The 49,185-nt window shown below is 62.5% G+C and carries 37 protein-coding genes; 12 read left to right on the top strand and 25 right to left on the bottom strand.

Annotated elements, in window-relative coordinates:
* The first annotated feature begins 145 nt into the window (after positions 1–145).
* A complete protein-coding gene (locus tag Q1A91_RS22830; protein ID WP_299883002.1) occupies positions 146–3,796 on the top strand; it encodes a LamG-like jellyroll fold domain-containing protein in 3,651 nt (1,216 codons plus the stop codon).
* Between the two features lie 15 nt (positions 3,797–3,811).
* On the opposite strand, the gene Q1A91_RS22825 is transcribed toward Q1A91_RS22830, so the two are convergent.
* The 7 genes from Q1A91_RS22825 to Q1A91_RS22795 all read right to left on the bottom strand — a co-directional run bounded on the left by Q1A91_RS22825 (position 3,812) and on the right by Q1A91_RS22795 (position 13,636).
* On the bottom strand, positions 3,812–5,764 hold the full coding sequence (locus Q1A91_RS22825; RefSeq protein WP_299883001.1) for an acyltransferase family protein: 1,953 nt from the start codon (positions 5,762–5,764) through the stop codon (positions 3,812–3,814).
* Positions 5,765–5,853: 89 nt separating this feature from the next.
* Positions 5,854–6,117 carry a hypothetical protein gene (locus tag Q1A91_RS22820; RefSeq protein WP_299882999.1) on the bottom strand — a complete coding sequence of 88 codons (264 nt, stop codon included), beginning with the start codon at positions 6,115–6,117 and terminating at the stop codon, positions 5,854–5,856.
* Between the two features lie 431 nt (positions 6,118–6,548).
* Positions 6,549–7,880 carry an HlyD family type I secretion periplasmic adaptor subunit gene (locus Q1A91_RS22815; protein ID WP_299882997.1) on the bottom strand — a complete coding sequence of 444 codons (1,332 nt, stop codon included), beginning with the start codon at positions 7,878–7,880 and terminating at the stop codon, positions 6,549–6,551.
* On the bottom strand, positions 7,877–10,051 hold the full coding sequence (locus Q1A91_RS22810; protein WP_299882995.1) for a type I secretion system permease/ATPase: 2,175 nt from the start codon (positions 10,049–10,051) through the stop codon (positions 7,877–7,879). The genes Q1A91_RS22815 and Q1A91_RS22810 overlap by 4 nt, the downstream gene beginning before the upstream one ends.
* Before the next feature lie 156 nt (positions 10,052–10,207).
* Positions 10,208–11,092 (bottom strand): CpsD/CapB family tyrosine-protein kinase, encoded by an 885-nt coding sequence (locus Q1A91_RS22805; RefSeq protein WP_299882994.1) that lies wholly within the window; start codon positions 11,090–11,092, stop codon positions 10,208–10,210.
* A 10-nt stretch (positions 11,093–11,102) separates the two neighbouring features.
* On the bottom strand, positions 11,103–12,701 hold the full coding sequence (locus Q1A91_RS22800) for a lipopolysaccharide biosynthesis protein (protein ID WP_299882992.1): 1,599 nt from the start codon (positions 12,699–12,701) through the stop codon (positions 11,103–11,105).
* Between the two features lie 2 nt (positions 12,702–12,703).
* Positions 12,704–13,636, bottom strand: a complete 933-nt coding sequence (locus Q1A91_RS22795) for an AAA family ATPase (protein ID WP_299882990.1) — start codon at positions 13,634–13,636, stop codon at positions 12,704–12,706.
* 369 nt (positions 13,637–14,005) lie between these two features.
* On the opposite strand from Q1A91_RS22795, the gene Q1A91_RS22790 reads away from it, so the two are divergent.
* From Q1A91_RS22790 to Q1A91_RS22760, 7 genes are all read left to right on the top strand, one after another.
* Positions 14,006–14,692, top strand: a complete 687-nt coding sequence (locus tag Q1A91_RS22790; protein WP_299882988.1) for a sugar transferase — start codon at positions 14,006–14,008, stop codon at positions 14,690–14,692.
* Between the two features lie 144 nt (positions 14,693–14,836).
* Positions 14,837–17,299, top strand: coding sequence for a tetratricopeptide repeat protein (locus tag Q1A91_RS22785; RefSeq protein ID WP_299882986.1), 2,463 nt, complete (start codon positions 14,837–14,839; stop codon positions 17,297–17,299).
* A gap of 269 nt (positions 17,300–17,568) precedes the next feature.
* Positions 17,569–18,192: a polysaccharide biosynthesis/export family protein gene (locus Q1A91_RS22780; RefSeq protein WP_299882984.1), complete on the top strand. Its 624-nt coding sequence runs from the start codon at positions 17,569–17,571 to the stop codon at positions 18,190–18,192.
* A gap of 25 nt (positions 18,193–18,217) precedes the next feature.
* A complete protein-coding gene (locus Q1A91_RS22775) occupies positions 18,218–19,489 on the top strand; it encodes a hypothetical protein (protein WP_299882982.1) in 1,272 nt (423 codons plus the stop codon).
* Positions 19,490–19,768: 279 nt separating this feature from the next.
* On the top strand, positions 19,769–20,758 hold the full coding sequence (locus Q1A91_RS22770; RefSeq protein ID WP_299882980.1) for a glycosyltransferase family 2 protein: 990 nt from the start codon (positions 19,769–19,771) through the stop codon (positions 20,756–20,758).
* Positions 20,739–21,119 carry a GtrA family protein gene (locus Q1A91_RS22765; RefSeq protein ID WP_299882978.1) on the top strand — a complete coding sequence of 127 codons (381 nt, stop codon included), beginning with the start codon at positions 20,739–20,741 and terminating at the stop codon, positions 21,117–21,119. Before Q1A91_RS22770 ends, Q1A91_RS22765 begins: the two co-directional genes overlap by 20 nt.
* An 88-nt stretch (positions 21,120–21,207) precedes the next feature.
* Positions 21,208–22,710 carry a hypothetical protein gene (locus Q1A91_RS22760; protein ID WP_299882976.1) on the top strand — a complete coding sequence of 501 codons (1,503 nt, stop codon included), beginning with the start codon at positions 21,208–21,210 and terminating at the stop codon, positions 22,708–22,710.
* Between the two features lie 219 nt (positions 22,711–22,929).
* Here the strand turns inward: Q1A91_RS22760 and Q1A91_RS22755 are convergent, their stop codons facing one another.
* From Q1A91_RS22755 to Q1A91_RS22745, 3 genes are all read right to left on the bottom strand, one after another.
* The gene (locus tag Q1A91_RS22755; RefSeq protein ID WP_299882974.1) at positions 22,930–24,138 is read right to left on the bottom strand and encodes a glycosyltransferase family 4 protein; all 1,209 of its coding nucleotides are present in this window, start codon (positions 24,136–24,138) and stop codon (positions 22,930–22,932) included.
* A 117-nt stretch (positions 24,139–24,255) separates the two neighbouring features.
* Positions 24,256–24,651 carry a hypothetical protein gene (locus tag Q1A91_RS22750; RefSeq protein ID WP_299882972.1) on the bottom strand — a complete coding sequence of 132 codons (396 nt, stop codon included), beginning with the start codon at positions 24,649–24,651 and terminating at the stop codon, positions 24,256–24,258.
* Positions 24,648–25,328, bottom strand: coding sequence for a ParA family protein (locus Q1A91_RS22745; protein WP_299882970.1), 681 nt, complete (start codon positions 25,326–25,328; stop codon positions 24,648–24,650). The genes Q1A91_RS22750 and Q1A91_RS22745 overlap by 4 nt, the downstream gene beginning before the upstream one ends.
* Positions 25,329–26,066: 738 nt before the next feature.
* Here Q1A91_RS22745 and Q1A91_RS22740 point away from each other — a divergent pair.
* Positions 26,067–27,134 carry a replication initiator protein A gene (locus Q1A91_RS22740; protein ID WP_299882968.1) on the top strand — a complete coding sequence of 356 codons (1,068 nt, stop codon included), beginning with the start codon at positions 26,067–26,069 and terminating at the stop codon, positions 27,132–27,134.
* A gap of 29 nt (positions 27,135–27,163) precedes the next feature.
* Here the strand turns inward: Q1A91_RS22740 and Q1A91_RS22735 are convergent, their stop codons facing one another.
* From Q1A91_RS22735 to Q1A91_RS22670, 14 genes are all read right to left on the bottom strand, one after another.
* Entirely contained in the window at positions 27,164–27,355 is a 192-nt protein-coding gene (locus Q1A91_RS22735) for a hypothetical protein (RefSeq protein WP_299882966.1), read from the bottom strand.
* 339 nt (positions 27,356–27,694) lie between these two features.
* Positions 27,695–27,895 carry a hypothetical protein gene (locus Q1A91_RS22730; protein ID WP_299882964.1) on the bottom strand — a complete coding sequence of 67 codons (201 nt, stop codon included), beginning with the start codon at positions 27,893–27,895 and terminating at the stop codon, positions 27,695–27,697.
* A gap of 121 nt (positions 27,896–28,016) precedes the next feature.
* Complete coding sequence (locus Q1A91_RS22725; RefSeq protein ID WP_299882962.1) at positions 28,017–28,679, bottom strand: rhomboid family intramembrane serine protease; 663 nt, start codon at positions 28,677–28,679, stop codon at positions 28,017–28,019.
* A 138-nt stretch (positions 28,680–28,817) separates the two neighbouring features.
* Positions 28,818–30,428: a VPLPA-CTERM-specific exosortase XrtD gene (gene xrtD / locus Q1A91_RS22720; protein WP_299882960.1), complete on the bottom strand. Its 1,611-nt coding sequence runs from the start codon at positions 30,426–30,428 to the stop codon at positions 28,818–28,820.
* A 143-nt stretch (positions 30,429–30,571) separates the two neighbouring features.
* Positions 30,572–31,657, bottom strand: coding sequence for a replication initiator protein A (locus Q1A91_RS22715; protein WP_299882958.1), 1,086 nt, complete (start codon positions 31,655–31,657; stop codon positions 30,572–30,574).
* A gap of 270 nt (positions 31,658–31,927) precedes the next feature.
* On the bottom strand, positions 31,928–34,276 hold the full coding sequence (locus Q1A91_RS22710; protein WP_299882957.1) for a glycosyltransferase: 2,349 nt from the start codon (positions 34,274–34,276) through the stop codon (positions 31,928–31,930).
* 48 nt (positions 34,277–34,324) lie between these two features.
* Complete coding sequence (locus Q1A91_RS22705) at positions 34,325–35,380, bottom strand: glycosyltransferase family 2 protein (RefSeq protein ID WP_299882955.1); 1,056 nt, start codon at positions 35,378–35,380, stop codon at positions 34,325–34,327.
* A gap of 89 nt (positions 35,381–35,469) precedes the next feature.
* Entirely contained in the window at positions 35,470–36,408 is a 939-nt protein-coding gene (locus Q1A91_RS22700; protein ID WP_299882953.1) for an aldo/keto reductase, read from the bottom strand.
* A complete protein-coding gene (locus Q1A91_RS22695) occupies positions 36,401–38,095 on the bottom strand; it encodes a GMC oxidoreductase (protein WP_299882951.1) in 1,695 nt (564 codons plus the stop codon). Before Q1A91_RS22695 ends, Q1A91_RS22700 begins: the two co-directional genes overlap by 8 nt.
* A complete protein-coding gene (locus Q1A91_RS22690) occupies positions 38,085–39,263 on the bottom strand; it encodes a glycosyltransferase (RefSeq protein WP_299882949.1) in 1,179 nt (392 codons plus the stop codon). Before Q1A91_RS22690 ends, Q1A91_RS22695 begins: the two co-directional genes overlap by 11 nt.
* A 213-nt stretch (positions 39,264–39,476) precedes the next feature.
* Positions 39,477–40,046: a hypothetical protein gene (locus Q1A91_RS22685; RefSeq protein ID WP_299882947.1), complete on the bottom strand. Its 570-nt coding sequence runs from the start codon at positions 40,044–40,046 to the stop codon at positions 39,477–39,479.
* 318 nt (positions 40,047–40,364) lie between these two features.
* Positions 40,365–41,168: a hypothetical protein gene (locus Q1A91_RS22680; protein ID WP_299882945.1), complete on the bottom strand. Its 804-nt coding sequence runs from the start codon at positions 41,166–41,168 to the stop codon at positions 40,365–40,367.
* Between the two features lie 11 nt (positions 41,169–41,179).
* Entirely contained in the window at positions 41,180–42,196 is a 1,017-nt protein-coding gene (locus Q1A91_RS22675) for a glycosyltransferase family A protein (protein WP_299882943.1), read from the bottom strand.
* Positions 42,186–43,097: a sulfotransferase gene (locus tag Q1A91_RS22670; RefSeq protein WP_299882941.1), complete on the bottom strand. Its 912-nt coding sequence runs from the start codon at positions 43,095–43,097 to the stop codon at positions 42,186–42,188. The genes Q1A91_RS22675 and Q1A91_RS22670 overlap by 11 nt, the downstream gene beginning before the upstream one ends.
* Before the next feature lie 133 nt (positions 43,098–43,230).
* On the opposite strand from Q1A91_RS22670, the gene Q1A91_RS22665 reads away from it, so the two are divergent.
* Positions 43,231–44,580, top strand: a complete 1,350-nt coding sequence (locus Q1A91_RS22665; RefSeq protein WP_299882939.1) for an oligosaccharide flippase family protein — start codon at positions 43,231–43,233, stop codon at positions 44,578–44,580.
* On the opposite strand, the gene Q1A91_RS22660 is transcribed toward Q1A91_RS22665, so the two are convergent.
* A complete protein-coding gene (locus Q1A91_RS22660) occupies positions 44,483–45,955 on the bottom strand; it encodes an O-antigen ligase family protein (RefSeq protein ID WP_299882937.1) in 1,473 nt (490 codons plus the stop codon). The two genes, Q1A91_RS22665 and Q1A91_RS22660, sit on opposite strands and share 98 nt — an antisense overlap.
* Before the next feature lie 203 nt (positions 45,956–46,158).
* On the opposite strand from Q1A91_RS22660, the gene Q1A91_RS22655 reads away from it, so the two are divergent.
* Together Q1A91_RS22655 and Q1A91_RS22650 are read left to right on the top strand one after the other, a co-directional pair.
* Positions 46,159–47,421 carry a right-handed parallel beta-helix repeat-containing protein gene (locus tag Q1A91_RS22655; protein WP_299882935.1) on the top strand — a complete coding sequence of 421 codons (1,263 nt, stop codon included), beginning with the start codon at positions 46,159–46,161 and terminating at the stop codon, positions 47,419–47,421.
* 152 nt (positions 47,422–47,573) lie between these two features.
* On the top strand, positions 47,574–49,037 hold the full coding sequence (locus Q1A91_RS22650; protein WP_299882933.1) for a sialate O-acetylesterase: 1,464 nt from the start codon (positions 47,574–47,576) through the stop codon (positions 49,035–49,037).
* Positions 49,038–49,185 lie beyond the last annotated feature (148 nt).

The following is a 49,185-nucleotide window of genomic DNA, read 5'->3' as shown; positions in this document are numbered from 1 at the left end:
TCGACCAAATCAGAACCACGAAGAAAAGGCACTGAGAAGGCTTGTAAACTCACTCCTCTGACCGCCTGCCCCCGTGCAGGCGGCCGGGTGAGGGTGGGAGGTAACACGTGGAATTGTAGGCAAGTTGAATGCAGGAGCATACCCGATGACAACCTTTACTGTGCGCTCAAACGCCGAGCTGACGGATATTCTGAGCCGGATTGACGAGCTGGGTGGCGGCACCATCGCGCTGGAAGCATCAGGTGGCCCCTATCAGATCAGCGCACGCGATCTGGGCAGTGCAGGTGGACCGGTGACGATCACGGCGGCTGATCCGAGTGCACCGCCGGTGGTGGACAGTGTGGATCTGCGTGACAGTTCGCATGTGACGATCAGCAACCTGCATATTCAGGGCAAGGAAGCGGGCAATCCGCAGTCGGTCTATGTCAGCGGGTCAGACAACATCACCCTGACCGGCAATACGATGACCGGTGTGGCGGAAGAATTTCTCAGTAAAACAAACGGCGCGACCCACGCCAACAGTGCAATGCTCTTGCGCGATTCCACCAACCTTACAGTGTCCGACAATACAATTTCCAATTTCAGCACCGCCATTGGTGTTCTCGAAGTGGATGGAATGGTCATTGCAAACAATGACATCAGCCAATTGCAGGGGGACGGCATCCAGGGTGCGGGTTTCCGCAACGTGGACATCATCGACAACCACTTTCACAACTTTTTGGGCAGCACCCAATCCATCAACCATTCTGACATGATCCAGATTTGGGGTAAGAACGCCAAATCGGTTACTGAAAACGTGTTGATCTCAGGAAACTTGCTGGATGCCGGCGATGGCGCCCTGTCACAAAGCATTTTCATCAGGAACGAAGATTTTGGCCTGGGGAATGACCCCGAAAATGGATATTTCAAGAATATCGTCATTCGTGAGAACGTTATTCACAACAGCGCACCTCACGGCATTGCTGTAGGCCATACAGATGGTCTGGTCATCCAGTCGAACACACTTTTGAAAAGTGAAGCTGCGTATTTGTTCCACGATGACGGCTCCGAGATCTTCCCGACCGAGCCGCGCTATCATGTGACCGATTCCCTCAATGTTGTCGGGACGGACAATATCGGCACCGCTTACCTGGGCCAGATCACTGAAGCCGGCAACACCGTGCTGGTCTATGACAACACCATGGACCCGATGTATGTGAACAACCACATCGTGAACCTGTCAGGTCAGGGCGACACCGGCCTTGGCGATCTTCAGATCCGCACGGACAGCCCGCTGTGGGGCACCGCCGGCGCGCCGATGAGTTCGCTCTCAGGAGAAGGGTTGAGCGATCTGGGGCCGATCATCGCCACAACCAAGCTCACCGAAAACGCCCTGGCCCGCGAGCTGGACGCCAGCGCCAGCGCCTTGCCGGAAGGCGCCAGCGTCGCCTGGCATTTTGCGGATGGCAGCGTGATCCAGGGCACCACCATCACCCATATCTTCGAAACATCTGGCTTGCACGATGTGACGCTGGTCATCACCCAGGCTGATGGCACCAGCGCCAGCACCACCCGCCGCATCGAGATCGACGATCCCTATCTCTTCGCCTTCGACTTTGCCAATGGGGCCGAAGACATTACCACACGCGGGATTGAAGCGCAGGTCACCGGCAGCGACGCACAGGCGTTCGTCGACACGGCCGAGGACAAGGGCTTCTATCTGAACCCCAACACGGCCCTGAGCCTGGGCCGTGAAAACACCCAGCTTTTTGGCCGTGAAGCTTTCAACATCGACCTGCGGTTCAAACAGACCGATGCGATGAAAGACGGTGGTCTGCTGGGCATGCACACCGTCTTCAAACTGGACATCGAAAACGACGGCGCGCTGTCGTTCTGGCTGCGCACCTCGGATGGCGATTTCAAGATCACCACCGAAGCAGGTGTGATGAACACCACCGACTGGCAGGACATCGGCGTGCGCTATGACGGCGTCGCAGGCACGCTGACGCTGATGGTTGACGGTGTGACCATGGCCAGTGGCGCGGCAACCGGTGCAACCACCGGGCCGCTGTCATGGGGGGTACAACTGGGCCGCCCCTGGGGCGATGACGCCACGGGCGTGTTCGAAAGCGTCTCCATGAGCCTGCCACATGATGCCACCCCTACGCCCACCCCCACCACAATCGACGAAGGTGTCACCGTCATCAAAGAACCTGACGGGCATGTCATCATGCTGGGCGGCGCAGTCGGCATGAGCTTTGAGGATGTCGACGAAAACGCAGAGGTCGCGGCCCCGCCCCTTGAAGAAACGCCGCAGCCAGAGCCGGAGGCCCAACCCAATGTCCTGCTGGATGTGGATTTCTCGGACGGGGGCAAGGACGCGTCTTCTTACAATTCACAGATCAAGGATGACACCGCAGGTGCCGGTTTTACCACTGGCAAAGACGGTGACGGTTTCCAGTTGGGGACAGATGCAAGGTTCAACATCGACAATTCCAGCGCCCAGCTTTTCGGGCTGGATGCCTTCAACATTGCCTTTGATCTCCGCAAAGACACAGCCGATGCCCATGGGGGCCTGCTCAACCAGCATACCATCATGGATCTGGCGGTGCGCACGGATGGCGGCTTCACCCTGTCACTGACCACTGACGAGGGGTCTGTTAATCTGCGCACGGACGCAGGGCTGCTGAGCGACACCGACTGGCACAAGATCAACCTTGTCTATGACGGTGACAAGGGTCAGGTGGAGCTCCTTATGGACGGCAACAGCCTCGCCTCTGCCGCGCTCACCGGGCGCACCGCGGATGCAAAATACTGGGATTTTGTCGTGGGCGACCCCTGGGGTGACGGCCTGCCTGCGGTGGTCGACAATCTCAAGATCACCCTGCCTGATCCGGCACCCGAGGTGGCCGGTGTCTATGCCGAGGCACCGGGGATAGAGGATGCGATGCCCGACATTCCCGAACCGGCAGCCGAGCCTGCCCCGGTGGCGGATGCGCCCGCCGCCACGCCCGATCCGGAACCGGCCCCCGCCCCGCAGGACCCGCACATCCACAGCCTGCTGGATGTGGATTTCTCGGACGGTGGCGCGGACACATCCGGCTATGACAGCCAGATCAACGACCGCACCAATGGCGCGGGCTTTACCGATGGCAAGGAGGGCGACGGCTTCCAGATCGGCGGCAACACCACCTTCCGCATCGACAACAGCGCCACCCAGCTTTTCGGGCTGGAGACCTTCGACATCGGCTTTGACTTCCGCCGGGACGAAAATGGCGGTGATGGCGGTTTGCTGAACCAGCAAAAGGTGCTGGATCTGAACATGCGCGCCGATGGCGGGCTGCGGCTGAAACTGATCACCGACGAAGGCACAGTGCGCATGCGCACCGAAGCCGGGGTGCTGGACGATACCGACTGGCACCGGATCAACGTCACCTATGACAGCGACAAAGGCGTGGCCCAGATCCTTGTGGATGGCGAGGTCATGGCGTCGAAATCCCACAGCGGGCGTACTGCTGATGCGCATAAACGCGACTTCATCATTGGCGATCCCTGGCATGACAGTGCCGCAGGGGTGATCGACAATCTACAGGTCACCCGTCCGGCCACGGCCGAGGAAATCGCGCTTGCGACCGCCTCTGCCACTGCCAGCGCGCTGAGCCCGCTGTTTGCCGATCTTGCCGATGCAGAAGACGCGGAGAATGCGCCGATGGCCGGCTTTGAGACCGCCAGCAGCTTTGAACAGGCCTGGGCGCAGGGTCAGATCGACGCGATGTCGGACAACGGTCTGGTGCTTGACCCGTTGCTGCAGGTCTGATCACGCCCCTCCAACTCAAGGACGGGCGGCCAGCCGCCGCCCCTCCTGCCCCGCCCGCAGAGCCGCCACAGCGGCACGGGCGATGATCCCTGCCGCATGGGCCGAGGGGTGGTCATCATCGGTGTAGAACAGCTTGTCCCGATAGGCATTCACACAGCGCCCCGCGATCTGGCGGTCGCAAAAGAGCGGAGCCAGCGGCACCACCGTCACACCGCGCCCCTCAAGCTGCGCCATCATCGCGCGCGCAGGGGCGCTGCGCGCCTGCTGAACCGCCAGCGAGGTTGAGAGCACCGGGGCCGCCCCCCCGCCGAACAGCACCATCTTCGCCAGCCGTTCCGGCACATGCCAGCCGGCTTCGGGAAAGGGGCCCAGCAGGGTGACGGGGTGATCCATCGCCCGCTTTTCCAGCGTGGCGCGGGTATGATCCGCCAGATCCCCCTGCCCGGTCACCGCCATGCGCACCGCCTCCCCGTGCTCCTGCCCGCCTTCGCCATTGTCAAACCGCGTGCCTTGCAGCGCCAGCGTCCAGCGGGCGAAGACCAGCACGGGTGTTCCTTCCAATGTGGTCAGCGTGTCCCAAGCCTGCGCGCGCAGGCTGTGGCAGCCCGTCTGCCGCGCGGGCGGCACCCGCGTGGTGCCGGGGATCGGGTAGCAGCCGACATGGGCGAAACTGATCAGGACAATGCCCTCCCCCGCCAGGGCGCGGCGCAGCGCGGCAGAGAGGGCCATAGCGTGGGAATCCCCGATCAGCACCACTTTGGGCCGCGCCCGCGCATGGGTCAGGCAGGTGGTGATCTGGTCTTGGGTAACGCGGGTGTGCAGCGCGCAGGGATGCGCATCACGCGCCATCTGGGGGGTGGGTCCAAGGCCGTCGGGCAAGCCGCGGTCCATCTGTGGCAGCACCAGACCCAGCGCGATGAAACCCGCCAGCACGCCACCTGAGATGCGCAAGACCGGCGCCGGGCCGGGCCTGCGAAAGGGCTGTTCGACAAACCGCCATGTGACCCAGGCCAGCGCCAAGGCCGCCCCCGCCAGCCCCGCCATCAGCCAGGGTGCCGGCGCATCCAGACTGCGCAGCCGGGCAAAGGCAAAAAGCGGCTGGTGCCACAGATAGGCGCTGTAGCTGATCAGCCCGATGCCTACGAGGGGACGGCACGCCAGCAGTGCCGCCGTGCGCGTGCCCGCCTGCGCGTAGCGGATCACCAGCACGGTGCCCGCAACGGGCAGCAGCGTCCAGGTGGAGGGAAACGGGGTCTGCGCATCATACAACAGCAAGGCCGCAAGGATCATGGCAAGGCCAATCGCGGCCAGCCCGTCACGCGGGGCACCGGGATGATGCCGCGCCACCAGCGCGGCCAGCGATCCGGCCAGCAGCTCCCAGGCGCGGGTCGGGGCCAGATAGAACGCCGCTTCGGGCCGCGCGCCGACGGTGAGGACGGCCAGCGCGAAACTGGCCACCGCCAGCAGGGTGATGCAGACAATGAGATGCCGCCGCGCGCGGTGCCAGAGCAGCGCCAGCAGCGGCGGGAACAGCAGGTAGTATTGCTCCTCCACCGCCAGTGACCATGTGTGCAGGAGCGGCTTGGCCTCGGCGGCGGTGGCGAAATAGCCGCCCTCCTGCCAGAACAGGATGTTGGATGAAAACAGCCCCACCGCCATCAGTGACCGGGCAAAACCCTCAAACGCCGCAGGGCCCATCCACAGCCAGGCAAAGGGCACAGATGCCAGCACCACCACGGTAAGCGCAGGCAGCAAACGCCGGGCGCGGCGGATGTAGAAGTCCGTGAGGGAATAGCGATCTTGCGCCAAAGCGCCCAAGAGGATCGCGGTGATCAGATAGCCCGAGAGGACAAAGAAGACATCGACCCCGGCAAAACCGCCCGAGAACAGGGTGAACCCTGCGTGAAAGGCAATCACCGGCAGCACCGCCACCGCCCGCAGCCCGTCTATTTCAGCGCGGTAGTGCATCTGCCCCCATAGCCCGGCGTGTCACGGCCCGGCGCAACGGGGCCGCGACAAGGGTTAGGAAAGTTTGGTTAACGAAACCTTAAGGGGCCTCAGCGCAGCCCCACGATCCCCGTGGCCGAGGTGCCGGTGGCCATCACCTGATCGACGCGCAGCGGATAGACCATGCCGCTTTGTGCATTGGCGAAATCCACCACATCACCGGACACCATACGCACCCGGATGGCGCCAGCGCCGCCCACATAGAGCGCGCGCACGGCGTCGGCCAGCGGCGCGCCATCACTGGGGGTAATCGCCTCGGCTGCGCGCGCGGGCGAAGTCAGGCCGGTGGTATGGGAAGAAAAATCATCAGACATCTAAAGTCTCCTTGCAAGGATCCCGCAGGGTGCGGGCAGAGGGGAGGAGGCTTACCCCATGGGCGTTAAGGCTGGTCTGGGGGAGCGTGCGGGCGGGGGGCAACGGGGGGGCGTGAGCCGTGCAGCGCCAGACCCTGGGCGGGCGCATCCCTTCCTGACAGCGTGGCAGTTTATGGCTGCCAAACATACGCCGCCTCACCAGCGTGGCACTTGCGGTTGCCAAAGCGCCAGACCGTGGGAGGGTCTGGCGCTGCACGGCGGGCTAAAGCCCTTGATTCCGTGCGGGTGGATCAAACCCCGTAGGGTGCGCATTTACGGCGCACCGTGCTTCATGTCGGCATGAAACCCCGGCGCGGGATGATCGCATGCCGGGGCGCTGTTTTGGTTCTGTGGATGGTGCGCAGTAAATGCGCACCCTACGGCACGTCACATCACTCCCGGAATGCCCGCCGCAGATGCGTCGTCACCGGATGCAGCAGATACGCCAGCACCGTCCGGTCGCCGGTGTGCAGATAGGCCTCCACCGGCATGCCGGGGATCAGATCCACGTCGCCGGCCCGCGCCAGTTCCTCATCCGACACATCCAGACCCACGCGGTAAAATTCCTGCCCCGTCTTGGGATCCGTCACGGCAGCGGCGGAGACAGACGTCACCTCGCCCTTCAGCTGCGGGGTGCTTTGGGGATCAAAGGACGCCAGCACCAGTTCAGCCGATTGCCCCGGACGCACCTGATCCACGGACCGTGGATCAACGCGCAACTCGAAATCCAGACCCCGGTCCAGCGGGATCACCTGCAGGATCGTGCCGCCGGGGGCCACAACGCCGCCTTTGGTCGCCACCTGCATCTCATGCACGATGCCGCCCGTGGGCGCGCGAATGTCGATGCGGTCCAACTGTGCCGTGCGGGTGACAATCTCCAGCGTCAATTCCTCCACCTCTGCGGTGGCATCGCGCAGGGTGGAAATCACCTCTTCGCGGAACGCCCGTTCGGCCTGGCGCAATTCAAGATGCGCGTCACGGCCCGCAATCTCCAGCCGCGACAGCGTGGCCCGCAGGCCCGCCATTTCGCCGGTCAGCTGCGCCCGTGCCCGTTGCAGTTGCGACAGCTGACTTTGCCGCACAAGCCCCTGTTTGGAGAGCTTGCGCAGCCCATCCAGATCCCCGTCCAGAGAGGCCGCCTGCTCCTCAACCGCCGCCATCTGGCCCTGGGTGCCTTCCCGTTGGGTTTCCAACTGGTGGAGCGTCTCCGCCAGTTGCTCGCGCTGACCTTGGAGGGTCTCAGCGCGGGTTTTGAAAATCGCCAGCTCGCGGGCCATGGGTTCCGCAATATCCGGCGCCGCAAAGGGCAGCGGGGGCAGAGAGAAATCAGGGGTCTCAAGACCCAGTTGTTCAGCGCGCAACCGCGCCTGCCGCGCCAATGCCGCCGCCAGACGGCCGCGCGAAATGTTCAGGTTCACTTCCACCAGCGTCGGATCAAGCTGCATCAGCAGATCATCCGCGCGCACCCGGTCACCATCCTGCACGTGAATGGCGGCAATCACACCGCCATCGAGGCTTTGCACCACCTGCGGTTTGCCCGGCACCACGGCCTGCCCGCTGGCCACCACAGCACCGCCAATGACGGTGGTCGCCGCCCAGCCCCCCACCGCGCCAAAGAGCGCGACAAAGCCAAACGCCCCCAGCCACAGGGTGCGGCGCAATCCGCATTCCGGGGCCTGCACGGAGGGCGCAGCGCCCCCGGTCTGATCGGTCAAAAGCTTCATGCCTGCGCCCTTTGCTCAAAATCGAATGCGTCGCTGCCGGGCGCTCCGGCGGCCTCAGCCCCCTCTGCCGGGCGCACATCCGCATGGGAGATGCGGCGCGTGATCATCGGGACCTTGCGCGCCTTTGCCGCCTCTGCGGCCTCCGCTTCGCGTTGGCGGCGGGCGCGGGCTTCGGCCAGCGCCAGCACCGGCAGGCTCATGGACACCGGCGGTGTGTCCCCTTCAAATTCGGCATCCGGGCCATTGCCGTCATCGGCATCAAGAAGGTCTTCCGGGACCTGTCCCTCTGCCGGTGTCGGTGGGCTCACCGGGGCGGCCTCAATCACCGCTGTGGGTGTCTTGCCCCTCTCCAGCGTGGCTTCTGACGGGCTGACCACTTTGAAATCCTCCGCCAGCACATCATCCTTGTCACCAAAGACCCGCACCATGCCGGCATCCAGTATCATCAGCTTGTTCACCGCCGCCAGCACGCTGGGCCGGTGCGCCATCACCACCACGGTGGAGCCTGCATCGCGCAGGGCGGCAATCGTCTGGGTCAGGGCCGCGTCGCCGGCCATATCCAGGTTCGAATTCGGTTCATCCAGCACCACGATGCGCGGCATGCCGTGCACCGCACGGGCCAGTCCCAGCCGCTGCATCTGACCGCCCGACAGGGGCACGGGGGCCGCAGGGTCACACAATTGCGTGCCGTACCCCTTGGGCAGTTTCAGGATCATGTCGTGGATGCCGGTGAGCGTGGCCGCCGCAATGACGCTTTCGTCAGAGGCCGCCGGATCAAACCGCGCAATGTTGTCACGGATCGTGCCCGGCAGCATCTCCAGCACCTGCGGCAGATAGCCGATGTTGCGGCCCAGCCGCACCGGGTCCCATTGTTCGGGCCGCGCGCCGTCAAAGCGGATCTCGCCCGCGTCGCCCTGCATGGCGCCGACCAGCAGCCGCGCAAGGGTGGATTTGCCACTGGCGGAACTGCCAATGACGCCCAGCCCGTCGCCGGGGGTCAGCTCAAAATCAATGCCGGACAGGATGCGCGGAGCATCGGTGGCGCCCAGAGGCGCGCCGGGGACCAGTTTGGTCAGGGCGCGCACGCTGATGGTGCCGGTGGGATCGGGCAGATCGACCCGTTCGGGGGTATCTTCGGCCTGATTGAAATTCTCTGACAACCGGCGGTGGGCCGCCAGCCCCTGCCCGATCGCGCGCCACTGGCCGATCAGCTGATCAACCGGGGCCAGGGCGCGGCCCGACAGGATGGAGGCGGCAATGATCATGCCTGCTGAAATCTGCGATTGCAGCACCAGCAAAGCGCCCAGCGTCAGGATCGCCGATTGCAACAGCATCCGAAACGCGCGGCTGGTGGCGGCCAAAGCCTCCGACGGATCGCCGCCCTTTTGCGCGGACACCAGTACCTTGTGGTGCAGATCGCGCCAGCGGCCGGCAATCGCCCCATACATGCCCATGGCAAAAATCGCTTCGGCATTGCGGCGGCTGCGGTCGGTAAAGTCCCGCTCGGCCCCTTCAAAGCGGCCTGCATGGCGGATGGCATTCCGGGTCAGGGCGCGGTTCAAAAGCGCAATCAGCGCCGCAACGCCAGCGCCCGCCACCGTGAGCCACCCCAGCCAGGGGTGAATGAGGAAAAGCACCGCCAGAAACAGCGGTACAAAAGGCAGATCTGCAAGGGCGGTGACGGCCGGGCTTGAGAGAAACCCCCGCACCGCCCCGAGATCCTGGAGGGCCGTTCCCGCTTCTGCGCCGGCTTTCATGTCTGTCTTGTCGTCTGTCCCGGAGGGGGTCTGAGCGGTTCCGGCAGGCAGGCCTGCGCGCACCCAGCGTCCAAAGGCCGGCACGCCCAACGCGCGATCCAGCCGCAAGGCGGCGCGCGACAACAGCCGCACCCGCAAAAAGTCGTAAAACCCAAGGAAGGCAAAGAGGATCACCACAACGCTGAACAGCCCCATCAACGTGGAGACCGACCCGCTGGAGAGCACCCGGTCATAGATCTGCAACATGTAGATCGAACCGGTCAGCATCAGCACATTGATGATGGCCGACATCCCCAGCACTGCCCAGACCGCGCCGCGCAATCCGCGCAGGGCGGAAGGATAGCTGGTGGATGTGCCGGCCGCCCCTGCTGCGGGGCCGGTATCGGGTGCCTGTGTCTTGCCGCGCCAGCGCATGGGCGAACCTTTCTCAAAGAGGTGTTTTCCTCTGTCTGAGCAGGTATCGCGGCAACATCATGGCAACAGTCAGGCTGAAATTGGATTATCGTTTCAGATTAGGCAACATTTCGCACAGATGCCCCGGAGTGTCGCAGCCTCTGAGGATCAGGCGGGTTACTCGTAATAGCCGTAATCATGGCTGGCACCCATGTAGCGGCACTTGTTCAGCACCACGCCCATCACGTTGGTCTGGCTGGCCAGTTCCTGTTCGCAGATGTCGATTTCCTTGACGCTGGTGGATTCCGCACCGGCCACCAGCAGCACGCAATCCACATGGCGGGCAAAGGCCATCATGTCATCGGTCACCAGCATCGGCGGGGTGTCAAAGATCATCAGATCGGGGGCGTAATCGGCTTCCATCCGGTTCAGGATCTGCGGCACCTTGGGGCTGCCCAGCAGTTCGGCGGCGTCCTGCATCGGGGTCTGGTTGCTGGCAATCGCCAGATTGTCACCATGGCGCAGGGCGTTGTCGGCAAAACCGGCGGTACCCGCCAGCACCTGACCGAAATGCAGATTTTTCTCGATCCCCAGCATCCGGCTGAGCGAGGGGCGGCGCCAGTCCAGCTCCAGCAGCATGGTGCGCAGATCGGGCTGGCGTTGCAGGCTCATCGCCAGGTTCAGCGCGATGGTGCTTTTGCCGCAGGCCGCCGTGGGCGAGGTGATCGCCAGCCGCCGCCAGTTGTTGTCGCGCATCTGTTGCAGCACACGGGTGCGCATCATGTCGATGCCGGTGGCATCGCGCCCGCCGCTCAGCGCCACGATCCGGTTGCGTTTGATCGTGCGCGGGCTGAGCGTCAGCGCCGGGAGCGCGTCCCAGGCCGCCTGCACATCCGCCTGCGGGCCGGGCTGGGAGGCGACCGCCGCGGCCACCGCGGCCCGGTCAAGCGTCGGGGCCGGTGTCTGCGCGCGCGCAGGCAGGGCAGCGGCCCGGTCGGGCTGGGCGGCAACGCTGCCGCGTTCGGCGCGGGCCTTGGCAAGGGCGGATTGTATCTTTTCCATGGCGCGTTCCTCAGACCGGGCTGCGGGGAGCAAGGGGAGACCATCCCGCAAGGCCCACCTGCCCTGCCAGCGTGTCCATCAGCTCATCCAGCGGCATGATATAGGTATCCACCGCCCAGAGCGCGGCCGGGATGCCAATCAGGAAGACCCCCAGAATGCCGAAAATGATCAGCCGGCGGCGGACCCGTTCAGCGCGGGTGCGGTAATAGGGCAAAGTGGCAAAGGGCGTGATCCCCAGCGCGTTTGTCAGATCGGCCGGGCGGCGGATGCCCTTGTTGGTCAGTTCCAGCAGGAACACCATGCCCAGCCCCAGCAGGATGCCGCCGCTGACCCCGCCTGCGGCGATCAGCATGCGGTTGGGTTTTTCGGGTTCGGCAGGCACCACGGCCTGTTCCACGATGGAAATCCGCTGGCCCTGCCGCAGGGCTTCGATGATGTCGCCGGTTTCAGCACGGGCCTTGTTGGCCACGGCCTGATCATATTGCACCCGCACGTTGGCATAATCACGCTCCAGCGTTTCCAGCGTGATGGAATTGCCCGGCGTTTCCTCGATCGAGCTGCGCAGGTCGGCCAATGTGTCGGTGACCAGCTTTTTCTGATCGGCCAGGAATTCAAGTTCGCCGTCGATCTCGGCCAGTTCGATCTCATAGGCGGTCAGCGGCTGGCCGTCCCCGCCGGTTGCCGCAGCCGGGTCGATCTGCGCGTCAACCACCGTGCGCAGCGCTTCGATGCGCGCTTCGAGCAGTTTGATGCGGGGGTTTTCCGGGGACAGGATCGACAGCTGCGCGGCCAGTTCGTTCTCCAGTTCCCGCAATTGTGCCTGTTCGGCGGTCCGGGCCACCTCGGGCACATTGGCCTCGGGACCAAAGGCCTCATGCAGGCGCACCATGCGGTTGCGCCGGTCAATCAGCGCGGCTTCCTGCCGTTCGACCTGCAACAGGCGTTCCTGATTGGCGGCCTGCTGGGTGCGGCGGAATTCCAGACTGTCGGGCAGGGCTTCCTGGTTTTCTTCCTTGAAAGCCAGGATCACAGCACCCCGGTCGGCCAGTTCCTTGTCCAGCCGGCCCACCTCCTGCTCGAAAAACTCCAGCGTCTGGCGCGCCACGCGGGTCCGCATGGAGACGTCTTCGCGCAAAATCAGCGTGACCAGCTCGTTGGTGACCGTGGCGGCCAGCTGTGCGGAGGGCGCTTCAAAGCTCACCCCCATCAGCGTCGCGCGCACCAGACCGCGCTGGGTGCCACCACCGGTGGTGACGATGTTGATGCGGTTGCGCATGTCCTCGACCAGCTTGTCGGTGTCTTCGGGCTGGCGGGCCTGACCGGGATCCTCACCGTAGATGTCCAGCCGGTTGGCCATATCGACCAGCGTGTCACGGGTCAGGATGCGCTGCTGGATGATCTCGATCTGCTCACTGGCCTGGGTGCGCACCGTGGAAGACGCCAGATCGCCGGGGATCTGTTCGGATTCCACCAGCAGACGCGCTTCCGACAGATAGACCGCCGGCAGCACCTTCGCCAGCGTCACACCAACGGCCGAACCGATGATCAGGAACAGCAAGAACCAGTGCAGGCGCCGTAAAAACAGCATGAAATAAAACCGGAAATCCATGATCAGTCGGCCTTTTTCTTCTGGTGCGATTCAAGCACCAGCACCGAATTGTCCCGCGGCGGCGCGGGCGCAGGGGCCGGTGGCGCTGCGGGGGCATCCTCCAGCGTGTTCACAAAGAACACCCCGTCATCCAGCACCTGCTGCACCGTCAGGCGCGTCACGGTCTTGTTTTCCTTGGTGAAGGCATAGACCATCGCCAGATCGCTGAGCTGATTGACCAGCCGGGGCACGCCGCCGGTGGCTTCAAAGATCAGATCACGCGCGGACAGATGGAAAATCTCGGATGTGGCGCCGGCCACTTTCAAACGGTGCGAAATATAGCTGCGCACGGTGCGCAGATCCATTGCCTCCAGATGAAAGGCCGAAGACACCCGCTGCGCAAACTGGCGCAGATCGGGGCGGCGCACCATGTCGCGCAGTTCCGGCTGGCCCACAAGGACCAGCTGCAACAGCTCATCCTTGTTGGAATTGATGTTGGTGAACATGCGCAGCTCTTCCAGGCTCTCGCGGGAGAGGTTCTGCGCTTCGTCAAAGATCAGCACCACCCGGCGCCCGGCAGCATATTGATCGATCAGATAGGTCTGGAACCGGCCAAAAAGGTCGACATAGGTCTCATCGGCCCGCGCCTCCTGCCCCAGCGCCAGAAGCACCCAGCGCAACAGCTCGCCGCGATCCCCATGGGCATTGGCAATCAGCCCCACCTGCACCTCGTCCCCGACCGAGCGCAAAAGCTGGTGCATCAGCGTGGTCTTGCCCGCGCCCACTTCGCCGGTGATCAGCGTGATCGGCGCACAGGTGACAATGCCGTATTCCAGCATCGCATAGGCCCGCTTGTGCGCCGGCGACCAGAACAGGAAGTCGGGATCGGGCACCAGCGAGAAGGGGCGCTCGGTCAATCCGAAAAAGCCTGTGTAGATGTCGATGGTGCTGTTCATGCCAACTCTTGAATACTACGAAACGGGGCTGTGCACCACGAAACTGGCCAAAACATGACCAAATGCCACAACCTGTCTTAACTTGGGCACGGCCTAGCGCGAAAGCAACACCGCGGGCAAGGTCTGCAATGCCGGCGGTCTGCGCCGCGCCTCACAAAAAACTGCCGTAAAAAGTGGCAGGAACATGCAGGGCAATTGTGGCAATTTTATGCTATTTTGCCAAATTTCTTTCACAGTCGGCCGAAAGCCTTTATGATTGCGGCCATGGTGATCGACTCGTGCTGCCCCCTGTCTGCGGTTTTGCAGGCGCTCAAGAACCGGGCAGTATCCGGGCTTTGTACTTGGTTCTAAAGGTTTTCTGGTTCTGATATGACACTTCACTATCGCGATGATGCGCTGCAGGCGGATGCCCGTGCGGCAGCAGGGCTGCCGGGGCTGACCTTCTCTCAGCGGTTGTACCGGCAGGGGATCAAACGCACGCTGGATGTGGTGCTTTGCCTGATGATGGCGCCCTTTGTGGGGCTGATCGTACTGGTGCTGGCGCTGCTGGTGGCGCTGGACGAGGGCAAACCCTTCTATTCGCAGCTGCGGGTGGGGCGGAACGGGCGGCTCTACCGGATGTGGAAACTGCGCAGCATGGTGACAGACGCCGATGCCCGGCTCGAGGCCTGCCTGGCCGCCTGCCCTGACGCCCGCGCCGAATGGCACAGCACCCAGAAACTCAAGAACGATCCGCGCATCACCCGTCTGGGTCAGATGCTGCGCCGCGCCTCTCTGGATGAGCTGCCGCAACTGTGGAACGTGCTGCGCGGGGATATGAGCCTGGTGGGCCCGCGCCCGATGATGCCCGAACAACGCGCGCTCTATCCCGGTCAGGCCTATTACGCCCTGCGCCCCGGCATCACCGGCATCTGGCAGGTGTCGCAGCGCAATGCCTCCAGCTTTGCCGACCGGGCGGTCTATGACGCGCGCTATCACGGGCAGGTGTCGCTGGGCACGGACCTGCGGCTGCTGCTGGCCACGGTGCGGGTGGTGCTGCGCGGCACCGGCTACTGACCCCAAACACCGTTTTCACGTCCGCTCTGCCCTTTGGGTATCACGCGCCTGTTTATGAGCGCCTATCGACATAGGCGGTCCAGAATGGCATGGACAGTCTGACTGCCACCTGCCCCCACATTCCCTACTTCCCGCGAGGATCCCATGAAGCGTTTTCGTCTGATTCTGATCTCCCTGCTGACGGGCAGCCTGCTGGTGCTGGCGGGCTGTGAAAGCGATGAAGAAAAGGCGGAGCGGTTTTACCAGTCCGGCCTGGCCCTGATGGAAGCGGGGGACCCCGAACGCGCGCTGGTGGAGCTGCGCAATGTCTTTGAACATGACGGCTTTCACAAAGAAGCCCGCACGCTCTATGCCGCCACGGTGCTGGAGCTGGGCCGGACGCAGGAAGCCTACAGCCAGTATCTGCGCCTGATCGAACAATACCCCGACACGCTGGAGGGGCGGCTGGCGCTGACCCGGCTGGCCATCTCTTCGGGCAATTGGTCCGAAGTGGAGCGCCACGGCTCCGCCGCTGTCGAGCTTGCCCCCGACCGGCTGGAGGTGCAGGCCATTGACCTGACGCTGCAATACCGCGCCGCCGTGCAGGAGCGCGACGCGCAGGCCCGCGCCGAGATCACCACCCAGGCCGAAGCGCTGCTGGGCCGGATGGATGCCGAAGGGCTGCCCGATGACGGCATGCTGGTGCGCATCCTGATCGACAACATCCTGCAAGGTGAGGCGCCCACCGATGCCCTGCCGATCATCGACCGCGCGCTGGAGATCGATCCCACGGCCGAAGACCTCAACATGCTCAAGGCGCAGCTTCTGAATGATCTGGGCGATGTGGCGGCCACCGGCGCGCATCTGCGCACCATGGTGGAGCGCTTCCCCGACAACAGCGCATTCGCGCAGACGCTGATCACCTGGTATCTGCGGCAGGGCGACATCGACGGGGCGGAGGCTTTCCTGCGGGAACAGGCAGGCCCCGACACCGGGCCGACGCAGGGCCACATCAACGTGGTGCAGCTGTTGCAGAACACCCGCGGCGATGACGCCACACGGGCGGAACTGGAACGCCTGATCGCCGCCAATGCGCAATCGGGCAATGCGCCGGTCTATACCGCGATGCTGGCCGCAATTGATTTCCGCACCGGCAACCGCGCCGGTGCCATCGCCAGCGTGCGCGGCGCCATCGACGCCTCCGGAGAGGGCGCGCAGAAAAACCGCCTGAAGGTGACGCTGGCGCAGATGCTGATCGCCGACGGCGATCAGGATGCCGCCGATGCGCTGGCCGAAGAGGTGCTGGACGCCGACCCCAGCAACGTGCCCGCCCTGCGCATGCGCGCCGCGCGGCTGATCCGCGAAGACAACCCCGGTGCCGCCATCGTCGCCCTGCGCACCGCACTGGACCAGAACCCGCGGGATGCCGATACGCTGACCCTGATGGCCCAGGCCCATGAACGCGACGGCGACATCGACCTGATGGGCGAACGGCTGGCACTGGCGCTGGATGTGTCCGACAACGCCGCCCCCGAGGCGATGCGCTATGCCCAGTTCCTGCTGTCGCAGGAGCGCCGGTCGGTGGCCGTGGCGGTGCTGGAGGACGCGCTGCGGCGCAGCCCCGGCAATGTGCAGCTGCTGCTGATGCTGGCGGATGTCCATCTGGGCGCGCAGGACTGGGACGAAGCGCGCGCGCTGGTCACCCTGCTGCGCCGCATCGACACCCCCGAGACGCTTGAGCGCGCCACCGAACTCGAAGCGCGCATCCTGCAGGCGCAGGACCGGACCGATGAAAGCCTCGCCATCCTCGAAGGCCAGATCGACAGCAGCGATGACAACGCCCGGCCGGTCATCCTGGTGATCCAGGCGCAGATCCGCAACGGCCGGCTCGATGCCGCCCGGCGGACCCTGAACGACGCGCTGGCCGAAGACCCCGACAGCCCGGACCTGCTGCTGCTGGATGCCAGCGTCTATGCGCTGGCAGGCGAGATTGCCGAAGCCGAAGCCGGCTACCGCGCGCTGGTGGCGCGCTTCCCGCAAAGCGAATTGCCCGTGCGCCTGCTGATGAGCCTGCTCAACAGCGATGGCCGCCCCGAGGATGCCGAACAGGTGCTCAATGAAGCACTTGAGGTGATGCCCGACCAGCCCAACCTGCTGTGGATCCGCGCCAGCGCGCTGGAACAGCGCGGCCAGTTCGAAGAGGCCATCGCGGTCTATGAGGCGATCTATGCCAATGACACCTCCAGTGCGGTGGTGGCCAACAATCTGGCCAGCCTGATCACCACCCACCGCGATGACCCCGAAAGCCTGACCCGGGCGGCGGGCATTGTGCGCCGCCTGCGCGGCACCGAAGTGCCCGCCTTTCAGGACACCTATGGCTGGATCGCCTACCGCCGGGGCAACCTGGAAGAGGCGCTGGAATACCTTGAACCCGCCGCCGAAGCGATGATCGACGATCCGCTGGCGCAGTATCATCTGGGCATGACCTATAATGCCATCGGCCGGCTGGAGGATGCCCGCGCCACGCTGACCCGCGCGCTGGAACTGGCAGGCGACAGCCCCCTGCCCCAGTTCGACATCGCCCGTGAAACGCTGGCTGGGCTGGAGGCGGGTGGCAGCGGCGATTAGAGCACCGGTCTGAAGTGGCATGCTTGGGTGCTCTGCCTTGTGCGTTCTTACCGGGGTGATACGTCGCGCATTTCGGAGGCTCTGCCTCCGGACCTCCGGGATATTTATGGAGAAAAGATGGGGGGGTGGCTGTTCTGGGCCGTGACCTGATCACCCCAGTTCCGCGATGATCCACCTGACCCTGCCTTTTGTTTTTGAAAGCAGGCATAATAGGCCCTACACCAACCGCAACATGCCGCAGCCCCCATGACGGTTTGAAAGGAAAACGGATGACATTTCGCACCTATATTGCGCGCCTCCCCCTCGCTCTGATGGCCCTGTCCCTGCTGTTGGCAGGCTTTGCCGCCAGCCCGGCGGACGCCCAGGGCTACCAGATCCGCGCAGGCGACGTGCTGCGCATCGAAGTGCTGGAAGACGCCAGCCTGAACCGCACCGTGCTGGTGGCCCCGGACGGGCGCATCTCCGTGCCCTCCGCAGGATCCCTGCGCGCGGCCGGCAATACCGTCGAAGGGGTCCAGCGCACCCTGACCACCCGGCTCGAAGGCAACTTCGCCGCCGCCCCCAACGTCTATGTCAGCATCGAACGGCTGGCCGAACGCGCACCCCGGCTGCCCCGCGGCCCGGTCGAGCCCGAGACGATTTCGGTCTACGTGATGGGAGAAGCCACCCGCCCTGGCAAGATCGAGGTCGAGCCGGGCACCTCCGTGTTGCAGATGTTTGCCGAAATGGGCGGTTTCACCAAATTCGCCGCCACCAAACGCATCCAGCTGCGTCAGGGCGACACCATCCGCAAGCTGAACTATCCCAACATCGAGGCAGGCGGGCCCGCAGGCCGCATCACCCTGCGCGATGGGGATGTGATCGTGGTGCCGCAGCGCCGCCTGTTCGAATAAGCCGCGCGCATCGCTGCTGCCCCCCGTGACCTGCACCCCGCTCAAAATCACCGCCCTGTCGGCCCTGCTCTGGGGCGGTGTCGGCACAGGCGTGCTGGCGCAGGAATATCAGACCGGCGGCATCCAGCTGAGCTTTGGTGTGGGGCTGGGGATTGAGACCCAGAGCAACCGCAACCTGTCGACGGGCGACCCCGGCGCCTCCACCGAACTGGGGGCCGACCTGAGCTTTGGCGTGCTGACCGAGACCCGCACCCAGCGGTTCCTGTTTGAAGCAGGCGGCCGCATCCGCACCCTGGATACGCCCGGCACCAATGCCGAAGGCAACGGGTTTGTGCGCCCCTCCCTGCGGCTGGACTATGACCGCAGCGCCGCATCTTCACGCCTGCAATTCCGCGCGCGCCTGAGCGAAACCGATGTGTCCGAAGTGGAAACGCTGGAGGTTGACCTCATCGACGTGGTCCTCGCCAGCGGCACCGCCACCCGGCGCACCGCCTTTGTCGAAGGCCGCATCGACTGGCGCCTGGACCGGCCCTTCGGCTTTGGCATCCTGGCGCGGGCAAGTGACGTGGAATACCGCGACGGGGTGGCCACCGGCCTGGGCGGCACCGGGCTCTTTGACAACCGCCGGTATACCTTTGGCATCAACGCCCGCTTTGATCTGACCCCGGTGGCCCGGCTGACCACCAGCCTGAACTACGACATCTTCGAAGAAGACGGCACCCCCGGTCAGCGCGAAACCGTGAGCCTGAACAACATCCTGACCATCGACCGGCCGCTGGGCCCGCTGACGGTCTCCTCCAGCGTCGACAGCACCGAAGACGGCGAACGGGTCTCTGTGGGGCTGGGGCGCCGCTATGAGCTGCCCTGGGGCATGGTCTCGGGCAATCTGGGCCTGACCCGCGGCGTGGCCGGCGATACCTTCCTCACCGGCGGGCTGAACGCCGCCTACCCCCTGCCCCGTGGCAACCTGAGCTTCGGTCTCAGCCGGGGCGTGTCCTCGGGCAATGAGGAAGACACCGAACGGGTCAACACGCGGCTGAACTTTGGCTACCTGCAAGAGATCGACCCGCTGTCCAGCATCCGCTTTGGCGCCGATTGGGCCGAGGTGGAGGAAACCGCCACCGGCAACCGCTCCAGCAACGCCACGCTCACCGCCACCTACACCCGCACGCTGACGCGGGATTGGAACATGGATCTGGGCTACCGGCACCGCACGTCGGATGACAGCACCGGCGGCGATGCCCGCTCGGACGAATTGTTTTTCAACCTGCGCCGGACGTTTGTGACGCGGTTCTAGAGAAGCGCCGCTGGGGGCGCATTCACTGCGCACCATCCCCATCCGCCACAGGCCTCCGGTGCAAAACAAATGCACACCACAACACACAAAAGCACTGCCAGCGCCGTCCCGCAGTGTGGCCCATGAACCCCTGCGCGCCTTTCAAACAAAATCTACAGGATCGCCACATTAGGGCTGACACGCACAGTATGTTACCATAAGTGTATCGTGATAACCCCCCAAACAGCCCCCAAAAAGAAGAGTAAGTTATTGTTAGAAAATAATAAATTTATCTCTCTTGTGGTCCCTGTCTTGAATGAGGAAGAAGCCGTGCCGGGGTTTCTGGAGGCGATTGCAAAGGCAATTTCCGACCCTGGCATTTCCTATGAAATCGTCTTTGTCGATGACGGAAGCACCGATGCGACAGCGGATATCATTCGCGCGCAGACGCTCAAACAGACGAACATCCGCATGGTCCGGCTCAGCCGGAATTTTGGCAAGGAAGCCGCCCTGACGGCCGGCATGGATGTGGCCCAGGGGGATGCCGTCATCCCCATTGATGTCGATCTGCAAGACCCCCCTGAACTGATCATGGAATTTATCAGGCTGTGGCGTGAGGGATATGACGTCGTCTATGGCCAGCGCGTCGAACGAGACGCCGACAGCCGCACAAAGCGCCGATCGGCAGGTATTTTCTACAATCTGTTCAACAAGCTGTCCGCGCAGAAAATTGAACCCAACGTGGGTGATTTCCGGCTTATGAGCCGACCTGTGGTGGATGCGACCCTGCAGATGCGCGAGCGTAACCGCTTCATGAAAGGGCTCTTTGCCTGGGTTGGCTTTACCTCCATTGCCGTGCCCTACACCCGGCCCGCCCGGTTCGCGGGCCAGACCAAATTCAACTACTGGAAGCTGTGGAATTTCGCGATCGACGGGGTGACCAGTTTTTCGACCGTGCCCCTGCGGATCTGGACCTATCTTGGGCTGATCGTGGCCCTTGCCGCAATGGTCTACACCTTCGTCATCCTGATACAGACCTTTGCCTTCGGGCGTGAAGTGCCGGGCTATGCCTCCCTGATGGTCGTCGTGCTCACGCTGGGGGCGGTGCAGCTCACCTCGCTTGGGATCATCGGCGAATATCTGGGCCGGCTCTATCTGGAGGTAAAACAGCGCCCGGTCTATATCGTGCGTGAAATGACCGGGTTCCAGAAGCCCGGGCAAAACGTCGACACCACGTCTTTCCCTTCCTCGACCAAACAAGGTGCGGCGGATGGCTCTCATTCCAGGTGAAGCCCTGCGGTTTGGCGTTGTTGGTGTTGCGGCAACAGGTGTTCATCTGGCGGCATTGACCGCCGGGGTGGAGCTTGCGGGGATCCCACCCGGCATCATGAATGGTCTGGCGTTTTGCGCGGCTGTCAGTGTGACCTATTTCGGCCAGGCCCTGTGGGTCTTTCGCGTGGCGCGCCGCCACACCTTGCAAACGCTGCGGTTTGCCATATCGGTGCTGTTTGGCATTCTTGCCAACATGGCGATTATGGCCGCAGCAGTTCATCTTTTCGACCTGCCGTATATGTTCGGGTTTGCTGCCGGGCTGATCCTGGTGCCGGCCGCCACGTTCGTGCTGAACAAGTTTTGGGTTTTTACTGAGTAAATGTATGTCTTTTAATGATAAAACCACTGCATCGGATGGTGGCTCTCTCACCCGGCACAAAAAATACCCTCCTGCTGCTGTGTTGATCATGATGGCATCGGTCTTGTGTCTGCTGCCTCTGCTGGTGACACCTGTCTTGCCGTTGATTGATTTTTACGCCCATATCGCGCGGTACTTTGCGTTGGGTCATGCCGCCCAGGACCCTTGGATTGCGGAAAATTACAAACCGCTGTGGCGGCTGCTGCCGAACCTGGGTCTGGATGCGCTTGGGACCGGGATCATGATGGTTTTTCCCCCCCTGCTGGGCGCCAAGGTCATTGCCGCATTGATCATACTGGCCCCGTTTGTGGGCAGCTTGTCCCTTGCAAAGGTGGTGCACGGACGGATCGCGCCCCTCCATGTCGCACTTGCGGGGCTGCTGACATACAGCTTCATCCTGGCCTGGGGGTTCTCGAATTTCCTGTTTGGACTGGGCATCGCCATGGGCGCCACGGCGGTGTGGATCGCCACGACGTTTCAGCCCCGCCTGCAACTTGTTACAGGAATGGTCTTCGGCGTTGTGATCATGCTGGTCCATGGGCTGGTGTTCGGGCTGTGGGGCCTCATGCTGTTCTGGGTAGAGGTGATGCTTGTCCGTCAGGCCATGCCTCTTTCGATCCCGAACATCGCATGGCGCATCCTGCGTCTGGGGGTGCTGACCATCCTGCCGCTGGTCATCTTCTTTCAGACCAAAACCGCCGGGGCGGAAGGCGGGGTGACCAACGCCATTGCCAATTTCGGGGGCTACATCGAAAACGGACAGATGTGGCCCCGCCTGATCGAAGAGCTTTGGCAGCGTGGCGACAGCTTTCTGCGCGTCGCTGAATCCTCCTATCCGGTTCTGGACCGCCTGTTTGGCGTGCTCTTGTGGGGCAGCCTGGCCGCAGGCTTCGTCACACGCAGGTTCACCCTTGATCAACGTCTGCGGGCGGCGGTCGTGTTCTTCGCCCTGATGGTTGTCATCATGCCACCCAACCTGTTTGGCGTCGGGCATCTGGATGAAAGGATACCGCTTATCCTGTTGGCGCTCATCGCCGCAGGCATCAAGACACAGCCCATGGCCCCGTCTTCATCACAGCGCATACAGACCTTCTTTGGTCTGCTGTTCGTGGTGCATATTGCGATGGTGAGCATCGGCTGGGCAAAGGGTGCCAAGGAGTACGACAAATTCCTGACAGCGACCGAAAAGCTGGATCAAGGCGGGCTGGCCCAGACCCAGTTTTTCGGAGAGACAAAACAGCGCGACAAGGGGCGCTTTTGTAAATCCCTGTTGTTCCTCATATTGCTGCAAAAGGGGTCAGCCGTCCCGACATTTGCCAATCCAACGCAGCAACCCATAGAGATCACAGGCCCGCTTGCGCGGTCTCTTGAAGCCCAGCGGATACACAAGGAAACGCTGCCAGAAAGCCATGATGCGGTCTCTCTTGAGGCGCTGAAGAAAAGTGGCTTTCGCACGGTCGTGACCTGTGATGATCCACAACTGGCGCCTGTTCATGGGCAAACCCATCTGGTGGCCAAAGGGCGGTCATGGTCGCTCTACCAGATGCCGTAAGCCCTCCCCTGCCAAAGGTTAACACGCCCTTCACACACCCCACCGCGCGCTGCGTTAACCCCGCAAAGGGTGCACAAACGGTGTACAGGCTGTGCACGCCCCGTGTACGGGCCGTGCCCCCCTCAAACCGCATGAAACAAGACCGTTAACCCCGATTGCCGCGCCTCGGGGGCCCGCAGCCCCGTTGCCTGTTGCGCGCACGGCAGCCGGGATACCCCCTCAGCCGCCCTTTTTCTCAAAGATCCGGTCGTAGGCCGCCAGCAGCTCGGGCGTGGTATGGGCCCAGGACAGATCCTCCATCACGCGCTTGCGGCCGATGCGGCCCATCTCAGCGCGCTTGTCCGGATCCTCGATCAACTCGGCGATCTTGGCGGCATAATCAATCGGGTCATTGGCCTGCGCATAGAGCGACGCCCCATTGGCCGACACCCGCCCCTCGGTCAGATCGAACTGCACCATGGGCTTTTCCAGCGTCATGTATTCCATGACCTTGTTCATGGTGGAGATGTCGTTCATCGGGTTCCTGGGATCAGGCGACACACCGATGTCGATCACATTCAGCGCCGCCAGCAGGTCTTCGCCATAGAGCGGGCCGGTGAAAGTGAAATGGCTCTCCAGCCCGTGATCTGCCACATCCTGCCGGACCTCCTCCAGCTGCGGACCAAAGCCGATGATCACGAAATGCACGCTTGTGTGGCCCAGCTTGTGAATGAGATGGTCAGCGGCGCGTACCAGCAGGTCCATCCCCTCCTGCTGGCCGATAACCCCCACATATCCCAGCACAATATCCGCACCCTTGCGGTAGGCGGGATCGCCGGGGCCGATGGTGAAGGTATCAATGCGCGGCGCGGAGCGGACCACAAAGACATCCTCGGGCGCCATCCTGCCGCGCTCGATCGCGATGCGTTTGAAACTGCCGTTGGTGGCCATGGAGACAGAGGCGCAGGCAAAGGTCATCCGCTCCCAGATCAGCATGACCCGGTAGAGCAGGCCACGCTTGTTGAACTTGGCCTCGAACAGTTCGGGACAGACGTCGTGGTGATCAAACATATAGGCGACCCCCCACATCCGGTACCACAGCGCCAGCAGGAAGATCAGATCGGGCGGATTGCAGCCCTGGATGACATCGACACGCCGGCGCTTCCACACCACACGGGCCAGCCGGAACCAGTGCCACATGGCGTGGCAATATTCGCGGGCATAGGCCACGGCCCCTGAATGGGCCTCGGGGGGTTCGGAATGGCGGTAGACGTGGACACCGTCGATCACTTCATAGGGTTCGACCCAGCCCCGCCCCATGGGCGAGATCACCGAAACCTCATAACCGGCCTCTTGCAGCGTCGTCGCCTCCAGCCAAACCCGACGGTCCAGAGGGACAGGCAGATTTTCGACAACAATCAATATGTGACGATCGGACCGGGACTTCATGAACACGCCTACAGGGACAACACAACCTCGTTACGTTGAAAGGGCTTAGGGGACCAGCCCCGGATAGGAAAGACGGTTTGTGTGTTGCGGTGCGATATCAGTCCAAAAAGGTGCTTTTTAGCCGATTTTCGTTGGGTCAGTTGGCCCATACTCGCGCTCTAGTAGCGTCACGGCATATTCCAGCGTCTCCCCCAACCCCCAGCCCTTGGCGTCAGCCACAGCGCAGAATTGCGCAATCGTATCGGGCCGGGCCTTGAGGTTGAACTGGGCGTTGCGGCCCGTGCGGCGGCGGCGGGGTTTGGCCGGTGCGGGGGCCCCCTGCCCTGCCCCTGACGCTGATCCAGCGGCTGCCGGTGGCACCACTTCGCGGCTGCGGAAACCCGTGGCTTCGGCCACCCTGCGGGCGCTGCTGCTTTCGGGACGTGCGGGGGCCGGCGTGCCGACGTCCCATTCCGCCGGGTCAAACCCATCATCCCCGCCGAACCCCAGATCTGCGCGTTCCCGGCCCATCATGCCGCCCCCCGCATGGTGTCTTTCAGTTTCGACAGAACCTCGTTCATGAAGGCCCCGGCGTTTTTGCCCGCGTTCTCAAGGTTGGACACCTGCGCGGAAGGCAGATCCCTGAGCAGCCCGCCATAATCAAAGATGTCGCGGTAGGCCGCGCGTTCGACAATCGGTGTGGTGAAGACCGCGATGCCCGCCTTGTCGAGCTGCGCGCGCACATTCTTCAGCGCGCGGGACGCGAAGGCGGCGGAGGTCCGCGTCATCAGCACCCCATGCGGGATCGGACGGCGCACCATGCGTTCCTGGTTGTGGATGAGCCGGATCATCTTGGCCGCCCCCTTGGCATCCATCGAGCCCCCTTGCGTGGGGATCACCACCATGTCGGACATGCCGATGGCATTGGCGACCATCAGGCTTGCGGTGCCTTCCAGATCGATGATCACGAACTGGGTGCGGGCGGCGGCTTCCTCGATCACATCGACAATGCCGTCTTCGGTGACATCGCCGATGATCTCCACATTGTCGGGTTTGCCCGGCAGGCCGCCCCATTGGGAAATCCAGCGTTCGGGATCGGCGTCAATGATGATGACCCGCGCCCCGCGCGCGGCCAGTTCAGACGATAGTAACAAAGCTGCGGTAGTTTTCCCGGCGCCACCCTTGGGGTTCGCAAATGCAATAACGGGCATGATCTTTCCTTTCGCTAAACGCTTTTACAGACGTGGCGGCTGGCAGACCGTGCGGGTTTGATAGCTTGTGGATATCTTTTTGTAAACGGATAGCTTCCGGGAAGCGACCCAAATGGTAGCCATAAAGTCACAGAGCCTTATGATGCGGATAGCTGGGGGCTATCTTACCAAATGTTGATCTATGTGCGGGTGGAGGAGCGATAGCTGGTAGCTTCTCGCTAGCTGCAAGATAGAGGATAGCTATTTACCTGTGGTCTGTGTGATTTGCCTGCGGACCGGTGTTCGGGGGGGCTCCAAAATGACCGTACCCCGTCGCGGGATCTGGAAATGAAACATCGCGTGAAAAGGGAATTGAACCCGAATTGCCAATCGAATCGCTTCTATTCCCCTTCATTGCAAATGCGATTCCCTCACCGCGAATCCCCGATTCGATTTTTGTGAATTGAAGCCTGCTTTGGAATTTGTGTGTTTATATGTGTTGAATCTGTGTTTAGGGTCTCAGTTTTCCCGCTAAGCCTCTGGTTCTGAACGGGAGTTTGAAAGCCCCGGTTCCTGAAACCCCGAATCCCGGTTCCTGTTCTCCGCGATTCGGTTCCTTATCTCCGCGATTCGCTTTTTCGAATAAGAGCTGCGAATCATCCGCCGCCAAAACCGCAATAAACGCCGAATCAAACAGCCCGGTTCCTGAAACCCCGAATCCATCTTGACTTGTGGTTCCTAATACCCCGAATGTGCCCCATGGTTCCTGAAACCCCGAATCTCCTGGATCAGCTTCTGCCAGACCGCCATCCGCAGGCGGATTTCTTCATTTGCGATGTCGCAGATGCGGTGCTGAAGGATCTGATCCCGCAGATGGAACATCCCTTCTATGTGCTGTCGAAAAAGCCCGAAACGGCTGTGCGGCGCTATGAGCATGATGGCAAATGGCTCGAAGTGATCCCCTCGGCCAAGGGGCAGGCGACCATCTATGACAAGGACATCCTGATCTATGTGGTCAGCCAGATCATGCACCGGCTGAACCGCGGCGAGCAGGTCGAACGCCGCATCCAGTTCAATCCGCGCGACCTGCTGATCTTTGTGAACCGGGGCACAGGCGGCAAGGATTACGAGGCTTTCTGCGAAGCGCTCGACCGGTTGATGGGCACGGTGATCAAGACCAACATCACCACCGAAGGGGAGGGGCCTGATCCGGTGCCCGTGGGGGATGAGGAACGCCTTGGCTGGTTCCACCTGATTGAAAGCGCCCATATCAACCGCAAGAACGGGGAGGAAAAGGGCCGCATCCTGTCGGCTGAGATCCAGATCTCCGAATGGATCTTCAACTCCATCCGGCGCAAATCCGTCCTCACCCTGCACCGCGATTACTTCCGCCTGCGCAAACCCATTGAACGCCGGGTCTATGAGATCGCGCGCAAGATGTGCGGGGCACGGCCCGAGTTCGAGATTGGTCTGGAGAAGTTGCTCAAACGCACAGGCGCCCGTACGGAGCTCAAACGCTTTCGCCATACCCTGCGTGATATAGCGACCCACAACCATCTGCCCGATTACACCGTCGCCTATGATGAGGCGCGCGATATGGTGATTTTCCGGGGCAGGGGGACGGTGGTGGCGGTTGATCCGGTCTCCAAGGTGCATATCCCGCCGTTGCAGGCCGAAACCTACGCCCATGCGCGCCGGGCGGCACCGGGGTGGGATGTGCATATGCTGGAACAGCAGTGGCGCAGCTGGACCGATACAGCGCCCCAGAATGCCGATGCCGCGTTCATCGGCTTTTGCCGCAAACGGTTTGAGACCCCGCTCAGCTAGGCCGGTGTCTCAAGCGCGTTCAAAAGGGATCAGGCGGTGCTGCGTTGGGCGGCAACCGCCACGGTCAGGAAGGTGATCGGCCAGAAGGCGCAGGCCAGAAAACCCAGCGTTTTCATCAGCATACTTCGGTCGCCGGTCTGCTGTTGTTCAACATAGGTCATCACCGCAGCCAGCAGTGCAACCACAAGATAAGAAGCTGTCAGAAAGCCAATCACAAACATTCCCTGTTCGGTCCTTTTCAGGTTGCCCAAAAACGGTCTTCGCACTTTTTGAAGATAGGCAGGACGGGGGGGCTGTCCAGTGCAAAGCCACACGTCAAAGTGGTAGTGCGGCATGGTTAAAATGGTCTTAACGCAAGGGAAAGTGCCTGTCTTTTTGTTCAGAGACCTGACGCATTTTCTGAAAAATAACGGTATTTCAGCGTATTATGGCGCATCAAAAGAGCCGGGACATGTGCCTGGGGGGAAGGGGGATCACCCGCTATGCGGTGTGGGGGGATGGCATAAATGTGCCGATCCCCGATTATTTTGGCATCTATCCGCCCACCGGCGGAGCAGGGGTCAGGGGTTGCTGTGCACCAGCTGGGGCTCTGTCTGCTGATATTGCCGGGCAAAGGCGATCAGCAGAACCGACAACATGCCAAAGGCCCCGCCCAGCATGTAAAATCCCAGGGTCGCCACCAGGCCATATCCAAGCACAAGGGAGGTCAGTGCCACCCCGAGGGCCGCGATCACGCTCAACATCATAACGCCGACAATCATAACACACTCCTGTAGAACGGGGTGAAGTCATCAAAGCCGATAAATATGGCCAAATTAGGAAGGATGCCCCGGCGCGCCTGTGCTTTTGAGGACAGGGTTAACGCAAACGACGTGCCGCGCTTTACGTCCGGGGCGGGGTGATCAGCGCCAGCACCGCGCCGGTCACGAATCCGCCTGCATGGGCCTGCCAGGCCACCGGGCTGCCCAGCACCAGCTGGCTCAGCACATCCGACAGCACCAGCGCCCCCGTCGCCCCCGCCAGCCGCAGCACCTGTGGCGGCGCAGGCTCGCCCTGCGGGCTCTCAGGGGTGAAAAACCCCGCATCCGCGGCATAGACCCCAAAAAGGCCAAAGAGCGCGCCAGAGGCGCCCACCATCGTCTCTCCGGCAGGGCCCAGCAGGGCAAAGACCTCCGCTGCACCGATCATCGACATCAGGTAGAGCAGCACAAAGGTCCCCGGCCGCCGCCGCGCCAGAATAAGCCGCCCCAGCCCCCACAGGCCCACCGCATTGATCGCCAGGTGCAGCAGCCCGGTGTGCAGGAACCCGTAGGTGAAGAACATCGTCAGCGTCTGGAAGGGAAAGAACGGTCCGGGACCTGCGTGCAGGTCGGGCTGGAAGGCGCCCAGCATATAGGCCAGCCTGCGCAGAAACAGCGGGCCCAGCAGCCCTGCGTCTGCCAGTTGCAGCAAGAGCTCCGGCAGCAGCGTCAGCGCCAGCAGCAGCACCAGCGCCCAATGCCCGCTGTCAGCACGTGGAGAGGGGGCAGGGGGCAGGCGGTCCATGGGTCATGTTGTGGCGCAAGGGGGGTCCTCAAGGCAAGGGGGCGGCGGTGCCGTAGGGTGCGCATTCACTGCGCACCATCCCCATGACCCACACACACCAGACCCGCGACCCTCCCGCGCCCGCGTGGTGTCCGGAATTTATTCCGGAATATACCGGGGCAGGCGGGGCAGCAGATCGGCCATGAAACCCTGCATGCGGGCATCCGCATCCGCTTCGCTCTCATTGGTCAGGATCGGCGTGACAAAACGCACCATCGCCCCATCCGTGCGCCCGATGGTCAGGCTGTCATAGACCACATCGATCTTGGCCAGATAATCATTGGTCATCCGCGCGCCGCGCTGTTCAAACCAATAGTACACCAGCTGCCGGCTCAGCCCTTTTTCGATCACCGCGCGGTTGACGTTGAAGGTGCCGTAGACCGTGTCCGGGAAAGATACCGGGGTGGGGTCGATGGAGAAGACCTCCCAGCCGCCCACGGGCAGGCAGACCTCGGGGCTATGGATGCCGGACCCTTCGGTCTGTTTGTCATAATAGGCTGCAAAGAAGTTCACATAGGTGTCGGTGTTGCCACCCTTGGTGAAGACCGCGTTGATGTAATCCGTGGCCCCCAGCACGCCGGCAATCTCCGGCTCCAGCGGGATCGTATAGGACCGCCAGTCGCCCACATTGCGGGGGAAGAGCGCAAAGTTATCCCGGTCCGGCAGCACCCTTTCGGGGGCCGGGGTGAAGACAAACGCCGCCGTGATCGCGGCCGACATGAGCGTGCCCACCATCACCCCGCGCGAGGTGCCCACAGACAGGAAACCTGCGGCTTCATGGCCCAGCCCATCGGTGTCCAGATCAATCGTGTCGCGCAGGCCCAGCGGGCTGGGCGTCAGCCGCTGCAACAGCACCGCCATCAGAAACAACATCCCGATGCAGGCGCCAAAGATCACCCAGCCTTCGAAGAAATGCAGAAAGCCTTCGGCATGGCTGATCCCGTAGCTGTTCACCAGCACGCCAATGACCCCGATGCGGAAGGAGTTCATGAACACTGTCAGCGGGGCGGCCATCGCGAACATCACCGCCTTGTGCCAGAACGGCCCGCGGTAAAGGATCGCAAAGAGGTAGGAAAAGCTCAGGATCGGGAACAGGTAGCGCAGCCCCGAGCAGGCTTCGGCCACCTGTAGCTTGTAGACGCCCAGATCAATCACATTGCCTTCCAGGAACACCGGCACGCCGGCCAGCTGGATGAACCACACGCCCAGTTCCGAGGAGATCAGCTGCAACACGATCGTCAGCTTCCAGTAGACAAACTGCGGCAGCGGCAGCATGAAAATCAGGTGCAGGACGGGCAGTTGGTGCTTCTTGCCCCGGTCCCAGCCAAAGCCTGTCAGCACCACGCCGCCGGTCCAGATGATCAGCGCATAGGTGACGATGTCAGGGATTTTCACCAGATTGCCGAAGATCCCCAGCGCCAGCGCCAGCATCATCACGATGATGCCGGGCACGCGATTCACCTTTGCGGTGCGGTCAATCGGCGGAGATTGCCTGAGTTCCCGCAGGAAAAGATAGAGCGAAATCAACGGAATAAGCGGCCCGTGGCTGTATTCCGGCGTGATCCACGCCGCCCCCAGCGATTGCAGCCCCAGCCAGAAGATCGGCAGCGCCACAAGGATCAGCGCGATGAACCAGATCAGCCCGGCCGGATTGACGGCATACCGCCCCAGAAAGGGCAGGCGCATCGATGTGGTGGTCTGTGAAGACATCTCTGACATGGGCGACCTGGGTACTTGCTAAAAGAGGGCGAAAACGTGCCAAGGGGCTGCATAGCAAGGTTATGGGGGAAAATCACGCGGTTTTGAGGCAGATAACGGGGTGTTTATGTGGCAGGGGGGATGGGCATGTCTCGTCAAGGCTCCCCGCGCCGGTCCACCCAGCTGGCGCAGAACTTCAGGAAATGCTGGCCCGGACTGTGCGGGCTGAGGTCCTTCTCTGCACACCACGCGCGCCAGTCCGCTTCGATTGCATGCACGTCCCAGCCGGGTGCGATCTGGCGGGCGGCGTCGAAGACTTCGCCTGGCAGGGGCGGGGGCGGCGTGGCGGTGGTGCCAAGCGTCTTCATCGTCCGGCGGTTGGTGAAGACAACCTTTTCCACGTCATGCTCGCGTTCGACCAACGTGACCGCGTAATCGGGCATGTGGTGGTGTTTGAGGTCCTGGGTGACGATGGTTTTCACCAGCCGCCGGAATTCCTTGAGGGTGGAGTTGGAACCGCATTTTTCCTTCAGCCGGTCCAGCCCGATGGACCATGTCGCCTGATGCCCGCAATGCTTGCGGCCCAGCTCATACATCCGCCGCTCCAGCGGTTTGCGCAGGCGGAAGTAATCACGGTGGAGCGTCAGCACCTCGCGGGCCTCAATGGCGTTGAAGACCCAGTCGGAGAGAACAATTTCCACCTCCTGCATGCGCCCGTCGCGGGTTTCGCGCACGATGCGCGCGCGTTCAATCAGGCCGAAAACATCCAGCGTTTCGGTGCCGCCGGTTTTGATGTTGGTGGAGATCGTGGTGCCGCGCAGCCGCTCCAACGCGGCGCGCAAACCGTCATAGGCCTGCCCGTTGGTCATCCGGTTGGTGGCTTTCAAGAGGTCATAGGCCTTGAGCCGCACCGTGCGGTCCACCTGCCGGCCTTCGTTCAGCGCTGAGATGATCTGGCTGATGCAGTAGATCAGGATGTCGCGGTCATGCACGGTGGCCAGCCCTTTGACCGATGGGGCCACCTCCACAAAATGCGGGCCTTGTTCATAGCGGCGCAGCCGCGTGTCGGGCTTGGTGGAGAGCGAGAAGATCGGATGCTCCATTGAAGCCAGATCGCCTTTGGGCACCGCATCAAAGACATCGCAGACAAAGACATCCGGTTCGGGATGGCGGTCGGGCAACAGGGGCGGGCGTTCGTGGTCGCTGCCAAAAGCAGTGTGGTCTTTCGATATTTCACCCACGATTTCAGCGCCTCTTTCGATATTTCACCCACTTGGGGCGACTTTTCGATATTTCACCCACGCAAGTCAAAGGGTTTTCGATATTTCACCCACCTTTTTTCGATAGATCACACACCGATCTTCGATATTTCACCCACCGCACCTTTGGAAAAATCAAGAAACACCAAAGGTTTACGCTCTATTTCAAAGCCTTAACACCTAATAACATCTATTTAACTCCTGCAGAAGAAGCGCAGAAGCAGGGACAAGGATCCGAACGAACCGGTCGGATCACGCCAGAAGGGTGGCAAAGATCTCATCCATTTTTTGGATGTAGACGTCCTTGCGGAACTGACTGTAGGCGCGCGCGCGGCCCGCCTTGCCCATCTTTTCTCTCAGGGCAGGGTCCGCAATCAGGGCTTCTATCTTCTCGATCATGACGTCCTGACCGGCAGGCCCCACCGGGTAGAGAAACCCCTCAACCCCGTCGCCGATGATCTCCAGCGTGCCGCCTGCGGCGGTGCCCAGAACGGGCAGGCTATAGGCCATCCCATGCACCGTGGCGCGCCCGAAAGTCTCCCCCCGGCCATCATCGCCCTGTGCGTTGATGATATGGGCATCACTGGCCAGATAAAGCGCATCCACATGCGGGGTGAAGACATAGGCGCGGCGGGCATCAAGGATCTGTTTGCCGTCCTCACCGAGCGTATCCAGAAGCTCTTGTCTTTCCGCATCAGAGTGAAAGCCCGCGAGCAATAGTTTCACGGGCAAATCGCGTGTCCGGGCGGCTTTTGCGATGCTGTCCAGCAGCAGCTTCTGTCCCTTCCTTCTGGAATACCCCCCAACGGAGAGCAGCAGGAAATCATCCTCTGTGACACCCAATGCCGCCCGGATGTCGGCGCGGGACAACAGGCGGGGAGCGGGTGTGTGGACGTTCGGGTCGGCTCTCTGAAACAGGTGCTTGTCCTGAAGGCCGCGATCAAAGGTTTCCTGCTCAAGGCCCGGATGGACGACATGGCAGGCAGGCAGCACATCGCAGACCTGTTTCCAGGCTTGCAGACAGGCGTTGCTGCCAAAAGTGGCCATGTGCACATGCGGCAGCATATCTGCCGCGGGCCTGTAGGTTTCGACGTCGATTTCATGGACGCACCACAGGATCTTGCGGGCCAGATCGGGGGCTGCCTGCACCCCTTCTTCTATCCAGTCCCGTGTGCGGTAGTTCGTGCTGTTCACAACGATCAGGTCTGCCTCTGCCGCCTGTGCCATCGCGGTTTCAGGGGGCACCACGGGCACTTTGAAATCGGTGGTGACATTGCCACAAACCGCATCGTCACTCAGGCTCACCGCGCGCACATCCGCACCGCTCTGGATCATCGCGCGGGCCAGCTCAAACAGCTCCAGCGGCGCGCCGGAGCGTGAAAACGCATGTGACACCAACAGCACCCGTTTGCCCGTCAGCGCAGGCAGTTTGACCGGATGCGCGCTTGTGTCCACGCGGGGCAGTGGCGCGCTCCAGGTCAGCGCAGAGAGCGCGCCGGGCCTGTCGGTGTTGCCCTTGCCGCGTTGCCCCACGGTGATGAAGACATCATCCCCCTGCCGGCCCATGACGGGCATTTTCAGATGGCACGGCAGATACCAGGCAATCGACCAGCGGTTGGCCTTGGGGTCAAAAGCCTGAATGGCATCGGTCAGCCGCAGATAGAAATCCTGCGGGTGTTTGAACGTCTGCCCGCCATAGAGATAGATCACCCCCTCCACGACCATGCAGGAGAAGTCGCAATGGGAGACCGCAATGGGCATATCCGGGATCCGCCCCCATGTGCCCCCCGGATCATCCAGCCGGAAGGCGGAATGCAGATAGGTTTCCTGTGTCTCACCGGTGCAGGTGTAGTGGGGGTCACCGTCAATGGCTTTGAAATCACCCTGCTGGCCGCCCAGCACATAAAGCTGATCGGCCACCACAGCCGAGGCCCGGTGCATGCCACCCACAGGGATTGGAGTGTCTTGCTGCCATTCGGATTCACTCGCTTCCGCTCCTAATACGCCCAGGCTCCAGTGATCCACCGTCGGGGTCCAGCGGTCCACATCCGCGCCGCCGACATAATGCAACCGTCCACGCCACAGCTGCATGGATCCGGCATAGCGCGGCGCAGGCAGGGCAGGCAGCGCATGCCAGGTCGCGGATTGGGTATCCAGACAGTAGACATTTGTGATTGCCGGTCTGCAATTGCCGCCATGCTGGCCGCCTGCCACGTAGATATACCGCTCGCCATCGGTGGAGACGGCGCTGTGTGAATGCGGGAAATCATCCGGCACCGGGATCGGGTCGCACCATGTCTTGCGCGCCATGTCAAAGACGTGGATGTCCGTGCTGACGGTCGCCATGTCTTCAAAGCCGCAGATGACATACATCAGATCCCCGATCTGCGCACCGCCGGGATCCAGCAGCGCTTTGGGGCAATCGGGCAGGCGGGTCCAGCCGGAATTTTCAGCAAAGGACAGATCGTCGGAGATATGTGCGTCTTCGTTTCTGCGGATCAGCTTGCGCACAAGCTGTGTCTGCTTGATCCGGGTGCGCAGGGGTTTGGGCAAACGTCGCGCGGTGTTGCGGGCAGCATTCAAAATGTGACGTTTGATCATGGGTAACCCTTTTGATCCGTTCGCTTGGTGTTGCATGGCGCAAACCGGTTAACTGTGAGGCAGGCTCGAAAAGGCGCGTGTCGCCGCCTGGGGCGACAGGCGCGCCCGAATACCTTTCGGCACCCTGCCGCCCCGGACGGCAGACCAGATGGCCCCTGCATGCCGGTAGTGACCTTTGAGCAGCAATTGCCCCGCCTTGGCCAGCGCATAGGCGCGGGCGTAAGGCAGCCAGCGGGGAGCATGACGGCGCATGAAACGCATGCGGCTGCGGTACATGAAATAGACAGCAAAAGGGGAGCCGATCCTGGCGCTGGTCGCCGATCCGATGGCCGTGCCGGTGTGGTGAAAGACCTCTGCCTTTGGGCAGAGGGCCAGTGGCATATCGCCCCGGCGCAGCGCCCAGTCCACTTCTTCGTAATAGAGGAAATAATCCTCCGGAAGCGGGCCCGCACGATCATAAAAGGCACGGGAAGCGACCATGTTGGCGCCAGATACAAAGTCAAGATGGCCCGGATCAGGACGCGGCGTGCGGGCGTGGCTACAGCCGCGGTTCACGTTGCTGGTCACGCCGCTGCGGCGGTTGACCACGCCACCGTCACTTTGCAGCTGATCCGGGTCATGGATGTAGCGCACCCGCCCCCCCATCAGGGAAAACGCACCACCAGGGGGCTGATAGGTGGCAAAATGTGCAGGCGTTTGCGGCGGGACGATGCAATCGGGGTTCAGCACCCAGAACCGGTCCAGCCCGGGGATCTGATGAAGGGCTGCCAGACCGATGTTCACCCCGGCGGCAAAACCGCCGTTCACCCCGGCCTCCAGCAGCGTCACGGTGGCGTGCTCTGACGTGTCGGGCACCCGGTCGTGCAAGGGGAGGGCCTCTTTGCGGTGGGGCACCGGGAAGGGCAGATCAGGGGTCTGTCGGGCACCCGCCTGTCCGGCGGCCCAGGTTCTGATCAGATCAGCGGATCCATCGGTGGAGGCGTTATCGACAACGACAATGTGCAACACGACATCAGGGGCTGCGAGCAGGCTGTCGAGACAGTCCAGGATCACATCTGTCGCATTGAAGCTTACGATAACAACGCCAAGGGCGGGAAAAGACATGAAACCTACTACAACCGCCGATACCGGAACTGCCAATGGTTTATTGAAAGCGGGCTGGAAAAAGTCAATCGCCCGACCCGCCGCCGCGCCTATTGCGGGAAAAGCGCCTGTGCAAGCGCGGTCGTCTCCGAAGAAAGCGGCGCGGCAAAGACCGCTGCGTTGGCGGCCAGATGTGCAGATGACATCATCGAGCACAGGGTCACGCCGCCAGGGTTGCGCAGGCGCGCGGCCATCAGTCTCAGGGCGGCGGGGGACGGGGCACCTGCGGCCGCATGAAGGGCCTGCAGATCGGAGGAGGCGGCGATGCGCTGTGTGATGTCTTCGGGGGAGGTGTTCAGACCGAAGACCGAATGGGTGATCACTCCCATGCCCGCCTGTGCTGCGCGGCTGACCAATGCGGGGGTGGCCACCTGCAAGGCACATTGCACGACATCCACGCACCGGGCCTGCGCGAGGGCGGCCTCGGCAGCGGTGCCATCTGATGCCACGGCAATCGCGCGCACCTTGCCGCTGGTGCGCAGGTCTTCGAGCGTGCGCAGCAGCGCTTCATCCGCCAGCGCCTCCGGGGTGGCATTGTGCAGCGCATAGAGGTCCACGTGGTCCGTTCCCAACCGCCTCAGGCTGCGTTCCAGACTGTCGCGGAGCACCTCAGGGGTGAGCGGCAGGGGGCGGTTGCTGGTGATCCCGCTTTTGCGGATGCGACCACGTAAAGGGGCGATGTTGCGCACGACCTGCCGGGCAACCGGCAACACGGCGCGTTTCCATAGAGGCTGAGGAGGGGGGGCAAGGCCAACCTTGGTGCAGATCTGCACCCTGTCGCGCTGACCCCTGATCGCTGCTGCAAAGATCTCCTCTGCCTGCCCGGCGCCGTAAGCCGGGGCAAGGTCGAACCACGTAATCCCCTGCGCCAGCGCCTGCGCGACCAGACGCTGGCCTGCGCGCGCGCCCACACGGCTGCCAAGGGAAGCGGCTCCAAATCCAAGGGCTGAAACCTCTGCATCAAGACCGGCAAGGATGTGTCTATCCATGGGGTGTCTCCTGTCCGCTCAACGCGCCGGTCTGCTGCAGATGCGCCACCGTGCGCAGGGCAAGTTGCACGGCCGCCAGCGTTGGATTGGCCTGCGAAGAACTGGGCAGCACCGCAGTGGAGGCGATATGCAGGTTGCGCAGGTCAAAGCACGTGCCCCAGCGGTCCACGACACCATCGCTTGCGTCATGCCCCATGCGCGCCGTGCCGATCTGGTGATTGCCGTGTTTGGCTTCCTCGAAGATCCCCCTGGCAGGCACTTCCGGCCCGTAGCGATAGCTGAGCCGCCCCAGCCCCCGCCGCTTCAGCCAGTCCTCCAGGGCCTCATGGGCGCGCAGGATGGGAGCGGCATCGTCTTGCGTGAACCTGAAATCCACCCGTGCGTGTGGCAGCCCGGTGCGGTCGCGGCGGGTGGGATCAAGCGTGATCCGGCTCGTCGCATTTGGCAGATGTTCGGCGTGAAACTCCAACCCGTAGCGTTGTGCGGGATTGCGCAGAAAGAACCCCGGCACCCGTGTGCGCGCGCCATAGCGCTGCCAGATGAACGCAGGTACGAAGCCAAGCGTGCCCACAGGATCGGTGAGCAGATTGCGCAGGTGCGGCAGGCGGCGGTATGGCGGCGGGCCGATGTGCTTGAGCCGGATGGCTTGCGCAATCAGGCGCGGGCCCAGCCAGGGCATCGACAGCCCCAGAAAGACAGCCGACAGCGGACCCGAGCGGTGCCGCGCATCCGAGATTTCCGGCACCACCGGCCAAAAGGCTACGTTGCTGAGCTGGTGATCCTGTTGGGTCTGCTCGCTGGGGGTGATCCGGCGGCGGATATAGCTGCCTGCGGCGTCTGTGTAATAGCAAAAGGCGTCCTGAAGAGCGGCATCCTCAAAGGTGATGTCCGCAATCTGGCCGTTCACGTGGCCCATGTAGAACCGCCCCAGCGGCCCCTGCGCGCCCCCAAACAATGCCGGGTGATTGGCTTGCAACGCCAGCAGGAACCGGGTGGAAGCCACCCCGCCCGCGGCTAGGATCACCTGACCTACAGGCAGGGCGGCGGCGCGGCCTTCCGCTTCGGTCCAGACGTCCAGATGGGTGATCCGGTCCTTGGTATGTTTTGCGCTACAAACCGAACACCCCAAAGCGACGTAAAGGTCCCGGTCTGCGCGCAGCTGCGCCATGTGACGCCGCTCAATCCGGGGGTCTGCCGTCCAGCGTTCCAGCCGGTGGGCGGTGAAGGCCGTGTCGGCGTCCAGACGTGTGTTCAGCGGCGCAGGCAGCGGGTCTTCAAGCAGGGGCTCTCCGGCGCCCAGATAATCCAGTGCCGGGGCGAGGTAGGGGGCCAGATCCGCGGCTGTGACAGGCCAGTCTTCCGTACAGCCCGCCAGCCAGGGGCGTCCCCTGAAATCAATCGGATCAAACGGCACGCAGCGCCCGCCCCACAGATGCCCCGCACCGCCCAGCCTGCGTGATGTGGTCAGTGGGCCTGCATGATGGGTGTCGGGGGTGTCGATGGTGTCATCGGATTGGCTTTGTATCGCGGGGTCCCGGTCCATGCGTCCGCTTTCCAGCAGCAGCACCCGCGCCCCCGCCGCCCGTGCGGCCAGAGCGGAGACAAGACCCACAGGCCCGCCGCCAATGATGGTCAGATCCACATCCAGCGCCTGCAGCTCCGCCAGCCGGGGGCGGTCAAGCAACATCCGGCATGATCCCGTCAACCGCGGCCTGCAGATGCGCGCCATAGCGTTCCGCGATGGTGTGGCGGCGCAGGATGTTGAGATGCCCGGCGGCCTGGGCCTCCGCCAGTCGGGCCTTGAAGGCGCTCTCTTCGCGACACAGCCGCAGCAGCGCTTCGGCCATGGCGCCGGGGTTTGAGGGATCAACCCCAAGCGTCACCGTGCCTTCAGCAAACAAGCCGTCAATCGCCCGCCCCTTGGAATGCAGGCACGGCGTGCCCGCCAGCAGCGCTTCGGCATAGACCATGCCAAAACTTTCGCGGTGGGAGGGCAGGGCAAAGGCCGTGGCCCGGTTCATGAGCGTTTGCATCTCATCGCCTTTTCTTGCGCCCAACAGGCGCGCGTGTCCGGGTGCGATCTGGGCGCACATCTGCGAGATCTTGAAAAACGCCTCCGCATCGCCGCCGCCCAGGATATCCAGCCGCAGGTCCGGTAGCTCTCGGGCGGCCAGCGCCGTGGCTTCCAGCAGGGTCTTGATGTTCTTGTTGCCGTGATGGGCGAGGTTGAACGCGGTCTGGATCACCGGGGCCGCCTCCGCTGTCCGGGGCGTGGGGGTCAGAATTCTGTCAGCACGGGTCGGGCAGGGCAGCATCTGGACCGTTCCCTGACGTTTTCCGATCAGGGCCTCAACGGCTGTCTGTGCCACCGGGGCAAAGGGAAAGATGACGGCGGCCTCCTGCCAGATATCCCGGAAGGTGGCGCGTAGATCCCAGCGTGCGTTCAGGATGCGCGTGTCGGTGTTGGCCTGCACGCTCAGCGCCAGCGGCACGCCAAAATGCGCTGCCACCTGCGCACCCACCAGACCATCGATCGTGACCTTGTGGGCATGAACAAGATCGGGCTTCAGCCCGCGCGCCTGCGCATCGGCAATGATCCAGGTGGCGAGTTGGTTCATCGTACGCGCCAGCCGCAACCCTTTGGGTGGTGCGCCATAGACCATGGCCCGGTGATCCTTGCCTGCGGCATCGTCAAAGGCCAGCGCGGTGATGTCACCGCGCCAGTGCGCGCGTTTGAAACTGAAAACATTGTGGGTGAAGCGGTCTGCCGTCAGTTCCAGCAACAAAGAAGAAGCCTGCGTTTCGGGTGCGATGGGATCTGGATAGGCCGAGATACAATGTAGGATCGTCAACATGGGCTTGGTCCTGTGACACGCCGGGCAGGTGATTTTCTGTTTACGCTGCTCTGCCTGGAAAGGGCAATGGAGAGGCATGGCCGACAGTGTGAGCGATTGTTGCAACCCAGTAGAAATGTCACTGGTTTTGCAAAGCAGGAATGTCACCACAGGGTGCGGCGGGAGCAAAGCCAAACAGGGCGGAGACCTCAGAACCTCTGAGAAATACAGTTGCTAGTCGCGCAGCACGTCCGCTGCGTTACTGGAGAACGGCCATTTCTTCCCATCAAGTATGGTGCGCTTCCGAACATTTGAAATGTCGCCCCATCCGACCCCGGTACCTGATACTTTCAGAAGGAGCTCTGGTACGAAGATATACCTCTCCCGATCTCGTTTTGTTTTGCCGTCTGGTAAAGTGAGGGTCCCCTCGCGAGAGATTTGCACGGCGGTGTAAGAGCATCGGCCAATGCTGAAATCTTCTGCTGTTTCGATCCGGTATTCTGCCGAGATGTGCCACTTACGGTCAGGCGTTTGAGGGTTATACCGAATGCTCTCGAATGAATGTGTTGATCCGGCCTTAAACTCGAGAATCTCAGTTAAGTCGGTCTGTGGTTCTTCGTATTGAATGACTTCGCCTTTACGCCAATGTTTGTATGTGAAAAGGCCCGAATAGCTGACGGTGGTTCCATCCGGGAAAATGCCATTCACGTAGTTTACGCCGATGTATGGTCCTTCAAGACGTCGATATCTTTGGTCGAGTTCTCCTTGGCGGGCAGGGTCAGTGAAGACAATACCATCATTCAAATCAGCTGTTACAGGGCATCCGAGGAGGTTCGCGATCTGACTCTTTGCAGGGTTTGCGCAGCATATCAGCGCGATAAGGAATATCGTTAACTTCAACCTCTTTCCCCAAAGTCTGTAAATCTACTCCAACTTTGCAATGTCTAATCATTTCGCCGCGTGCGCAATCTTTCATTCTCCTTGCTTTTCAGAAAGATAGGGGAAATGTCGCAACCCAGTTTAGAATGTGCCGGGCTGTGAGCGATACCACCAGTAATGCGGATTATGATAAATATGAACTCACATGTCTTTCGCTCTGGATGTCATGTTCTGCCAAGGCGTTCACCCCGCGTCTTCCCACCCACACTGCACCGCATAAACCTTCGGTGAGACACTTGTATCCCCCGCCAGAGCCCGCCGTTTCGACAGCCCCCGCCAAGCCCGGAACCGGTAGCGCAGCAACCCGAACCCCCGTTTGGTCACCCACAAAACAGGCGTCCGCAGCGGCAGCACCGCCTGCCATTTGCGCCGCACAAACGCATAGCTCTCGGTGAAATCCGCGCCTAAAGCCGCTTTGAAATCATCGTTGTGCACCACCGGCATCGCGGCCACATAGGCGCCCTTGCCCGCCGCCCAGGCCATCTGCACCAGATCGGTGCCATAGAGGTGATACCGCGGCAGCGCGGGATCGAACCGCAGGCCGGAGGCGCGGCGCAGCACGATCACCAGCTCATCCACGCTTTGCACCGCACGGGGTGCGCTGACCCGTTCGCCCACCCGGCGGCTGATGCCGGTGGACCAGACATCACCGATATGCGCGTCCGTCTCCGCACACATGCCAAAAGGCGCCAGCACCGCCCAATCGGGGTCGATCCGCTCCACATCCGCGATGGCGCGGGCCAGATGCACATGCCAGCCGGGGGGGAAATAGACGTCCTGATGGGCCAGCACCACGATGCCCGCCGTCGTGGCATCCAGACCGGCATTGTAGCCGATGGAGGCCGAAGCCGCCCCACGCTCGATATGCAGCGGCACGCCCTGGCGGGTCAGCAGGTCAGAGGTCTCAAGGTTGTGCGCAAGGCTCGCATCATCATTTACAAGGGCGATCACGCACAGATCGGCCAGCACATCATCAGGGTCGCGCACATCGCTCTTTCTTAGCTGCGGTCCAGACTGCTGTCGGACAGAGCCCAGCGGTAGCCGGGAGCCCCCATGATAGCGGCGATCTGGGATTTGATCCAGCCTTTGAGGGGTGAGGGATGGCGCCGGGCGGCCTGCCACAACAGCGCGCGGGCAGCGCGCGGATCACGGCCATGCAGGGCCTGCGCCAGACGGAATTCCGCCCCGGACAGAGCGCGGTCGGCCAGTTTCTGTTGTCCCGAAGGCAACCTGCGCGCCGCCAATGCCGCCAGGCCCCGCACGTGCATCTGCCGGGCATAGACCGCGTTCTTGCGGTGCAGGCTGGTGATGGCCTCTGCGTCGCCGGGCAGCCTGCGGATCTCGGCCAGTGTATGGCCGGTCACTGCGAAAGGTCCCTCCAGCGCCAGCTGGCAAAAGAACGCGGTGTCCGACAGCATCCGCATGCCCGCATCAAAGCCTTCCAGCCGGGCAAAGACGTCCCGCCGGACAGCCGCCCCTTGCAGGGTCATGCCGGAGATCACCAGCGGCAGCGGGTCTGCGATGCGTTCCGCATGGTCTTGCGGGAAAGTCCGGTTCTTGATGGCGAACAACTGCTCAACATAGCCGTCCCCGGTATAGGTCACATCACCCAGATGCGCGACGGTGTCACCGGGTGCATGGGTCAGATCGCGCACCACGGTGGCCAGATGGTCCCGCGTCCAGAGATCATCGGAATCCTGAAACGTCAGCCAGCCCCCCCGCGCCGCCGCAGCCCCTGCATTGCGCGCAGCAGCCACACCGGCATTGGCCTGACGGATCAGCCGGACATGCGCACGATAGGGCGCAAGGGCAGCCTCCAGATCATCGGTGGAGCCGTCATCGACCACGATGATCTCCTCCGCCGGTCGGGTTTGCGCCAGCAGGGAGGTGAGAGCGGCCCCGATGCTATGGGCGCGGTTGTAGACGGGCAGGATGATGGAAAAGCTCAGATCATCCCAGCGCTGAACCGGTCCGCCCCGCGCCAGATCGGGATGGGCAATGGGCTCATGCAACATGGCGCGGCGCCTCCATCAGGGGCTGCCGGGTCAGATTGTCCAGAAAGGCCAGCGCCTGCGGGCAAAGCTGCGCCTCGACCGCTGTGCGTTCTGCCCCCGTCAGCGCACTGCGCCATTTGGAGCGTGCCGGATGGATCGGTGCGGCCAGCGCATCGGCTTTCCAGGGTTCTGACGGGGTGGCGATCCGGGTCCGGGCGGCGGACACGGGGCTTTGGGGCACGCCAATGGTCCGGGCAATATGGTCAAGGGCGGTCCGGGGATTTTCCGTGAACTGCTGGTAGGACATGAAGATCTGGCGGCGCGCGCCCACCATCGCGGCAGAAGCACGGGTGGCGGCGTTCCATTTGTCCACGGCCCGCTCAATCCGGTCATAGATCACGCCCCAGGGATCACCGTAGCGCTGTGCAGCATCCCAGATGGAGGCAACCGTATCACGCGGATCGCGGATGATGTGGATCATCCAGGCCTCCGGCACCAGACGGTGGATGTCAGCTGCGTAATGGGTGTGGGTCGGTGATTTCTCCAGCCAGCCGATGTGCCCGCCGGCCACCGCCGCCCGGTCCAGCCCGGCCACAAATTGCGCCGTGCGCTGCTGCACCCGCGTCCATTTGCGCGCCCGTGGCAGGGTGATGCCTTCAAGGTGGACATGTTCCCGCCCGGTGCTGCGCCCGAGTTTTTCACGCACACCGGAGGTGAACTTGCGTACAGGGGGCCGGGGCCGTGCGGTCTGGGGAAAGAGCCGCTCTTCCGCGTTGCCCAGCAGGTTGGAGAAAAACCGCGTCTCCGGCAGGGTATAGAGGTTCAGCCTCTCCGCCAGCCTGCGCTGCACCACGGTGGTCCCCCCGCGTGAGCATCCCATCACGAAAATCCGGGTGTCCGTCCCTTGCACCATAACGCGCATTCCCTTGCCAAGTTGTCTGGAGGGTGTTTCAAGCGCCACAGGCGGCGCGGTCCCCTCTCTGTCCGGGGTCAGCAAAGGCGCTTATGGTTAATAAAGTGTTCACAACCCGGCGGGTAATGAGGAAAACACCCTGATGAGCGACCCGTCAGACACGCCCAGACCCATGTCTTCGTTCCGCCGCCGTGTGAGCGGCAATTTCGGCATCCGCATCGCCGGGCTTGGCTTGCAGTTTCTGGGCTCTGTTGTGATCGCGCGGCTGTTGGGGGTGGAGGCTTTTGGCGTCTATACCTACGCTTTCACCTGCGTGGTGATCACAGGCATTCTGATGAGCCTGGGGATGGAACAGCTGTCGGTGCGCGAACTGCCGCGTTTCGTGGTGCGTGGGCAGACCGGGTTGCTGCGCGGGTTTCTGACGCTGCAATTCGGGTTGATCCTGACCCTGTGCGCGATTGTGGCGGCGGTGCTGTTCTGGCTGGAAGGCAGCGGGCGGCTGGTCCTGCCGATTGCCGCAGGCTGGCTGGTGGCGGGCATCGCGGTACATGCGCTGATCCTGAACGTCTCGGCCCTGCTGGCAGGGTTTCAACGGGTGGTGCAATCGCAGCTGATGGAGACCTTGCTGCGGCAGGTGGTGTTTCTGAGTGTTCTGGGTCTGGCGATCTATCTGGGGTTTGAGCTGGGGGCGCGGGAGGTGTTCGGCCTGTCGGTGATGGTCGGCATGGCGGTGCTGATGTGCATGATCCTGTTGGCGCGGCGGGCGCTGGCGGCGTTGCCTGCCGGGGATGCCGGTCAAGGCGGCAGACAGTTCACACCAAAGTTGTGGCTGACGGCGTCTTTGCCTTTGCTGGTGATGACTTTCGCAAGCCAGATGCAGACCAATCTGGATGTGCTGATGATCGGGGTGCTGGCGGAGGCGGCGGATGTGGGGCGGTACCGGGCTGCCTCACGGGGGGCGGATCTGATGCTGATTGCCAATAGTGTGGCGATGCAGGTGCTGGGGCCGATGCTGTCGCGCACGCTCGCCGGAGAAGATCAAGACGCTGCACATGTCGAAGGGCAACGGCTGATCACGCAAGGCGCACAGCTTGCGGCCCTGTTGGGGGGCGGCATCTGTGTCGTGCTGGGCTTGGGGGCCAGCCTTTACATGGGTCTTTTTGGGGCTGATTTTCTGCCTGCCGCGCCGGTGTTGCGGGTGCTGGTGGTCGCACAGATGCTTGGTATCCTATGCGGGCCTGTGGTGGTTATTCTCATCACACTGGGCCATGAGCGGTTGGTGCTGATGGTCTCCCTTGCCGCCTTGGTGGTAAATCTGACCCTGAACCTGACCCTGATCCCGATCTACGGCATGATGGGAGCCGCCTGCGCCACCTTTATTGCCGTCCTCTTTTTCAAGGGGGTGTTGATGATCTGCGTGCTGCGGGTGAGCGGGTTCGATCCGACGCTGCGGGCGATGTGGCGGGGTGCGGCGGTGCCGCGCGTGCAGTGACAGAACGTCCTGTCGGCTGAGACGGTGTCTTGGCCCCTTTGGGATCTTCTTCAGCCTGCGGCGCGTCCGCCATCCAGACCCCAGCCCCCAGCATGAACATGAAAAACACGAACGTCGCATTCCACAGGTGCACGGTAATGATCGCAACGCCCAGCCCGATCAGCGAAAACACCAATGCCCGCCGATGGACCTGAACGGATGTCTGTGACGGCTTGCTGCGGATGAGGGCGGTCATCACAGCAAGATAGGCCCCTGTAATCAGCGCAAAGCCGGGAATGCCATGGCGCATGGCCATCACCAGCCAGAAATTGTCGACGCTGGAACTGTACATGAAATCGGGGCGGAACCAGTCCCCCAGCCCGATGCCAAATATTGGATTGGCCCAGACATTCTGGACCCCGAAGGTAAAGATCAGCACGCGCCAATAGGCTGTACTGACATCAAATGTCAGATAGCTGATGAAAACCTCAAACGGTGTGCGGTTGGACAGGACATCGACAAAAACATACGCAAACAGAACCAACCCTGACAAAATATACCAGCGCTTCGTCAGTTTGCGGGTCATGAATGCCCAGCCGATCAACATGAACTGGATGATCAGCCCCAGATACGCCCCCATCGAAAGCGCAAAGAACGTCGCAATAGGGACCGGCAACGCCACGATAAACGCTTTGACAGCCGACATGCGCAGCCGCAGGGAAAAGTAGATCGGTGAAAACAAAAACGCTGTGAAACATCCAAAGAGGATCGGGTGTTCAAAGCCTGCCTGCGCCCGGATCAGATCCCACCTGACGTTGCTGCCATAAGGGAACGTCACGAACAGCGGATCGAACAGGGCCCGCAGCACACGGATACCGGTAAAAGATTCAATCGCCGCAATGGGGGCAAGCACCGCCGCGATCCAATACAGGGTGCGGATCAGTTTTGCATATTGCGCCTCGGTGCGGATGAAACAGCGCGCCATCAGATAGGGCCCCAACATTTCAATGCCCGTGATGCCTGCATTTTCGATAAAGGGCGCGCCGCCATAGATGATAAGGCTGAGGGCAAACCAAAGGCTGCTGAAGATGACCAGAATATCTGCCGTCCGGATACGTCCTGCAGAGCCGGTAAGCCACAGGACCACCAAGGGCACGATGCTCAAAACCAGGATCAAACGGTTGGGGCTGAGCCGCAAGGGCCCCAGGTTCACGATCACCGGGATGATCAGGCTCCACATCAAAAGCGGTACAAGCCAGTTGAGGGATTTCTCTTCTGCATTGATCACAGCGCGGCGCGCAGGTGGCTGTGCAACCGGCTTCTCCCGTTCTTCAGGAGGCGGCGTGACAGCGGGCTGTGTGACCTCTTTAGGGGGAAACCGGGTATACTTGGGCATGATGCCTTTCCGCGACGTTTGTTTTGCTATGCCACATTCTGCACCCGCATTCTATGACAAGCGATGAGACACAGACAGCTGGGACGCCTTGCCATTATCATTGGAAAATGCGGTTAATCCGGGGTGGTTTCGCGACCTTTTGCTGGAAGGAAGACAAGATGCACAGGTTCGGATGGCAGCGTTTTATCACCGTCATGAAAAGGATGAGTGTCACACTGCTGTGCCTGTTGCCCGCACAGGCACTTTGGGCGGATATCCATCAGGTTGCCCCCCCCGGTGCCACAGCCCGCGACGGGGTATGGCCCTCGCTGGGGGCGCTGTTGCAGGCAGGGGCTGTGTCCGCAGGTGACGAGATTGCCCTGCAGGCTGGGAACCATGGCAAGATCACAATCAAAGGTGTGCGGTTTAACCGTGCCGTGACGATCCGGCCTGCGACGGGCGCACAGGCACGGATCACAGGTCTGGTGGTGGATCGCAGCGAAAACCTGATCTTTGACGGGCTACAGGTCTGGCCAGATCAACCTCCCCCCGCAGAGACAGGCCATATGATCCTTGCCACGGGCAGCACGCAAGGCATCACGTTTCGCAATCTGGATGTCCGTGGGCGGGAGAATGCGCAAACCTATCCAGGCTGGTCTCGTGGCACCTGGCTCAAGGCGCGCAGGGCCGGCATCCTGTTGCGTGGGACACAAAGTGCCGTGCTGAGCAGTACCTTCACAGGGCTGGGCGGCGGGATCGGCGTGACAGGCAAAGGGGCGCGGATTGAGGGCAATGTGATCCGGGGCTTCAGCCAGGACGGGATCAACGTGACGACAGACAATGTGGTTGTGCGGGGCAACCGGATCGAGGATTGCATCAAGCTTGACGATCACCACGACGACGGCATTCAGGCCTGGTCGGTGGGTGCGGATGGCCGCCCCGGCACCGGCACACTGAAAAACCTGACCATCGAGAACAACATCATCCTTGAATGGCGCGGCCGCACGGCCCCGGCTTTGGTCTGTGATCTGCAAGGGATCGGGCTGTTTGACGGGATGTTTGAGGGGCTGCGCATCACCAATAATCTGGTGATGGTATCGGCCTATCACGGCATATCGGTCTATGGCGGGATCAACAGCACCATCACCAACAACACCGTGCTGCACCGCGATGAAGCCGGGGTGGACCGCCCCTGGATCGGGGTGTTCAGCCATGGCGACGGGCGGCCCTCCCGCCGGATGGTCGTGGCCAACAACATTGCGCCCAAATACAATCTCACCAAGGAAACCCAGTCCCTCACCAACCGCCAGAACCTGGTCGAACGCTACCCCGCCAGACGGCTTGAAGCCCCTTACGCGGGGGATTTCACCCCCAAGGCCGATGGCGGGCTGGTGGATGCCGCCGCCCCGACCCATGCGCCGGCGCGGGATCTTTTTGGCCATCTGCGCGGGGCCAAACCCGATCTGGGCGCGGTGGAGCGGCCCTGAAACGCACACCCGATCACCGTTCTTTCGCACCGCAACAGGCAACAGACCCCAAAGCTGGCGTATAACCCGCCGCTCTGATCCGACAGGCCTGAGATTTCACCCATGGCCCCGGATCATTTGAGCCAAAGGGATGCGCCATGATCGGGATCGGGATGTCTATGAACCACCAGCAGCGGGGCGGGACCGGGGAGACCCCACCGCCGCCACCGACATCCCATGTCTTCGTCGTGGCCGGGCAATCCAACAGTGTCGGCCGGGCGGCGGATGATGGCGGGGATTTTCCGGCAGGCGTGATGGAATGGCGCAGTGATGACACCTGGGGGGCGATTGGATCGCGCCTGTCCCATGGGGTGGCGGAGCCCGAGGCCATCGCGCGGCCCGCTACAGGCGCCAACTTCGGCTTTGCGCGCGCCTTTGCCGCCAGCTATCTGGCCGAAAACCCCGGCGTGACCCTGCGCCTGATTGGTGCCGGCCGGGGCGGCACCGGCTTTGAGGATGATGAATGGAACCCCGGTGACGCGGTCTATGCGCAGGCTGTCGCGCGGGTGAACGCGGCCCTTGCCGCGGCGCCGGCGGGATCGGTGCTCAAAGGCATCCTGTGGCATCAGGGGGAGGCAGACGCCAAGACCCCTGCCGCACGGGCAGGTTATGCCAGCGCGCTGAGCAGTTTTGTCACCGCGTTTCGCAGCGACATCACCTGGGCCACGGCGGATACGCCCATCGTGCTGGGCGGGCATTTCCTGAACGTCACCGGGACCTATGACACCAGCGCCATCCAGAACGCGGTGCAGGCGATGCCCAACACCCATGCCTTTACCGGCTATGCCGACCCTTCCAGCCCGGTGGAGGCGACGCTGTCGGACGGGCTGCATCTGGATGCGGCATCGGCCACGCGGTTCGGGGCGCAGTATCATGCGGGGTTCAAGGCGGCGGAGGCCAACACCAGCCTTTCACAGGGTGGCGTGATCACCACAGGTGCGCTGGCGCGCCATGATCTGCCGGCGAGCCTGACGGCCCAGGTCAGCACTGTCGCCCTTGGTACCCCTGCGGCAGACCGGCAGATCGTGCTGGCGCTGGTGGTGCGGGGCAACTTCGGCCCGCAGCCCCTGTCGGTGCAGGTGGGCGGTGTGGACATGATGCGCATGGGCTTTCCCAGCTTTGGCAACAGCATGTGCGGGCTGACCCTGTTCACCGGATCTGTGCCGGACGGGACCACCGGGGATGTGGATGTGCGTTTTGACAGCATTCCGCGCAGCGGGCAGTTGGGCTTTGTCGCCCTGCCCGTCTATGGCGCGCGCGCAGGGCTGGCCACCCCCGCAGGCTTTGCCCGCAGGCTGGAGACCGGCACAGGTCACACCGCTTTGAACCTGGATGTGGATGCGGCAGCGGGTGATCTGGTCTTTGCGGCTTCGGGCAGCCTGTCGGGCCCTGCGACCAGCGCCAGCTTTGATCTGGACACCACCAGCACCGCGCCGATTGCCGCAGGTAACATGGCCATCCACGCCGGCTGGTCGGTGCAGCCCGCAGGGCCCGCGGTGACGCGCGCCATCACGTGCAGCTACGCCGCCCCTGTGCAGGTGCCCAGCCTGCATGCGCTGGTCATGCGCCCGGCGTAAGGCCGCCAAACCCCTGATTTAAGGCCAATTTATAAGCGGATTTTAGCCACCTGTCCGCAAATTGCCACAGTTCGACCAAATCAGAACCACGAAGAAAAGGCACTGAGAAGGCTTGTAAACTCACTCCTCTGACCGCCTGCCCCCGTGC

The sequence above is a fragment of the uncultured Sulfitobacter sp. genome (assembly GCF_947500075.1).
GTDB lineage: Bacteria > Pseudomonadota > Alphaproteobacteria > Rhodobacterales > Rhodobacteraceae > Sulfitobacter.
Note: the sequence above shows the minus strand (reverse complement) of the source record. Positions and strands in the feature narration are given on the sequence as shown.

Bases quoted from the DNA above. Each gene is read 5' to 3' on its own strand.
- Q1A91_RS22830 (WP_299883002.1), top strand. From the start codon at position 146: ATGACAACCTTTACTGTGCGCTCAAACGCCGAGCTGACGGATATTCTG.
- Q1A91_RS22825 (WP_299883001.1), bottom strand. From the start codon at position 5,764: ATGCACTACCGCGCTGAAATAGACGGGCTGCGGGCGGTGGCGGTGCTG.
- Q1A91_RS22820 (WP_299882999.1), bottom strand. From the start codon at position 6,117: ATGTCTGATGATTTTTCTTCCCATACCACCGGCCTGACTTCGCCCGCG.
- Q1A91_RS22815 (WP_299882997.1), bottom strand. From the start codon at position 7,880: ATGAAGCTTTTGACCGATCAGACCGGGGGCGCTGCGCCCTCCGTGCAG.
- Q1A91_RS22810 (WP_299882995.1), bottom strand. From the start codon at position 10,051: ATGCGCTGGCGCGGCAAGACACAGGCACCCGATACCGGCCCCGCAGCA.
- Q1A91_RS22805 (WP_299882994.1), bottom strand. From the start codon at position 11,092: ATGGAAAAGATACAATCCGCCCTTGCCAAGGCCCGCGCCGAACGCGGC.
- Q1A91_RS22800 (WP_299882992.1), bottom strand. From the start codon at position 12,701: ATGGATTTCCGGTTTTATTTCATGCTGTTTTTACGGCGCCTGCACTGG.
- Q1A91_RS22795 (WP_299882990.1), bottom strand. From the start codon at position 13,636: ATGAACAGCACCATCGACATCTACACAGGCTTTTTCGGATTGACCGAG.
- Q1A91_RS22790 (WP_299882988.1), top strand. From the start codon at position 14,006: ATGACACTTCACTATCGCGATGATGCGCTGCAGGCGGATGCCCGTGCG.
- Q1A91_RS22785 (WP_299882986.1), top strand. From the start codon at position 14,837: ATGAAGCGTTTTCGTCTGATTCTGATCTCCCTGCTGACGGGCAGCCTG.
- Q1A91_RS22780 (WP_299882984.1), top strand. From the start codon at position 17,569: ATGACATTTCGCACCTATATTGCGCGCCTCCCCCTCGCTCTGATGGCC.
- Q1A91_RS22765 (WP_299882978.1), top strand. From the start codon at position 20,739: ATGGCTCTCATTCCAGGTGAAGCCCTGCGGTTTGGCGTTGTTGGTGTT.
- Q1A91_RS22760 (WP_299882976.1), top strand. From the start codon at position 21,208: ATGATGGCATCGGTCTTGTGTCTGCTGCCTCTGCTGGTGACACCTGTC.
- Q1A91_RS22755 (WP_299882974.1), bottom strand. From the start codon at position 24,138: ATGAAGTCCCGGTCCGATCGTCACATATTGATTGTTGTCGAAAATCTG.
- Q1A91_RS22750 (WP_299882972.1), bottom strand. From the start codon at position 24,651: ATGATGGGCCGGGAACGCGCAGATCTGGGGTTCGGCGGGGATGATGGG.
- Q1A91_RS22745 (WP_299882970.1), bottom strand. From the start codon at position 25,328: ATGCCCGTTATTGCATTTGCGAACCCCAAGGGTGGCGCCGGGAAAACT.
- Q1A91_RS22740 (WP_299882968.1), top strand. From the start codon at position 26,067: ATGGTTCCTGAAACCCCGAATCTCCTGGATCAGCTTCTGCCAGACCGC.
- Q1A91_RS22735 (WP_299882966.1), bottom strand. From the start codon at position 27,355: ATGTTTGTGATTGGCTTTCTGACAGCTTCTTATCTTGTGGTTGCACTG.
- Q1A91_RS22730 (WP_299882964.1), bottom strand. From the start codon at position 27,895: ATGATTGTCGGCGTTATGATGTTGAGCGTGATCGCGGCCCTCGGGGTG.
- Q1A91_RS22725 (WP_299882962.1), bottom strand. From the start codon at position 28,679: ATGGACCGCCTGCCCCCTGCCCCCTCTCCACGTGCTGACAGCGGGCAT.
- xrtD (WP_299882960.1), bottom strand. From the start codon at position 30,428: ATGTCTTCACAGACCACCACATCGATGCGCCTGCCCTTTCTGGGGCGG.
- Q1A91_RS22710 (WP_299882957.1), bottom strand. From the start codon at position 34,276: ATGATCAAACGTCACATTTTGAATGCTGCCCGCAACACCGCGCGACGT.
- Q1A91_RS22705 (WP_299882955.1), bottom strand. From the start codon at position 35,380: ATGTCTTTTCCCGCCCTTGGCGTTGTTATCGTAAGCTTCAATGCGACA.
- Q1A91_RS22700 (WP_299882953.1), bottom strand. From the start codon at position 36,408: ATGGATAGACACATCCTTGCCGGTCTTGATGCAGAGGTTTCAGCCCTT.
- Q1A91_RS22695 (WP_299882951.1), bottom strand. From the start codon at position 38,095: ATGTTGCTTGACCGCCCCCGGCTGGCGGAGCTGCAGGCGCTGGATGTG.
- Q1A91_RS22690 (WP_299882949.1), bottom strand. From the start codon at position 39,263: ATGTTGACGATCCTACATTGTATCTCGGCCTATCCAGATCCCATCGCA.
- Q1A91_RS22675 (WP_299882943.1), bottom strand. From the start codon at position 42,196: ATGTTGCATGAGCCCATTGCCCATCCCGATCTGGCGCGGGGCGGACCG.
- Q1A91_RS22670 (WP_299882941.1), bottom strand. From the start codon at position 43,097: ATGCGCGTTATGGTGCAAGGGACGGACACCCGGATTTTCGTGATGGGA.
- Q1A91_RS22665 (WP_299882939.1), top strand. From the start codon at position 43,231: ATGAGCGACCCGTCAGACACGCCCAGACCCATGTCTTCGTTCCGCCGC.
- Q1A91_RS22660 (WP_299882937.1), bottom strand. From the start codon at position 45,955: ATGCCCAAGTATACCCGGTTTCCCCCTAAAGAGGTCACACAGCCCGCT.
- Q1A91_RS22655 (WP_299882935.1), top strand. From the start codon at position 46,159: ATGAGTGTCACACTGCTGTGCCTGTTGCCCGCACAGGCACTTTGGGCG.
- Q1A91_RS22650 (WP_299882933.1), top strand. From the start codon at position 47,574: ATGTCTATGAACCACCAGCAGCGGGGCGGGACCGGGGAGACCCCACCG.